Origin of the sequence: Roseovarius aestuariivivens, from assembly GCF_004761875.1 — a bacterium.
GTDB lineage: Bacteria > Pseudomonadota > Alphaproteobacteria > Rhodobacterales > Rhodobacteraceae > Roseovarius > Roseovarius aestuariivivens.
The window spans coordinates 110260-165573 of record NZ_SJEY01000006.1; the positions used below are offsets into that span (position 1 = coordinate 110260).

57 protein-coding genes (2 of these 57 cut by a window edge) are annotated in these 55314 nt (G+C 61.6%); 33 read left to right on the plus strand and 24 right to left on the minus strand.

What is annotated here, in order from left to right; all coding sequences use genetic code 11:
- The 3 genes in view from lpxD to EZV60_RS11195 are tightly spaced (at most 33 nt apart) and all read left to right on the plus strand, a layout consistent with a single transcriptional unit that may run on beyond the window.
- A protein-coding gene (lpxD, locus tag EZV60_RS11185) for a UDP-3-O-(3-hydroxymyristoyl)glucosamine N-acyltransferase (protein WP_135505466.1) crosses the window boundary here: on the plus strand, positions 1 to 955 show its 3' portion. Its footprint begins 137 nt before the window's first position; 955 of the gene's 1092 nt are visible here — the last part of the coding sequence; its start codon lies off the left edge, out of view; the stop codon is at positions 953 to 955.
- Between the two features lie 33 nt (positions 956 to 988).
- A complete protein-coding gene (locus EZV60_RS11190) occupies positions 989 to 1264 on the plus strand; it encodes an acyl carrier protein (RefSeq protein ID WP_135505467.1) in 276 nt (91 codons plus the stop codon).
- Positions 1261 to 2472 (plus strand): beta-ketoacyl-[acyl-carrier-protein] synthase family protein, encoded by a 1212-nt coding sequence (locus EZV60_RS11195; protein ID WP_135505469.1) that lies wholly within the window; start codon positions 1261 to 1263, stop codon positions 2470 to 2472. The genes EZV60_RS11190 and EZV60_RS11195 overlap by 4 nt, the downstream gene beginning before the upstream one ends.
- Positions 2473 to 2605: 133 nt before the next feature.
- Here EZV60_RS11195 and EZV60_RS11200 read toward each other — a convergent pair whose 3' ends face one another.
- Positions 2606 to 3259, minus strand: coding sequence for an invasion associated locus B family protein (locus tag EZV60_RS11200; RefSeq protein WP_135505471.1), 654 nt, complete (start codon positions 3257 to 3259; stop codon positions 2606 to 2608).
- 519 nt (positions 3260 to 3778) lie between these two features.
- Between EZV60_RS11200 and EZV60_RS11205 the strand changes: the two genes are divergently transcribed.
- The 3 genes from EZV60_RS11205 (at position 3779) to EZV60_RS19335 (ending at position 7449) form a co-directional block, all read left to right on the plus strand.
- Positions 3779 to 5320, plus strand: coding sequence for a helicase HerA-like domain-containing protein (locus EZV60_RS11205; protein WP_135505473.1), 1542 nt, complete (start codon positions 3779 to 3781; stop codon positions 5318 to 5320).
- A gap of 77 nt (positions 5321 to 5397) precedes the next feature.
- On the plus strand, positions 5398 to 7134 hold the full coding sequence (vgrG, locus tag EZV60_RS11210) for a type VI secretion system tip protein VgrG (RefSeq protein ID WP_135505475.1): 1737 nt from the start codon (positions 5398 to 5400) through the stop codon (positions 7132 to 7134).
- 102 nt (positions 7135 to 7236) lie between these two features.
- A complete protein-coding gene (locus EZV60_RS19335; protein WP_280952590.1) occupies positions 7237 to 7449 on the plus strand; it encodes a PAAR domain-containing protein in 213 nt (70 codons plus the stop codon).
- A 17-nt stretch (positions 7450 to 7466) separates the two neighbouring features.
- On the opposite strand, the gene EZV60_RS11220 is transcribed toward EZV60_RS19335, so the two are convergent.
- The 3 genes from EZV60_RS11220 to EZV60_RS11230 form a co-directional block, all read right to left on the minus strand.
- Entirely contained in the window at positions 7467 to 8198 is a 732-nt protein-coding gene (locus EZV60_RS11220) for a dienelactone hydrolase family protein (protein WP_135505477.1), read from the minus strand.
- A gap of 145 nt (positions 8199 to 8343) precedes the next feature.
- Positions 8344 to 8739, minus strand: a complete 396-nt coding sequence (locus tag EZV60_RS11225) for a hypothetical protein (RefSeq protein ID WP_135505479.1) — start codon at positions 8737 to 8739, stop codon at positions 8344 to 8346.
- Positions 8740 to 8863: 124 nt separating this feature from the next.
- Complete coding sequence (locus EZV60_RS11230; protein ID WP_167853512.1) at positions 8864 to 9841, minus strand: phosphotransferase; 978 nt, start codon at positions 9839 to 9841, stop codon at positions 8864 to 8866.
- A 102-nt stretch (positions 9842 to 9943) separates the two neighbouring features.
- Between EZV60_RS11230 and EZV60_RS11235 the strand changes: the two genes are divergently transcribed.
- From EZV60_RS11235 to dxs, 3 genes are read left to right on the plus strand one after another with little or no spacing between them, the layout of a single operon-like run.
- Complete coding sequence (locus tag EZV60_RS11235; RefSeq protein WP_135505483.1) at positions 9944 to 10186, plus strand: exodeoxyribonuclease VII small subunit; 243 nt, start codon at positions 9944 to 9946, stop codon at positions 10184 to 10186.
- Complete coding sequence (locus tag EZV60_RS11240) at positions 10187 to 11050, plus strand: polyprenyl synthetase family protein (RefSeq protein WP_135505485.1); 864 nt, start codon at positions 10187 to 10189, stop codon at positions 11048 to 11050. It abuts the gene before it with no gap.
- 25 nt (positions 11051 to 11075) lie between these two features.
- On the plus strand, positions 11076 to 13001 hold the full coding sequence (gene dxs, locus EZV60_RS11245) for a 1-deoxy-D-xylulose-5-phosphate synthase (protein ID WP_135505487.1): 1926 nt from the start codon (positions 11076 to 11078) through the stop codon (positions 12999 to 13001).
- A gap of 8 nt (positions 13002 to 13009) precedes the next feature.
- On the opposite strand, the gene EZV60_RS11250 is transcribed toward dxs, so the two are convergent.
- From EZV60_RS11250 to EZV60_RS11260, 3 genes are all read right to left on the minus strand, one after another.
- A complete protein-coding gene (locus tag EZV60_RS11250; protein WP_135505489.1) occupies positions 13010 to 13198 on the minus strand; it encodes a Flp family type IVb pilin in 189 nt (62 codons plus the stop codon).
- A 723-nt stretch (positions 13199 to 13921) separates the two neighbouring features.
- Complete coding sequence (locus EZV60_RS11255; protein WP_135505491.1) at positions 13922 to 14347, minus strand: hypothetical protein; 426 nt, start codon at positions 14345 to 14347, stop codon at positions 13922 to 13924.
- Between the two features lie 144 nt (positions 14348 to 14491).
- Complete coding sequence (locus EZV60_RS11260; protein WP_135505493.1) at positions 14492 to 15106, minus strand: hypothetical protein; 615 nt, start codon at positions 15104 to 15106, stop codon at positions 14492 to 14494.
- 164 nt (positions 15107 to 15270) lie between these two features.
- Between EZV60_RS11260 and EZV60_RS11265 the strand changes: the two genes are divergently transcribed.
- Positions 15271 to 16371, plus strand: coding sequence for a PQQ-dependent sugar dehydrogenase (locus EZV60_RS11265; protein ID WP_135505494.1), 1101 nt, complete (start codon positions 15271 to 15273; stop codon positions 16369 to 16371).
- Between the two features lie 73 nt (positions 16372 to 16444).
- A complete protein-coding gene (locus tag EZV60_RS11270; RefSeq protein WP_135505496.1) occupies positions 16445 to 16879 on the plus strand; it encodes a hypothetical protein in 435 nt (144 codons plus the stop codon).
- A gap of 60 nt (positions 16880 to 16939) precedes the next feature.
- Here the strand turns inward: EZV60_RS11270 and EZV60_RS11275 are convergent, their stop codons facing one another.
- Entirely contained in the window at positions 16940 to 17947 is a 1008-nt protein-coding gene (locus EZV60_RS11275; protein WP_135505498.1) for a GlxA family transcriptional regulator, read from the minus strand.
- 171 nt (positions 17948 to 18118) lie between these two features.
- Between EZV60_RS11275 and EZV60_RS11280 the strand changes: the two genes are divergently transcribed.
- On the plus strand, positions 18119 to 19489 hold the full coding sequence (locus EZV60_RS11280) for a class II 3-deoxy-7-phosphoheptulonate synthase (RefSeq protein ID WP_135505500.1): 1371 nt from the start codon (positions 18119 to 18121) through the stop codon (positions 19487 to 19489).
- A gap of 93 nt (positions 19490 to 19582) precedes the next feature.
- Here the strand turns inward: EZV60_RS11280 and EZV60_RS11285 are convergent, their stop codons facing one another.
- Positions 19583 to 20275, minus strand: a complete 693-nt coding sequence (locus EZV60_RS11285) for a PAS domain-containing protein (RefSeq protein ID WP_245306278.1) — start codon at positions 20273 to 20275, stop codon at positions 19583 to 19585.
- Between the two features lie 253 nt (positions 20276 to 20528).
- Here EZV60_RS11285 and EZV60_RS11290 point away from each other — a divergent pair, with 253 nt between their 5' ends.
- From EZV60_RS11290 to phoB, 10 genes are all read left to right on the plus strand, one after another.
- The gene (locus EZV60_RS11290) at positions 20529 to 21419 is read left to right on the plus strand and encodes a YicC/YloC family endoribonuclease (protein WP_245306279.1); all 891 of its coding nucleotides are present in this window, start codon (positions 20529 to 20531) and stop codon (positions 21417 to 21419) included.
- A 99-nt stretch (positions 21420 to 21518) separates the two neighbouring features.
- On the plus strand, positions 21519 to 22157 hold the full coding sequence (gene gmk / locus EZV60_RS11295; protein WP_135505502.1) for a guanylate kinase: 639 nt from the start codon (positions 21519 to 21521) through the stop codon (positions 22155 to 22157).
- On the plus strand, positions 22154 to 22684 hold the full coding sequence (locus EZV60_RS11300; RefSeq protein WP_135505504.1) for a gamma carbonic anhydrase family protein: 531 nt from the start codon (positions 22154 to 22156) through the stop codon (positions 22682 to 22684). Before gmk ends, EZV60_RS11300 begins: the two co-directional genes overlap by 4 nt.
- Positions 22681 to 23727 carry an ATP-binding protein gene (locus tag EZV60_RS11305; protein WP_135505506.1) on the plus strand — a complete coding sequence of 349 codons (1047 nt, stop codon included), beginning with the start codon at positions 22681 to 22683 and terminating at the stop codon, positions 23725 to 23727. The genes EZV60_RS11300 and EZV60_RS11305 overlap by 4 nt, the downstream gene beginning before the upstream one ends.
- A 163-nt stretch (positions 23728 to 23890) precedes the next feature.
- Complete coding sequence (locus EZV60_RS11310; RefSeq protein WP_135505508.1) at positions 23891 to 24931, plus strand: substrate-binding domain-containing protein; 1041 nt, start codon at positions 23891 to 23893, stop codon at positions 24929 to 24931.
- 96 nt (positions 24932 to 25027) lie between these two features.
- Complete coding sequence (gene pstC, locus EZV60_RS11315) at positions 25028 to 26500, plus strand: phosphate ABC transporter permease subunit PstC (RefSeq protein WP_135505511.1); 1473 nt, start codon at positions 25028 to 25030, stop codon at positions 26498 to 26500.
- Entirely contained in the window at positions 26497 to 27825 is a 1329-nt protein-coding gene (gene pstA, locus EZV60_RS11320) for a phosphate ABC transporter permease PstA (RefSeq protein ID WP_135505512.1), read from the plus strand. The genes pstC and pstA overlap by 4 nt, the downstream gene beginning before the upstream one ends.
- Positions 27826 to 27852: 27 nt before the next feature.
- Entirely contained in the window at positions 27853 to 28650 is a 798-nt protein-coding gene (gene pstB / locus EZV60_RS11325) for a phosphate ABC transporter ATP-binding protein PstB (protein WP_135505514.1), read from the plus strand.
- An 11-nt stretch (positions 28651 to 28661) separates the two neighbouring features.
- On the plus strand, positions 28662 to 29387 hold the full coding sequence (gene phoU, locus EZV60_RS11330; protein WP_135505516.1) for a phosphate signaling complex protein PhoU: 726 nt from the start codon (positions 28662 to 28664) through the stop codon (positions 29385 to 29387).
- Positions 29388 to 29400: 13 nt separating this feature from the next.
- The gene (gene phoB / locus EZV60_RS11335) at positions 29401 to 30090 is read left to right on the plus strand and encodes a phosphate regulon transcriptional regulator PhoB (protein ID WP_135505519.1); all 690 of its coding nucleotides are present in this window, start codon (positions 29401 to 29403) and stop codon (positions 30088 to 30090) included.
- Between the two features lie 4 nt (positions 30091 to 30094).
- Here phoB and EZV60_RS11340 read toward each other — a convergent pair whose 3' ends face one another.
- The gene (locus EZV60_RS11340) at positions 30095 to 31006 is read right to left on the minus strand and encodes a LysR substrate-binding domain-containing protein (RefSeq protein ID WP_135505522.1); all 912 of its coding nucleotides are present in this window, start codon (positions 31004 to 31006) and stop codon (positions 30095 to 30097) included.
- Positions 31007 to 31111: 105 nt separating this feature from the next.
- Here EZV60_RS11340 and EZV60_RS11345 point away from each other — a divergent pair, with 105 nt between their 5' ends.
- The 3 genes from EZV60_RS11345 (at position 31112) to EZV60_RS11355 (ending at position 33812) form a co-directional block, all read left to right on the plus strand.
- Positions 31112 to 32335 (plus strand): acyl-CoA dehydrogenase, encoded by a 1224-nt coding sequence (locus tag EZV60_RS11345; RefSeq protein ID WP_135505524.1) that lies wholly within the window; start codon positions 31112 to 31114, stop codon positions 32333 to 32335.
- A 281-nt stretch (positions 32336 to 32616) separates the two neighbouring features.
- Entirely contained in the window at positions 32617 to 33060 is a 444-nt protein-coding gene (gene aroQ / locus EZV60_RS11350) for a type II 3-dehydroquinate dehydratase (RefSeq protein ID WP_135505526.1), read from the plus strand.
- Entirely contained in the window at positions 33057 to 33812 is a 756-nt protein-coding gene (locus EZV60_RS11355; protein ID WP_135505528.1) for a helix-turn-helix transcriptional regulator, read from the plus strand. The genes aroQ and EZV60_RS11355 overlap by 4 nt, the downstream gene beginning before the upstream one ends.
- 374 nt (positions 33813 to 34186) lie before the next feature.
- Here the strand turns inward: EZV60_RS11355 and tsf are convergent, their stop codons facing one another.
- The 4 genes from tsf to EZV60_RS11375 all read right to left on the minus strand — a co-directional run bounded on the left by tsf (position 34187) and on the right by EZV60_RS11375 (position 37088).
- Positions 34187 to 35062 (minus strand): translation elongation factor Ts, encoded by an 876-nt coding sequence (gene tsf, locus EZV60_RS11360; RefSeq protein ID WP_135505530.1) that lies wholly within the window; start codon positions 35060 to 35062, stop codon positions 34187 to 34189.
- Positions 35063 to 35147: 85 nt separating this feature from the next.
- Complete coding sequence (gene rpsB / locus EZV60_RS11365) at positions 35148 to 35930, minus strand: 30S ribosomal protein S2 (protein WP_135505532.1); 783 nt, start codon at positions 35928 to 35930, stop codon at positions 35148 to 35150.
- A gap of 206 nt (positions 35931 to 36136) precedes the next feature.
- Entirely contained in the window at positions 36137 to 36481 is a 345-nt protein-coding gene (locus tag EZV60_RS11370; protein WP_135505534.1) for a hypothetical protein, read from the minus strand.
- A 13-nt stretch (positions 36482 to 36494) separates the two neighbouring features.
- Positions 36495 to 37088 carry a hypothetical protein gene (locus tag EZV60_RS11375; protein ID WP_135505536.1) on the minus strand — a complete coding sequence of 198 codons (594 nt, stop codon included), beginning with the start codon at positions 37086 to 37088 and terminating at the stop codon, positions 36495 to 36497.
- 158 nt (positions 37089 to 37246) lie between these two features.
- Here EZV60_RS11375 and EZV60_RS11380 point away from each other — a divergent pair, with 158 nt between their 5' ends.
- The 3 genes from EZV60_RS11380 to EZV60_RS11390 all read left to right on the plus strand — a co-directional run bounded on the left by EZV60_RS11380 (position 37247) and on the right by EZV60_RS11390 (position 39318).
- Positions 37247 to 37585 (plus strand): cupin domain-containing protein, encoded by a 339-nt coding sequence (locus EZV60_RS11380; RefSeq protein WP_135505538.1) that lies wholly within the window; start codon positions 37247 to 37249, stop codon positions 37583 to 37585.
- A gap of 8 nt (positions 37586 to 37593) precedes the next feature.
- On the plus strand, positions 37594 to 38514 hold the full coding sequence (locus tag EZV60_RS11385) for a pseudouridine-5'-phosphate glycosidase (protein ID WP_135505540.1): 921 nt from the start codon (positions 37594 to 37596) through the stop codon (positions 38512 to 38514).
- An 81-nt stretch (positions 38515 to 38595) separates the two neighbouring features.
- The gene (locus EZV60_RS11390) at positions 38596 to 39318 is read left to right on the plus strand and encodes a DUF502 domain-containing protein (RefSeq protein ID WP_135505541.1); all 723 of its coding nucleotides are present in this window, start codon (positions 38596 to 38598) and stop codon (positions 39316 to 39318) included.
- A 12-nt stretch (positions 39319 to 39330) separates the two neighbouring features.
- Here the strand turns inward: EZV60_RS11390 and EZV60_RS11395 are convergent, their stop codons facing one another.
- Together EZV60_RS11395 and EZV60_RS11400 are read right to left on the minus strand one after the other, a co-directional pair.
- Positions 39331 to 40353, minus strand: a complete 1023-nt coding sequence (locus tag EZV60_RS11395; RefSeq protein WP_135505543.1) for a patatin-like phospholipase family protein — start codon at positions 40351 to 40353, stop codon at positions 39331 to 39333.
- Positions 40354 to 40487: 134 nt separating this feature from the next.
- Positions 40488 to 41261, minus strand: coding sequence for a 3-hydroxybutyrate dehydrogenase (locus EZV60_RS11400; protein ID WP_135505545.1), 774 nt, complete (start codon positions 41259 to 41261; stop codon positions 40488 to 40490).
- Between the two features lie 360 nt (positions 41262 to 41621).
- Here EZV60_RS11400 and EZV60_RS11405 point away from each other — a divergent pair, with 360 nt between their 5' ends.
- From EZV60_RS11405 to EZV60_RS11420, 4 genes are all read left to right on the plus strand, one after another.
- Positions 41622 to 43448 carry an extracellular solute-binding protein gene (locus EZV60_RS11405; protein ID WP_135505547.1) on the plus strand — a complete coding sequence of 609 codons (1827 nt, stop codon included), beginning with the start codon at positions 41622 to 41624 and terminating at the stop codon, positions 43446 to 43448.
- Positions 43449 to 43494: 46 nt separating this feature from the next.
- The gene (locus EZV60_RS11410; RefSeq protein WP_135505550.1) at positions 43495 to 43608 is read left to right on the plus strand and encodes an entericidin EcnA/B family protein; all 114 of its coding nucleotides are present in this window, start codon (positions 43495 to 43497) and stop codon (positions 43606 to 43608) included.
- A gap of 68 nt (positions 43609 to 43676) precedes the next feature.
- A complete protein-coding gene (locus EZV60_RS11415) occupies positions 43677 to 44159 on the plus strand; it encodes an arsenate reductase ArsC (protein WP_135505552.1) in 483 nt (160 codons plus the stop codon).
- 4 nt (positions 44160 to 44163) lie between these two features.
- A complete protein-coding gene (locus EZV60_RS11420; RefSeq protein WP_135505554.1) occupies positions 44164 to 44382 on the plus strand; it encodes a tautomerase family protein in 219 nt (72 codons plus the stop codon).
- Here the strand turns inward: EZV60_RS11420 and hflX are convergent.
- From hflX to trkA, 4 genes are all read right to left on the minus strand, one after another.
- Complete coding sequence (hflX, locus tag EZV60_RS11425) at positions 44379 to 45656, minus strand: GTPase HflX (RefSeq protein ID WP_135505556.1); 1278 nt, start codon at positions 45654 to 45656, stop codon at positions 44379 to 44381. The two genes, EZV60_RS11420 and hflX, sit on opposite strands and share 4 nt — an antisense overlap.
- The gene (gene hfq, locus EZV60_RS11430) at positions 45653 to 45892 is read right to left on the minus strand and encodes an RNA chaperone Hfq (protein WP_085805294.1); all 240 of its coding nucleotides are present in this window, start codon (positions 45890 to 45892) and stop codon (positions 45653 to 45655) included. Before hfq ends, hflX begins: the two co-directional genes overlap by 4 nt.
- Positions 45893 to 46026: 134 nt before the next feature.
- Positions 46027 to 47562, minus strand: a complete 1536-nt coding sequence (locus EZV60_RS11435) for a TrkH family potassium uptake protein (RefSeq protein ID WP_135505559.1) — start codon at positions 47560 to 47562, stop codon at positions 46027 to 46029.
- Between the two features lie 16 nt (positions 47563 to 47578).
- Positions 47579 to 48955 (minus strand): Trk system potassium transporter TrkA, encoded by a 1377-nt coding sequence (gene trkA, locus EZV60_RS11440; protein WP_135505561.1) that lies wholly within the window; start codon positions 48953 to 48955, stop codon positions 47579 to 47581.
- Positions 48956 to 49056: 101 nt separating this feature from the next.
- Here trkA and EZV60_RS11445 point away from each other — a divergent pair, with 101 nt between their 5' ends.
- Positions 49057 to 49527, plus strand: a complete 471-nt coding sequence (locus EZV60_RS11445) for a hypothetical protein (RefSeq protein WP_135505563.1) — start codon at positions 49057 to 49059, stop codon at positions 49525 to 49527.
- 57 nt (positions 49528 to 49584) lie between these two features.
- On the opposite strand, the gene ntrX is transcribed toward EZV60_RS11445, so the two are convergent.
- The 4 genes from ntrX to EZV60_RS11465 form a co-directional block, all read right to left on the minus strand.
- Positions 49585 to 50994: a nitrogen assimilation response regulator NtrX gene (gene ntrX, locus EZV60_RS11450; protein ID WP_135505565.1), complete on the minus strand. Its 1410-nt coding sequence runs from the start codon at positions 50992 to 50994 to the stop codon at positions 49585 to 49587.
- A gap of 7 nt (positions 50995 to 51001) precedes the next feature.
- Positions 51002 to 53164, minus strand: a complete 2163-nt coding sequence (locus tag EZV60_RS11455; RefSeq protein WP_245306286.1) for a sensor histidine kinase NtrY-like — start codon at positions 53162 to 53164, stop codon at positions 51002 to 51004.
- 195 nt (positions 53165 to 53359) lie between these two features.
- Positions 53360 to 54727 (minus strand): response regulator, encoded by a 1368-nt coding sequence (locus tag EZV60_RS11460; protein WP_135505568.1) that lies wholly within the window; start codon positions 54725 to 54727, stop codon positions 53360 to 53362.
- A protein-coding gene (locus tag EZV60_RS11465; protein WP_135505570.1) for a two-component system sensor histidine kinase NtrB crosses the window boundary here: on the minus strand, positions 54727 to 55314 show its 3' portion. The gene runs 489 nt beyond the window's last position; 588 of the gene's 1077 nt are visible here — the last part of the coding sequence; the start codon falls outside the window, past its right edge — the gene reads right to left on this strand; the stop codon is at positions 54727 to 54729. Before EZV60_RS11465 ends, EZV60_RS11460 begins: the two co-directional genes overlap by 1 nt.

Here is a 55314-nt window from a genome sequence, read left to right on the forward strand (position 1 = left end):
TGCAGAAGCGTTGCCGCAGGGCCAGGCGCGCGCGGCACTTGTCTGGGACGGAGCCGACTGGCAGAGCTTCGGTCTTTCAGCCGCGATCGTCGCGCCGCGGCCGCGCTATGTGATGTCCGGTCTCACAACCCTTTTCGACCCTGGCCAAGGTTGGGAGACAGGGATCCATCCGTCCGCCGTGATCCATGACACCGCCGAGCTGGGCGAAGGCGTCTCGGTCGGGCCGATGGCGGTGATTTGTGCCGGCGCGCGGATCGGCGCGGGCACTGTGATCGGACCACAAGCTTTTGTTGGTAAAGACGCGACCATCGGCGCAGACGGTTTTTTGCGCGAAGGGGCGCGGATCGGCGCACGGGTCACGATCGGCGACCGATTCATCGCACAGCCCAACGCAGTGGTAGGCTCAGACGGCTTTTCCTACGTGACGCCGGACATCTCGGGGGTCGAGCGCGCACGGCAGACCCTTGGCGACCAGGGCGAGATCGCCGCGCAATCCTATGTGCGCATTCACAGTCTCGGCGCAGTGCGCATCGGCGACGACGTGGAATTGGGGGCGCATGTTTCCCTCGATCGGGGCACGATCCGTGACACGGTGATTGGCGACCGGACGAAAATCGACAACCTCGTGCAGATTGGTCATAACTGCGTCATCGGCGCAGATTGCCTGATCTGCGGGCAGGCGGGATTGGCCGGGTCGGTGACCGTCGGCAATAACGTGGTCCTGGCCGGACAGACGGGCGTGGCCGACAATATCTTCATCGGCGACAACGTCATCACCGGCGGTGGCACCAAGGTGCTGGCCAATGTGCCGGCTGGTCGGGTCATGCTGGGCTATCCCGCGATGAAGATGGATGCCCAGATGGACGTCTATAAAGGACTGCGCCGTCTCAAGAGGCTTTTTGCGGATGTGGCCGACCTGAAGAAAACGGTTTCAAACCAACCGCGGAATGACTAAATCCTCCGCGACGAAGCAATCGGGATACAACGCATGGACAGCAGCGCCGTCAACATCAGAGACCGCGTGATCGACATCATCGCCGAGCAGGCCGTGCTGGAGCCTTCGGATGTGACGATGGACAGCACGTTGGAAGATCTGGGAATCGACAGTCTGGGCCTTGTGGAAAGCATCTTCGCCATTGAAGAGGCGTTCGACATCTCCGTGCCGTTCAACGCGAACGCGCCGGAAGAGAGCGAGTTCGACATCTCCACGGTGTCTTCCATTGTCGCGGGCATCGAGAAATTGGTGGCGGAACAACACACGTGAAGCGGGTTGTCATCACCGGCGCGGGTACGATCAATGCGCTGGGACAGAATGTGTCGGCCACTCTTGAAGCGATGCGGGAAGGGCGCTGCGGTATCGGGCCGCTGGAATTTCCCGATGTTGACCGGCTTTCGATCAAGATCGGGGGGCAGGTCAAGGGCTATGACCCCACCGATCGGTTCAACCGTCAGCAACTATCGCTTTACGACCGCTTCACGCAGTTCACGCTGATCGCCGCGCGCGAAGCCATCGGGCAGGCCGGTCTGGAATTTTCCGGCGACCTGGCGGCTCGGGCCGGTGTCGTTCTGGGAAACTCGGGCGGCGGTATGACCACGCTCGACGAGAATTATCGATCTGTCTACGAAGACGGTAAGAACAGGGTGCATCCCTTCGTGGTGCCCAAGCTGATGAACAACGCCGCCGCCAGCCATGTGTCGATGGAGTTCAACCTTAAGGGACCGTCCTTTACCGTCTCGACCGCTTGCGCATCGTCGAACCACGCCATGGCGCAGGCCTTCCAGATGGTGCATGGCGGGCTGACGCCGGTGATGGTCACGGGTGGGTCTGAATCGATGCTGTGTTTCGGCGGGGTGAAAGCCTGGGAAGGTCTGCGGGTCATGTCGAAAGATGGCTGCCGGCCGTTCTCGGCCAACCGCAACGGCATGGTACAGGGCGAGGGCGCAGGCGTGTTCGTGTTTGAAGAACTTGAACATGCAAAGCGGCGCGGTGCCGAAGTCCTCGCCGAAGTGGCGGGGTTTGCCATGTCCTCGGACGCCGCCGACATCGTCATGCCCTCGAAAAACGGTGCGGCGCGGGCGATCAAGGGCGCGCTTCAGGACGCACGTATCGCACCGGGCGAAGTTGGATACATCAACGCGCATGGCACCGGTACGGCCGCCAATGACAAAACCGAAAGCGCGGCCGTGGCAGACGTGTTCGGCGCGCATGCTGACCGGCTGCTGATCTCCTCGACCAAGTCGATGCATGGCCATCTGATCGGCGGTACCGGCGCTGTAGAGCTTCTGGCCTGCATTATGGCGCTGCGCGACGGGATCGTGGCGCCCACCATTGGCTATGAGGAACCCGATCCGGAATGTGCACTGGACGTAGTGCCCAACGAAGCGCGCGAAGCCAAGGTTGAGGTGGCGCTGTCTAATGCCTTCGCCTTTGGAGGCCTCAACGCCGTCCTGGCTCTCAAGCGATTTAGCTGATTGCAAGCTCTGGATGCGCCACGCGGGCCTTAGCGACTAAGGGCGCGGCCCGCAAAACTTCCAAGCTACCGGCCATAAAAAACGCCGCCCCGGTGAAAGGGCGGCGGCATGTCTTGGTCAAGGGCTGGAAGCCTCAGTTCTCGATAACGGAGGCTTCATTATAGGCTGCGGTGAAGCCGTTGAGCGAGGCCTTGATCGCAACTGTCTGATCAGGTGCCTGCGCCGGAACAATCACGAGCGTCGCTTCTGCGCCTGCCTTGAAGGCCGCTACGTCCGCCGCTGTGAACCCGATGCGCGCAAAGCAGCCCGCCATTGAACAGAACGAGAAGTTGTAGCCCTTTGCCGGGCCGCTATCCACGGCAATCTTCAGCCCCTCGGGCAGCAGCGTGCCGAGCGGTACGGCGATGGTTGCCCCGGCCACGGCCTGGCTATTGCCCGGTAGCTTGAAGAGGCTGAATTCGGCCACTGGATTCCCGCCTTCCTCGCGCAGAAGCTGGTACATCTGACAGGGGTCCTCTCCGGCATCGGTCCGGAAACATTGCAGCTGCCAATCGCCGTATTCGTCGCGGATATAAGAGGGATCCTCGGCGACCTCCTGGCCCATATCGAGTTCTTGGGCAGGATCGGACTCGGGTGTTTCGGTCTCCGCTGTTTCAGACGCTTCCGGCTCGGCGGCAGTTTCCGCCTCGGGTGCGTCGGTCGATGGGGCCTCGGCGTCTTGCGCCCAAAGGGCTGAGCCGAGGCTCAGCAGGACGAGAACGGGCAGGGTACGGATAAAAGCGGGCATGTTGTCCCCTAAAGATTGCGTAAAAAGGAAGTGGCAGGGGCGTCGGGCCGACCCCCCGCCGGCTGCGCAGATAAAACCTCAGCCGCCGCGGGGTTGCAAGGCGGTTTTGCCTGACGGCGCGGTCTCGGGAAGTTGGTCGATAAGGAAGAAAAAAGGAAGAGTAACCCGAAGGTCGCTCTTCCTCTTTTCTCCCTGTCGGACTGGCCGACTTAGTCATTGATGGTGACGCTAGGACAGATCCGAAAGACCGTCAACAGGGAAGATCAAAAAAAGTGATGACATCATCAATGCAGGAACTAAGCGTCTGAAAAAGAGGAGCATTCGGCGCAGATGCGAACTGTTTTGTGCCGCCGCCAATGGCGAAAAAGGGCCGCACCACAAGGGCGCGGCCAGTCTGACAGGGAGGAAGTTGCCCCGAGACCAAGAGGACATGAGGCCCGGAGCGAGATAAATACTGGCAGGAAATCGTTAAGTTAGTATGTTCACACCGTGAAAACTTCATGGCGGGAGAGAAAAGCGTTGGAAAACAAGGTATTCGTGGGCGGAGGCGGCGAGGAATACGCAACGCCCCAGGGGCTGACGCTGAAATACGCCAACCGGCACGGGCTGATCGCGGGCGCAACCGGCACCGGCAAGACCGTCACGCTACAAATCCTTGCCGAAGGGTTTTCCGCAGCCGGCGTGCCCGTTTTTCTTTCCGACGTGAAAGGGGATTTGTCCGGTCTCGCCGCCGCGGGATCGCCCGAGTTCAAGCTACACGATGCCTTTCAGAAGCGCGCGGGGATCATCGGCTTCGACGACTATCGCTACGAGGCATTTCCGGTCACGTTTTGGGATCTCTTCGGCGCGCAAGGCCATCCGGTGCGCGCCACCGTGGCTGAAATGGGTCCTCTACTGCTGTCGCGGCTCATGGAGCTGTCGGACGCGCAGGAGGGCGTGATCAACATTGCCTTCCGCGTGGCGGACGAACAGGGTCTTCCGCTGCTGGACCTCAAGGACCTGCAGGCGCTACTGGTTTGGGTCGGGGAGAATGCCAAGGAACTCAGCCTGCGCTACGGCAATGTCTCGTCGCAATCAGTCGGCACGATCCAGCGGTCGCTTCTGGTTCTCGAAAACCAGGGCGGCGCACAGTTCTTTGCCGAGCCGGCGCTCGACCTGGATGATTTGCTGCGCCGCGCTCCGGACGGGCGCGGGCAGATCAACATCCTGGCCGCGGACAAGCTCATGGGGGCGCCGCGGCTTTACGCAACCTTCCTGCTCTGGCTTCTCAGCGAGCTTTTCGAAACGCTGCCCGAGGTCGGGGACCCTGACAAGCCGAAGCTCGTGTTCTTTTTCGACGAGGCGCACCTTCTCTTTGAGGACGCCCCGAAAGCGCTTGTAGACAAGGTCGAGCAGGTGGCCCGGTTGATCCGGTCCAAAGGCGTTGGTGTCTATTTCATCACCCAGAATCCGGACGATGTACCCGAAGATATCCTCGGCCAGCTTGGCAACCGCTTTCAACACGCGCTGCGCGCGTTCACGGCGCGGGACCGCAAGGCGCTCGAAAGGGCGGCGGAAACCTACAGGCCCAACAGCCGGTTCGATACCGCGGATGCGATCCGCGATGTGGGCGTGGGCGAAGCGGTGACCTCGATGCTGGAAGACAAGGGCGTGCCGGGCATCGTGGAACGCACGCTGATCCGCCCGCCGTCCTCCAAACTTGGGCCGATCAACGACGCTGCGCGCGCCGAGGTACTTTCAACCTCACCGGTTGCGGGCAAGTACGAGACGCCGCTCGACCGTGAATCGGCGTTCGAAATCCTGGCGGAACGGGCCGAGAAGGCGGCGCGCGACGCCGCCCGCGCAGAAGAGCAGGCCGAAGCGGCAAGCGCCGCCGAGCGCGAGTTCAACGCAGGCCGCCGGTATTCCGGCACCAAGGTTGAGCGGTCGACCTCGCGCGGGCGCGGCAAGACCGAGAGCTTCGGCGAGGCCGTGGCGAATGTCGTTTTAAAAGAGCTCAAGGGTACCACTGGTCGCAGAATTGTGCGTGGCATACTCGGCGGCTTGTTCAAGGGCCGCTAGCACCGCGACGCCGAAATGCAGACGTGCATTTCCCACCGCACCTGCTAGCGTTGCGCGAAAATGGGGGATGATAAGCCATGACGGAGTCTGTTCAGACCGATACCGGAGGCGTTGTCACCTTCGGTATCCGGATTGACGGTGCGGAGATTTCCGACACCTACAAAGTGATCCGTGTCACCACCGAAGCAGGGCTGAACGCCGTTCCCAGTGCGGAGGTGACGCTGGCCGACGGGGATGTTTCCGAAGCCGACTTTCCTCTCAGTGCCACGTCGCAATTCGCACCCGGAAGGCGGATCGAGATAGCGGTGGGATACTCGGGAAAGAATACGCGGGCCTTCGCGGGCGTGATCCTAGGTCAAAAAATCTCGCTCACAGAGACTGGCGCATCCACTCTGACACTGAGCTGTCACGATGAGGCGCTGAAAATGACGCTATCCGGCCAGGCGGCGCAGTTCCACGATAGCACAGACGCCGACGTCATGGAGGCCATGATCACGAATGTTGGATTGCAGGCCGACATTTCAACGACCGGGTTGGTGCGGGAACATCATCTTCAGGGCGAAGCGACCGATTGGGACTATGTCCAAGGCCTGGCCCGCGCCAACGGTCACATCGTGCGAGTCGAAAACGCCATGGTGCATGTCGGTCCCCCGAAGTTTGATCAGCCACAGCTTTCCGTGGAGTACGGACGAACCCTTATCGAGCTCGATCTCGACCTGGATGCGACGTTTCAATGGGCGAGTGTTTCCGCCTCTGCTTGGAACCCCGTGTCCCGCGCCACCGAAACCGGCACGGCATCGGAGCCGTCTGTCAATGCACAAGGTAATCTCACCGGACAGGCTTTGGCGCAGGTGCTCGATCTGGAGGATCGGGCGCTCAGATCGTTCAGTCCGATTGGTCAGGAGGCCCTGAAAGCCTGGGCTGACGCGACGCTGCTGCGAAGCCGTCTTGCGCGCATACGCGGAACCCTGACCTGCCCTGGCAATTCGGGGCTTGGCGCCGATACGCTTCTTGAGATCAAGGACCTCGGCGCCCGGTTCAACTGGGCAGGCTACATTTCGAAAGTCGTTCACACCGTTTCGAATGGTTTCTGGACCAGCGCCGTCACACTGGGTCTGCCGCCTGACGCAGATACGTCGCGGCAGGGCGAGCGGCACGCCAGAGCTCCTGGCCTTCAGATCGCCAAGGTACTGCAGACCCACGAAGACCCCACCGGCGAACGGCGCATCAAGGTGGCGCTGCCCCTGATGCCCGACGCGCAATCGGGGATTTGGGTCCGCCTTGCCGCTCCTTACGCCAGCAGGAACGTGGGGTTCGATTTCCTGCCAGAGATTGGTGACGAGGTGGTGCTTGGATTTCTCGACGGAGATCCGAATGCCGGGATTATTCTGGGAGCCCTTCACAGGTCGCAATGGCCCGCACCCCTCACACCGGACGAGGCCAACAGCCGCAAGGCGATCGTGACGCGATCACAGATGACCATTGCGTTTGACGAGAATGACAAGGTGATGACCCTGAGCACCCCGGGCGGACACATGGTCAGGCTGAGCGACAAGGACGACCGCCTGACGTTGACCGACGGCCATGCCAATTCCGTCGAATTGCATCAGAAGGGGATCACGCTATCTTCGTCGCAGGATATCTCCATTCAGGCAAAAGGGGCCTTGCGGCTGTCTGGAACGGAAATCAGCGTCGAGGGTACGAACGTCACTGTCGAGGCCAAGGCGCGTCTGACCGCGACAGGCAGCGCGAGCGCCGAGCTCAGCTCGGCGGGAGACACCACCGTCAAAGGCACCACGGTGATAATCAACTGAAGCGGGAGAACCTGCATGCCACCAGCCGCACGACTGACAGACCAGCATAGCTGCCCGCAGGTAACGCCCGACGCGGTCCCTGTTCCCCATTAGGGCGGCGAAATCCTCGGCCCCGGAGAGCCGACCGTGCTGATCGGCGGATTGCCTGCGGCGACAACTGGTGACACCGCCGCCTGCGTCGGACCGCCCGATACGGTCACCGGCGGATCCACGACCGTTCTGATTGGGGGACGCCCGGCGGCTCGGGTCGGCGACGCGACCGCCCATGGCGGGACGATCGTATCTGGCTTTGCCAACGTGCTTATTGGCGGGTGATCGCGCGCCTGGATCGTTTAATCGCCGAGATGCTCTTGCAGAAACGCAGAGAAGGCGGCCCAGCTTTCGCTTTCGGCCCGTTCCTGGTACCGGTCACTACCGAAAACCGTGAATGCGTGCGGCGCACCGGAATAGACCTCAATCGTGTAAGTATTTCCTGACGCCTCAAGCTCTTTCGAGAACCGCGCGACATCGTCCATGGTTATGGAAGTGTCCGCACCGCCATGCAGGACGAGCACCGGCGGTTCATCTCCGTCCCATCCCTGACCTTCGGGCGTGGCAAGCCCGCCGTGGAAGGTGGCAAAGCCTGCCGCCATTTCGGCCCCGTCGCTGCGCGCCATCTCAAGCGTGACGGCCCCGCCGAAACAATAGCCCATCACCACCATGCCGGATGTATCCGAGCGCGCCTGCGCCTGTGCGATACCTTCATTCAACAAGGTGCGCATACGGTCGCGATCCTGATAAAGCGCTCCGGTAGCGGCGCGCCGGTGTTCGACCGTCTCGGTGGGCGTGTCTTGGCCGAACATGTCGAGCGCGAAGGCGTCATAGCCTATATCGGCCAACATGTCCGCGCGCCGCCGCTCATAGTCGGTCAGGCCGTCCCAATCGTGTACGATTAGCACAAGACCTTTCGGATCTTCCGCAGCAGCGAAATAGCCCCTAAAGGCCTCGCCCTTCATGTCATAAGACACATCCTCGGCCAAAACGGGCGTCGAAATGAGGCTGGCGATCGTGAGAGCGCGATACATCAGGCAAGGCCTCTTTTTTCTTCTAATAAAAAAATAGCTCGCCCGCGCGAAAGAACAACACGCAGCCCTTTACGAGAAAATGTCTGCGATTCCCATCGCCGTTCCCAACAAAGATGAACGGACCTGTCTCGAAAGTTCTGTGCGATTACCTTTTCAGGCAGTAGCGCGCGCCGCCATATATCACCGGAGCATGCTTGGGACAAAAGCCACTCGCACGTTCGACCGGACGCTCGATGACCTCGGAGCTGCGGCCAAGTTTCTGATCGGCGCAGGAGTTGATCCAGGCCGCATCCTGAGCGTTGACATTCGCGCCGGGTTCAATCCGGAGGAGGGTTTGCCCGCCCCACGGCTTCTCCACATAGCTCGCTTTGAACGCAGGCCATCCGCCGCGCCCAAGCTCGAACTTGCAATCCACCAGCGCTTCGCGCTGTTCGGTGACCGACAGGTAGCCATCGTTCCGCGAGCCGTCGACCGCGAGCGCCCCCTGCATCGACAGAAGAAACGTTGCGGCGGCAAGCTTGAAACAGTGTTTTCCTACCATGAAGGCCTCCTTTAAATCCGTTCGTCAAACCTCGTCCGACCATAGAGCGATCATCGCGGCGAATAAAAGCCTTAAAAGTGAATATTCTACGACGCTGCGCAAGCAGATCGCGTGTCGGGCAGTGTCAGCCTCTGATCTGCTGCAAGTCCGTCAGCAGCGCCTCGGACATCGCGCGGGCGCGCCGCACGCGACTGTTACTTAGCTTGCGGGTTTCGGCGCGGATCAATGCCTCGATTCCGAGAAAGAAAGGCAGGATCAGGCGGCGTTCACGATCGGTCAAGGCAAAGCTTTCCGCCATGGCGTCGAGACCGTCGGCATCCACTCCGAACCGCGAGCGTCCCGACGGTATCATGCCGCGCCGGCCCATATGCATCAGGAAGCGCGCCATATCCTTGTAGATGGGCAACGGACGCGATCCGCCGCAGTCGATGCCGGTCAGGCGGGTGCCCGCCGCGATAAGGTTGTTGGGATGGAAATCCCCGTGACTGATCGCAGCGCGCCACTTGCCGCCGTCAATGGTGGGCGCGAGACGTTTCAGTTCTTCCAGGATGGGCCGCTCGACGCGCCGCAAACGATTGAATGCTTGCGCTTTCGCGGCGCGCTCGGCGCGGGTAAGCCAACCGCCCGGCGCCGCGTCCACCTCTGATTCCGAGCTTTCGGTATAGGCGCGCAGCCACCGCGCAGCAGGCTGCAACCATTGCGCACGTTCTGGCGGATCGATGGCGTAGAAATGCTGCAAAAGCGGTGTGCCTGACACCTCGGCGACCGCGAGAACGCCGGCGCGTGGGGCATGGGCCAGCGGGGTACAGACCTGCGCGTCGCCTTCGCACATCATCGGCCAGACCCTGCGCAATTCAGCCCAGTCGCGCGCACAGGCGCCGGTATCGCCAAAATAGATGCGAAAGATCGCCGCCTCTTCCCCCAGCCGTCCGCGCAGCACAGCGCGCTTTCCCTCGACATAACGGATGACCTCGTAGGGTTCCGCCGGCGCAAGCGCCGGCGCCTCTTCCGCGGCGGCCATCAGGCGGGTCTGCACAGCCTCCAGCGCCGCCAGATCGGGCAGGGCCGGGGGGGTATCTCCGGTCTTGTCGGGTTGCGCCATGGCACGCATCCTTCCGCAACCCATTCGGGGCGTCAACCGAATTGAACCACTGCGCACAGATCGCTAAAGTGCCCGGACACGTCAGCAAAAGGACCGCCCCGCATGAGCGAGAAACCGATCACCGAGATGTCTTTCGAAGAAGCGATGAAAGCGCTCGAGGGCGTCGTCACACGGCTGGAACGGGGCGATGTGCCGCTGGAGGAATCGATCGATCTCTACGACCATGGTGCGCGGCTGAAGAAGCATTGCGAGGCCAAGCTCAAGGACGCCGAAGAGAAGGTCGCGGCAATCACGCTTGATGCAGATGGACAGCCCACGGGTACCACGCCTGTCGAGGGCATGTGAATGCTGCAAGACGCGCTGAGGCGCGACGGCGCGGCGATCCGGGCGTGCTTGACGGACATCTTGCCGGGCGATGCGGCCCTTGTGGCCGCGATGCGGCACGCGCTTTTCGGGGGCAAGGCGCTGCGCGGCTTTCTAGTGATGGAAACCGCACGCCTGCATGACATTTCCGAAGCCAGCGCGGTGTTTCCGGCCGCCGGGATAGAGGCGCTGCACGCCTATAGCCTTGTACACGATGACCTGCCCTGCATGGACGATGACGACCTGCGCCGCGGGCAGCCGACGGTTCATATCAAGTGGGACGAAGCGACCGCCGTGCTGGTCGGCGATGCCTTGCAGGCACTGGCATTCGAGCTGACGCTCGACCCGCGCGGACCCGCCGACGCGGCAGCACGGGCCGAACTTGCGTTGCGGCTGGCGCGCGCCTCCGGCAAGGACGGTATGGTCTTGGGCCAGGCGCTTGATATCGCAGCCGAAACCGCTGATCGCCCCTTGGACCTTGCCGAGATCACGGCGCTTCAGGCTGGCAAAACAGGGGCCCTGTTCGTCTATTCCGCAACGGCCGGCGCGGTGATGGCGCGGACCGACCCTGCGCCATTGGGCGGCTATGCGCGCGCGCTTGGACTTGCCTTCCAAATTCAGGACGACGTGATTGACGAGACGGGCGATGTGGACCGTGTTGGAAAGGCCGTGGGCAAAGACGCCGCTGCGGGCAAGGCCACGTTCGTCTCGCTTCTCGGCCTCGACGGGGCGAAGCGCCGCGCCGAAGAGCTTGTGACAGAAGCCTGCGACGCCCTATCTGAGTACGGAAAGCGCGCAGAAACCTTGCGGGCGCTGGCCCGCTTCGTTATCTCGCGCGAGATCTGAGCCATTGACCGCCAAGGAGGGCCCGATGACCCGGCCCCAGACCCCGCTTCTCGACACCGTCAGAATACCTGCCGATCTCAAGCCGCTCTCGGACCGGCAACTGGTGCAGCTGGCGCAGGAATTGCGCTCGGAGACGATCGCGGCGGTTTCTGAGACCGGCGGACATCTTGGTGCGGGACTTGGTGTGGTGGAGCTTACAGTGGCGCTGCATCACGTGTTCGATGCGCCGCGCGACAAGATCATCTGGGATGTCAGCCACCAGTGCTATCCGCACAAGATCCTCACCGGGAGGCGGGACCGGATCCGCACAATCCGCCAGAAGGGCGGGCTGTCGGGCTTCACCAAGCGCGCGGAGTCGCCCTATGACCCGTTCGGGGCGGCGCATAGCTCCACATCAATTTCCGCCGCGCTGGGATTTGCGGTCGCGCGTGATCTTGGAGGGGTATGCGAGACCGGGCATGGCGACGCCATCGCCGTGATCGGAGATGGCGCGATGTCCGCCGGCATGGCCTTCGAGGCGATGAATCACACGGGGCATCTGGGCAAGCGCCTGATCGTGATCCTCAATGACAACGAGATGTCGATCGCGCCGCCCGTTGGCGCGCTGTCATCCTATTTGTCCCGCCTATATGCCGGTGAACCCTTTCAGGAATTCAAAGCGGCTGCCAAGGGCGCGGTGTCTTTGCTTCCCGAACCCTTCCAGGAAGGTGCGCGTCGCGCCAAGGAAATGCTCAAGGGTATGGCCGTCGGCGGCACGCTTTTCGAAGAATTGGGCTTTTCCTATGTGGGTCCGATCTACGGGCATGACATGGATCAGCTTTTGCCGGTACTTCGCACGGTCAGGGCGCGCGCGACCGGGCCCATGCTTATCCATGTGCTGACAAAGAAAGGCAAAGGATACGCTCCGGCCGAAGAGGCGATGGATGGCGGCCATGCCACCGCCAAATTTGACCTTGTCACCGGAGAGCAAAAGAAAGCCCCGTCGAACGCCCCGAGCTATACCAAGGTTTTCGGCGAAGCGCTGGTCGCGCATGCCGCCGAGGATGACAAGATTTGCGCGATAACCGCCGCGATGCCGGGCGGGACGGGCATTGACCTGTTCGACAAGCGATATCCGTCACGGTGTTTCGATGTCGGCATTGCCGAACAACATGCGGTGACCTTTGCCGCCGGACTTGCCGCGGGCGGGATGAAACCGTTCTGCGCGCTTTATTCGACCTTTCTTCAACGGGGCTATGACCAGGTGGTCCACGATGTGGCCATTCAGAATCTGCCTGTGCGTTTTGCCATCGACCGTGCAGGGCTGGTGGGCGCCGATGGTGCGACCCACGCGGGAAGTTTCGATATCGCGTACTTGGCCTGTCTGCCGAATATGGTGATTATGGCCGCCGCAGACGAAGCTGAACTCAAACACATGGTCGCCACCGCTGTCGCGCATGATCAAGGCCCGATTGCCTTCCGCTATCCTCGCGGCGAAGGCGAAGGCGTGACCATGCCCGAGCGTGGCGAAGTGCTTGAGATTGGCAAAGGCCGGATCGTGCAGCGGGGCGGGCGCGTTGCAATCCTGTCCTTCGGGACACGTCTTGGCGAAGTGATCAAGGCGGCCGAGGCATTGTCTGCGCGGGGCATTACGCCCACGATTGCGGATGCGCGGTTCGCCAAGCCGCTCGACACTGAGATGGTGCTGGATCTGGCCGCACAGCACGAGGCCTTGATCACCATCGAGGAAGGGTCGGTCGGCGGGTTCGGCAGCCATGTGGCCCAATGCCTGGCCGAAGCGGCGGTGTTCGATACCGGGCTCAAGTTTCGCTCGATGGTCCTGCCGGACGCGTTTCTGGATCAATCAAGCCCGCCGGACATGTACGCCACCGCCGGTCTGCAGGCAAAAAACATCGAGGCGAAGGTGCTCGAGGTTCTGGGTGTGTCGCGCATCGACAGCCGACGCGCCTGAGCCCGGCGTCAATCGCCGTCGGATACCGTTTTCGTTTGCACTTCACCGGACAGGGCGGTTGCCAGAGTATCGACGCTGCTTTGCGCCGCGCCGATCGCCGCGAGGCTCATCCAAACGACGGCTGCACTCATTACGATCCAATCCACCGTGACCGCGCCATCTTCATCCGCGAGAAATGTCTTCAGCAGCTTGTACATTGCATAACCTTCCAAGGTCTTGCGTTACGTTTCGGACGCTGGCCGACACCGGTGAGCGATGCTCTGTCCCCCCAGACGTTCGGAGCCGGCCAGCATTAAGACATATTTCGTGTCGAAATCTGGCAAAATTGAGGCAATCCGGCCCGAACCGGTCTGGAATGGGGCGAAAACGGGGCACTCGACCTTGCCGGATCTGCCAACGAAGAAATGACGGCTTCGCCCAGAGGTTCGCACTTTAATACACTGAAATAGTTTCGTTTTTATTGAGCAGAATTAAAATTAGTTCGCGCCGCAGAGAATTTTCTTCTTTAGATTCCTCCAAAACGCGACTGCCATTGCGATATTGAAAACGCTAGGGAAAATAGAGCGGAATTGGGTATTGAGGCTTCCGCTAACCCCATAATTTAATGAAATTTTACAAACTCTTAGGCTTCAACGCTTTAAGTATCTTCGGTTGAGACCCATCTCAAATGCGGCAAAAACAAGGCAAATGCGGTCAGAATTCGGACTCCGGCGCGATGCACCGCCATATCTTCGCCACAATTTTTTTGCTTTCGGCACCAATCCACCGTTGTCGGGCTGAACTGATCCTGACTGCGAAACACACAAAATCAATCGCTGACAGGCCCCGCCCGATTTTGGCCGCACGATTCGAATCGTTTGTGGCAAAAACAGGTCACAGACCGGCGACACGCCCCCGAGGTTCGAATGAGCTACGCAAGCTCAGACCGGCTGTGCACCCTTGCGGCATTGGCCAATTGCGTTGCCTTCGATGGGCCGACCTCGCGCATCGATCGCAAAGATTTCGCCGCTGGACGAGACCAGTATCGCGCTGGAATCCGGCAGGCTGTACCGGCGAGCGAAATTATCCGGCTGGACCTCGAGTTGTTGAGGACGGGCCGCGCCGGCCTCCAGCATCATGACAAAAGGCCTCAGGTTCGTCTGCTGGCGTTGCACGAAGAACTGGGGAGGATAATTGCCTGCCTTCTCCGAAAGAGTGCAGTCCCAGATAACATTTTGCCCGAGCGACGCCGCAAGCGATGCGTGACTTGTCACACGCTGAGTAGGTTTTACCGCCGCGCCCGTCCCTGTGCCCTGGCACCCTGCCAAGGCGATGAGAGCGCCAATTGCTAGTGTCCGACCTTTCATGGGATCCCTCCAAGGCTGCGTCTCTGCCGCAGTGCACATCGTGTCAAACTTTCCCGGGACGGTGCGTGCCCGGCAATCTATCTAACTGTTCAATAGCATCAGACACGCAGGACAGGCCACCTCGTCTTTGAGGCACCGGATGACTCAATCCGGTTCCACCGGATTGAGTGCCCCGAGCGCCTTGATCGTCCAATCTGCCCGCGCCGATGCGTCCGCCTCGGCATCGGAGGTGATGAGGATCATCATGAGGCCATCCCGGACTTCGACACCGACGGCCACACCCCAGAACTGCGCGGACCCCGGTCCGGGATGGATCGCGGTGAATTGTTGCGCCACTGCAGGCGTGCCCCGATGACGAAACTCGTAAAGCTCGGCCAACGTCGCGCCCTTGCTTTCCAGTTGGCCGAGATATGCCCGGCGATAGTCGGCCAGTGTGCCGAACTCCTGGTCCGTTCCGTTTGCGATGTATGTTACGCTTACAACACCATGATCCGCCGTATCGAGCCGCATGTCGATCAACCGCGGGGCTGTCGCCGCGGTAGCGGAGGCAGTCGGACGGGCGGGGCGCAATTCCGGGCCGGCACAGATCTCGGCGGCGACCATCGTTTTTTGGCAGGCGGCCGCATGCAAGGCGCCGCTCGTGCTCAACACAAGGCATAGAGCGCCTGCCACACTGCGCGCGACGCGCGCCGCCTTTGGGACGGCCGCCATCACGCTCTGCCAACCGAGGCCGCCGTGCCCGAACCTGATGATCGTCATGCCGCAGATCATTTGTTGGGATCTATTCGTTGTTTCTTGCAGACCGCTTGAAAGTCACAGCCTAAGCCGCCCCGGAACGAACACAAGACCAAAGCCCGAAACCTTGACCGGTCGATCCCGCAACCCAACCTATGCAAGGCCCGGTCATCTTTCGGAGGTTCACCATGCACCGTCGCCGTCTGATTCTGTCCTCTCTAGCCGCGCTGACGCTGTCGGCACTTCCGGCGAGGGCGCTTTCCACCAGCGCGGGTGAGGTGGTGGTAGACACCGTCGTGACCGGTCTGCGCGATCCGTGGGCCTTGGGATTTCTGCCCGAGGGCGGCTTGCTCGTGACCGAGAAATCCGGCCGCCTTCTATATTTCAGAGCCGGGCAGAGCCATGCCGTGGCCGGACTGCCACGGGTTGCAGCGCGCGGGCAGGGTGGACTGCTCGACGTGCTGGTCCCACGCGATTTCGCCCGCACCAGGGATCTCTACTTTACCTATGCCAAGCCGCAAGCGGAAGGCGCGGGCACCGCCATTGGCCGCGCCCGTTTGTCAGAGGATGCCCGTCGACTTTGGGATTGGCGCGATGTCTTCGAATTGACCCCCGGATCTTCAGGCGGGCGGCATTTCGGCTCACGCCTGGTCGAGGGGCCCGATGGCCTGATCTACGCCACCGTCGGCGAACGAGGAGACCGCCCATCCGCGCAGGATCTTGGACGCGAGAACGGCTCAGTCATCCGGATCGCGCGCGACGGCTCGATCCCCGCTGGCAATCCCTTTACCAAAGTCGCGGGCGCACAACCCGCGATCTATTCTTACGGCCACCGTAACCCGCAGGGTGCCGCGTTCGACGCCGCCGGAGAGCTTTGGGTCGTGGAGCACGGCGCGAGAGGCGGTGATGAGCTCAACCAGATCAAGAGGGGCGCGAATTACGGCTGGCCAATAATTTCCTATGGACGACACTATTCGGGGGCACGCATCGGCGAAGGCTCGGCCAAGCCCGGCATGGAACAGCCCGCGCATTACTGGGACCCCTCGATCGCACCTTCTGGTCTGATGATTTATTCCGGGCGGCTCTGGCCGCAGTGGCGCGGTGCGTTCTTCACCGGGTCGCTTAAATTCGACTATCTCGCGCGGCTCGACGCGACGACAAAGCGCGAAGTCGAACGGTTGGAGGCACCCGAGTTCCGACGCCTGCGCGACGTGCGGGAAGGGCCCGACGGGGCGATCTGGATTCTTTCCGAAGGCACGGGCACGCTTTTGCGAATGACGCCCGGCTGAAAGTCGCAGGCGATACTGGCGCAGACGCGATGGGACTGTCATGCTCGCCATAACATCTCAGGAGCGTATCGCCATGACCTTCGCCATCAGAACCGCCGCGCTGATCCTTATGACGACGCTTGCGCTACTGCCCGCTCGGGCGCAGGAGACGCTGCCGGACGCCGTGTTCCGGGACTACGATCACATGCGCGATGTGCTGGAAGAAACGGTGATGGCGCGCCGGATCGCCGATGTCATGCGCGCCTTCGGCGGTTCGGACGAGATGACAAAGGAAGAACTGGCGGATCTCGAAGCGCGGGTACGCGGCATCTACACCAGCGATTTCGAGCGCGTCGATCTTGTCACGCGCCTTAACATGAACGCGGGCTGGGCGCGCGAGCTTTATGCCTTTTCGACCGGGATTTCCTATTTCTACGTCATGGTCCTCTTTCACCAGCGGGACGACGCGCTTGTGGCGGTACGGTTCAAGTTCAATACCGATCCTTTGCCACTTTTGGCCGAATTCTGAGGTGACGACAGCTTGGCAGGGCGGTCACGCGTCCGCATAATCCGACCCGCAAGCAGGCCGTCAGACCGTGAGGCGGGAGCTTTGCGTGCCGCGTTCCCGATACGGCGTGGTGTTGTAATGCGCCCGATAACACTTGGAAAAATGGCTGGGCGAGGCAAAACCGCAGGCCAGCGCCACGTTGATGACGGTCATATCCGTCTGCATCAGAAGATTGCGCGCCTTTTGCAGACGCAGTTCCATGTAATATCGCTTGGGTGAGCGGTTCAGATACCGCCGGAACAGCCGTTCGAGCTGTCGGGTCGACATTCCGACATCCTTGGCAAGGATCGAGGGGCTGATCGGCTCTTCGATATTCTGCTCCATTTTCTGGATGACCTGGCTCAGCTTGGGATGGCGCACTCCGATCCGCGTGGGCACCGAAAGGCGCTGCGTATCCTGGTCGGTGCGGATCGAACTGTAGATCATCTGATCGGCCACAGCATTGGCAAGCTGCTCGCCCTGATCGTCGGCGATCAGCTTGAGCATCATGTCGATCGACGAGGTGCCCCCGGCGGTGGACAGCCGATTGCCGTCGATCACAAAGACCGATTTCGTCAGCACGACATCTTCGAACTCCTCAGCGAAGCTGTCTTGGTTTTCCCAATGGATGGTCGCACGCTTGCCATCCAGAAGCCCCGCGCGAGCAAGAACATAAGAGGCGGTGCACAGCCCGCCCATGATCAGCCCGCGCCGCGCCTCGCGCCGCACCCAATTAAGGATGCGTTTGGACGTGGCGGCCTGGATGTCCGTCCCGCCACACAACAGGATCGTGTCTTCGCGCTTGAGCTCTCCCAGTCCCATATCGACCTGAAACCGCGTTCCCGCCGAACAAGTGACGGTACCGTCCTCATCCGTGTCGCCGGTAATCACCCAATCGTAGATCTGTGATCCGGCCATGCGATTGGCGATACGCAGACAATCAAGCGCGGACGCAAAGCTCAGCAGTGTGAAATTATCTAGCAAAACAAAGACGAAGCGCCGCGGAGCGGCGTTTGCCCGGCTACCAGCACTGGATGCGTCCTGCCGCATCTCGCCGACCTCCAATTTGTCAAACCTATCCGGGTGTTTCACAAAACCCTTGGACTTGACAAGAGCGGGCATTCCCTGTTTCCCGCTTTTTCCGTGGCCGCGATATGGCCACTGGCCCGGCTTTTGCCTATAAGACGGGTCCGACACGCCTTTAGGCAGGAGAGACGAAAGATGAGCGACTGGCAGAAATCCGACTGGCGCAAGAAGCCCCGGGTACAGATGCCCGATTACACCGATCCAGAGGCGCTCGCCTCGGTCGAGGAAAAGCTTTCGGCCTATCCGCCCCTGGTTTTCGCTGGTGAAGCGCGCCGCTTGAAGCGCGAGTTGGGTGCCGCGTCGCGTGGGGAAGCGTTTCTTCTTCAAGGCGGCGATTGCGCCGAAGCCTTTGATCAATTCTCGGCCAACGCGATCCGCGATACGTTCAAGGTGATGCTTCAGATGGCGATGGTTCTGACCTATGGCGCCAAGGTTCCCGTCATCAAAGTTGGCCGGATGGCAGGCCAGTTCGCCAAACCGCGGTCGGCACCGACCGAGACGGTGAATGGCGTAGAGTTACCGTCCTACCGCGGCGATATCATCAACGAGCTCGACTTCTCGCCTGAGGCGCGGATCCCCAATCCAGGCAAGATGCTACAGGCCTATACGCAAGCGGCGGCCACACTGAACCTTTTGCGCGCCTTCTCGACCGGCGGCTACGCTGATGTGCACGAAGTACATAGCTGGACGCTTGGCTTTACCGAGGGCGAAAAGGCCGAACGCTATCGCGAAATGGCCGCACGGATTTCCGACACGCTCGATTTCATGAAGGCGGCGGGCATCGACAGCGACAACGCGCCGACGCTGAAGACGGTGGACTTCTACACCTCGCACGAAGGCTTGCTTCTGGAATACGAGGAAGCACTTTGCCGTCTCGACACGACCTCGGGCAAATGGCTTGCAGGGTCCGGTCACATGCTCTGGATCGGCGACAGGACACGTCAGCCCGACGGCGCGCATGTGGAATTTCTGCGCGGCGTGCTGAACCCCGTGGGTCTTAAATGCGGACCGACGATGGAGGTTGACGACCTGAAAAAACTGATGGCCACGCTCAATCCCGGTAACGAGGCGGGCCGGCTGACGCTGATCGCGCGGTTTGGCGCTGGCAAGGTCGCAGAGCACCTGCCGCGTCTTATCAAGACCGTGCGCGAGGAAGGCGCCAACGTCACTTGGGTCTGCGATCCTATGCACGGCAACACAATCAAATCCGCCTCGGGATACAAGACGCGTCCTTTCGAAAGCGTGCTGCGCGAGGTTCAGGAGTTCTTTGCCGTGCACCGCGCCGAAGGCACGATCCCGGGCGGCGTTCATTTCGAAATGACCGGACAGGACGTGACCGAGTGTACCGGCGGGGTCTATGCCGTGACCGACGAGAACCTGTCGGATCGCTATCACACCGCATGTGACCCGCGCCTCAATGCGGCGCAGTCGCTTGAACTGGCATTCCTCGTGGCCGAGGAATTGTCGGACCTGCGCAGCGCACGCGCCAACGCGAAGGTAGGCTAAGTTCGAAAGGGCGCGCCAAGAACGCGCCCCAGGGAATCTTTTTCGGAGTCTTGAAATGGACTTACGCCGCGACCGCCGGCGGCGGTCTGTCGATCAGGTTCGAACCAGCCGCAGATAGGGACGCTCGGACGCGAACTCCGGGGCGGGCGTGAACGTCGCGGGGGCTTCGGCGAGACCCGGGGCAGGGACAGGATCTGCCGGCGCGGTGATGTCGAGCGGCGTCACCTCGCATTCTGTGATCCGAAAGCGGCGCGGCGTGGTTCCGATCGATCCTGTTGTCACCAAACAGCCCAAGGCCCGCGAAATGTCCCCCAGATCCGAACGCAACGGCAGAATCAGCATCGTGCCGGTCATCGGCGCACGGCGGATACCACCTGCGGACGCCAGATCGAGCCGGACCGCGGCCGGCCGTTCGAAAAGTTCAACCAAGGCATCCGACAAACGAGGCCGGTCGGCAATATCGACGAGCGAGGACAGCGGCATGCCGCGTACCTCCATGCCCATCAGATCCGACAGATGCAGCCCGGCAATGCGCAACCGCGCGAGGCCCGGCGCGATCTTTTCGGCGATGAACGCCTGACTAAGCAGGCCTTCGATACCACGGGGATCGATCTCGGATCGCAACGGGACGTCCGCGCCACGGCGCATGCTATGCCAGTAGGCGCGAAAAGCCATCAGGTCACCTTCGCGACGGCGTCCGCCTTGCGTCCGCAATCCTACGATCTTTTCGGTCTCGCCCTCAATCTGATGGTCGGCCATGATCCACTCCACCTTCTTCGTGCTCATCTCACCCCGGCGCCGGAAAGAGCACGTCCGCACGCCGCTTCACTCTGACACGCGCCCCAGGCCTTCGCCAGTCCTGCGACAGGCCCACGGGCGGCATTGAGAAGAGATTGACACAATTCTGCCCGATTTTCTTCTTAATTCCTTCTGAATGGTTAACTTACGGCTCGAGACATCCCGTAGTGTGCCACCTCGGGCGCTTGCGCCGGCCAGGTCAAATGGCTAGGACAAGGGGCGTAGCGAGGAGAGGCCCCGGGTGCTGAAGTCCATGACCGCCTTTGCGTCCCGCACCGGGGCAAGCGACCGCTTCACCTGGAGCTGGGATTTACGCGCTGTCAATGGCAAGGGACTCGATCTGCGCCTGCGGGTGCCGGACTGGATCGACGGGCTCGAAGCCGGATTGCGCGCTAGGCTGGGCAAGGCGCTTGACCGTGGCAATGTCACGGTTTCGCTCCGGCTTCAGGCCGGGGAAGCGACGCAAACAGCCAAGCTTGACGAAGCCCATCTGGAGGCCGCGCTTGACGCCATGGCCGAGATCGAGGCGCGGGCGATGACGCGTGGGCTGTCTCTTGCGCCGGCCACCGCCGCCGATCTGCTCGCCGTGCGCGGCGTGTTCGAGCCCGGCGGAGAAGCGGAAACCGACACCGCTGCCTTGTGCGAGGCGTTGCTGGCGGATTTCGAACCCGTGCTCGCCGATTTTCTAGACATGCGCGCTGCCGAAGGCCAAGCGCTGTCGGACATTCTTCTGGGGCAAATCGCGCGGATCGCGACGCTGACCGAAAGCGCCGAAGCCGCAGCCGAGGCGCGCCGGCCTCAGATGGAGGCCGCCTTTCGCAGCGCGATGGCCCGCGTGCTGCAGGACGGCGCCGGCGATGAGGCGCGGATCGCGCAGGAACTCGCGATTCTGGCCGTTAAGGCGGACGTGACGGAGGAGATCGACCGACTGCACGCCCATGTCGGCGCGGCTCGCGACCTGTTGGCCCAAGGCAGCCCTGTGGGTCGCAAGCTCGACTTTCTAAGCCAGGAATTCAACCGCGAGGCCAACACGCTATGCTCCAAGGCGCAGAATACCGACCTTGGCGCGGTCGGTCTTGACTTGAAGGCGGCGATCGAACGGATGCGTGAACAGGTGCAGAATGTGGAGTGAGCGCCGTGCGAAAAGCAGGGCAGGGGCGCCGCCCCGTTTAGCCTGCGCCCAATTCACTCCGAGCTTTTTCCGGCCACATAAAGCAGGCTGGGGGGCCCGATGACACGGCGGGGTCTTCTGATCATTCTCTCATCGCCGTCGGGCGCGGGCAAATCGACTTTGTCGCGCCGGCTGCGCACGTGGGATCCGGAGATCGCCTTCTCGGTCTCGGCCACCACGCGCGCACCGCGCGACGGGGAAGTCGACGGTAAGGATTATCACTTCCTGTCCGAGACGCGGTTCAAGCAGGAGGTGGCTGCGGGTGAAATGCTGGAACACGCGCACGTGTTCGGCAATTTCTATGGCTCGCCGCGCGGCCCGGTCCAAACCGCCATCGATGCCGGGCGCGACGTGCTTTTCGACATCGACTGGCAGGGCGCGCAACAGATTCGTAATTCGGTGCTGGGCCCGCACACGCTTTCGATCTTCATCCTGCCGCCCTCGATCGCGGAATTGCATCGTCGACTGGAGTCGCGCGGACAGGACACGCCCGACGTGATCGCGCGGCGCATGCAGAAAAGCTGGGACGAGATCAGCCATTGGGACGGCTACGATTTCGTACTGATCAATGACGACCTCGACGAGACCGAGCGAAAATTGAAGACCATCGTCGAGGCGACGCGCCTGCGGCGCAGCCAGCAGCCCGGCCTGACCGACCACGTGCGCCGCCTGCAACAGGAATTCGAGGACAGATCATGACGATTTACGCGTTGGACGAGCATGAACCGCAACTCTGCAAAAGCGTATGGGTGGCCCCCGATGCCAATGTGATCGGCAAGATTGTCTTGGGCACAGGCGTGTCAATCTGGTTTGGCTCGACACTGCGCGGAGACAACGAAACGATCACCATCGGCGAGGGCACGAACGTACAGGAAGATGTAGTGATGCACACCGATATGGGGTATCCGCTGACAATCGGACCGGGCTGCACCATCGGGCACAAGGCGATGCTGCACGGCTGCACGATCCGGGGAAACACCTTGATCGGCATGGGGGCGACCGTGCTCAACGGGGCGGTGATCGGCAAGGATTGCCTGATCGGCGCGGGCGCACTTGTGACCGAGGGCAAGGAGATCCCCGATGGCAGTCTGGTGATGGGCGCGCCAGGAAAGGTCGTGCGCCGCTTGCAGGAAAGCGAGCTTGATGCCTTCCAGGCGACCGCACGGCACTATCAGGAAAACGCGGCGCGCTTCCGCGACGGACTGCGCAAGATCGACGAGACATGAACCAGGGGCATATTGCCTCTCTCCTGCAGGCGATCCCGCTGCCATCGGTCCTGATCGGACGCGGAGAGCGGATCCTGGGGGCGAACGCGCGCGCGCACACCCTGCTGGGCGACGGAATCGAGGGGCGGCATTTCATAACCGCGATCCGGCAGCCTTCGGTTCTCGACGCTGTGGAAAATTGTCTGCGCGACCGCCAGACGCGCGAGACGCGGTATCTGGGATCGGACGGCGGACAGGATACGACCTATACTGTCACCTGCAGCCACGTGGAGACCGACGCCGGATCCGGTGTGCTTGTCTGCTTTGAAGATATCACGCAAATGGAGCAGGCCGGGCAAATGCGCCGCGACTTCGTCGCCAATGTCAGCCATGAATTGCGCAGCCCTCTGACCGCGCTTCTCGGCTTTATAGAAACGCTGCGCGGACCTGCGCGGCAGGACCCCGACGCGGTCGAACGGTTTCTTGCAACCATGCAACTTGAAGCGAGCCGGATGGAACGGCTGGTCAAGGATCTACTTTCGCTGAGCCGGGTAGAAGCGCAGGAGCGCGTGCGCCCGACAGAGGCGGTGAACCTTACACGTTTGCTGGGTGCTGTGCGCCATGCGATGCGGCCTATCGCCGAGGAAACGAACGTCTCGCTGGCGCTGGACCTGCCAGAGGCGCCCGTGACGGTAACGGGCGATGCCGATCAGCTGCAGCAGGTGCTGACCAATCTCATCGAGAACGCCGTCAAATACGGTGGTGCGGGCAGGACCGTGCGTATCGCCCTGACCACCGCGTCCGATGACGGCGCGGTGCGCGGTCCCTCGGCCTCAATCTCGGTACGCGACGAAGGGCCGGGCATCGAGCCGCTGCACATCCCGCGCCTGACCGAACGATTTTACCGCGTCGACAGCCACCGTTCGCGGGCCATGGGCGGAACCGGGCTTGGCCTCGCGATCGTCAAGCACATCGTGTCCCGTCACCGCGGCAGGCTGCGAATCCTCTCGGAACCGGGCGAAGGCAGTGAGTTTCGCGTGATTCTACCACGCCAGACGGTTTGAGCGCGGCCAAAGCCCCGACCTAGTTAAACATATCAGCCTGATTTCGCGCCGTTTTCCGGCTGTCATGAAACCGTTACAAAAGCGTAACAAAAGCGTCGCCAGCAAAGCTTAGCAGGACGAACAAGGTCAGTCCGATGACCGAACATGCAAGCAGGAGTTCCAAATGCTTTTGATGAAAACGACCGTCTCGACGCTGGCAATCGCAGCGCTTTCGGCCACGGCCGCAGCGGCCCGTGACAATGTGCAAGTGGCCGGATCCTCGACCGTACTGCCTTATGCCTCGATCGTGGCGGAGCTTTTCGGCGAGAACACCGACTACCCGACCCCGGTGATCGAGTCGGGCGGATCCTCGGCCGGCCTGAAGCGGTTCTGCGAGGGCGTCGGCGAGAATACGATCGACGTTGCCAACGCCTCGCGCGCGATCCGCGAAAAGGAAATCAAGGCCTGTGCAGAGAACGGCGTGACCGACATCATCGAAGTGCGTATCGGTTATGATGGCATCGTCTTCGCCAGCCAGCAGTCCGGTCCGGCTTTCACCGCGTTTGAACCCGCCGACATTTTCAACGCGATCGGCGCCACGGTCCTGAAAAACGGGGAACTGGTCGAGAACCCTCACAACACCTGGGACGAATTCAACAGCGACCTGCCGAGCGCCGAGATCGCAATGTTCATCCCCGGCACCAAACACGGCACCCGCGAAGTTTTCGAGGAGAAAGTACTGCTGGAAGGCTGTGAGGCCACCGGCGCAATGAAGGCCATGATGGACAGCGGCATGGACGAAGACGCCGCCGAGGACGCTTGCCTTGACGTCCGTCAGGACGGACGGTCGGTTGATATCGACGGCGACTATACGGAAACACTCGCGCGGATCGACGCTAATCCTGACGGCATCGGCGTCTTTGGTCTGGCCTTCTACGAAAACAACACCGACAAGCTTAAGGTGGCGACGATGGGCGGTATCGCACCTTCGACCGACACCATTGCGTCGGGCGAGTACCCGGTGTCGCGCCCGCTCTTCTTCTACGTCAAGAAGGCACATATCGGCGTGATCCCGGGCCTGAAAGAGTATGCTCAGTTCTTTACCGCTGACGAGATCGCCGGCCCCGGGGGCCCCCTGTCGAACTATGGCCTCGTTCCGGATCCTGAACTGGCGAAGACGCAGGCGATGATCGCAGACGAGACGACGATGGGTGAAGGATCCTAAGGCACTGGATCGGTATTCAAGCTTGAGGGGCGGCGGCGTACGCCGCCCCTGTTGCGCTCCTTAGGGGCGTAAAGACTGACGACGCGGGGGATCGGAATGCCATTGCAATGGCTCTTTTTGATTGTGTTGGCCATTGCCACGCTTGGCTATGTCATGGGCAGGCGCCGGGCCTTGGCGGCTGCGCATCACGATCGTAGAAGGCTGCATTCTCTGCCGTCCTATTATGGCGCGAACGCCGGGCTGAAGGCCTTCGTACCGGCGTTTCTTTTTGCGGTTATCTGGCTGCTTGTGCAGCCGCTCGTGGTCACCAACACAGTATCGAACATGCTTGGCGCAGACGTGATCCCCGACACATCGTCACGCGGTCTTGTCATGTCCGAAGTGCGGCGCGCCGCCGACGGTCTCGACGCGGCTGTAGCACAAGGTTTCATCACCAAAGATAGGGCCCGCAGCGCCGATGCCGATCTGAACGAGGTCACCGAAAGCCTTAAATCCGCAGGACAGATTATCACCTCCGAGCTTACCCGGCCCATCCTGAACGCCGCACAGCGCTATCGCGCGATGACCGGCGCGGGGGCGTCGATCATGTCTGGGCTCGTGATTCTCATAGCGCTTGCGGGGGCACTTTGGGGGATCTGGCAGGCGAAGGCCGAGTTTCGCGCCCGAAACGTCGTCGAACAGGGCATTCGCGCGCTTCTGATCGCGGCGGCCTCCATCGCGATCCTGACAACACTGGGGATCGTGCTCAGCCTGATCTTCAACACAATCGAGTTCTTCCGCCTTTATCCAGCCGCCGATTTCTTTCTTGGCCTGAATTGGGCCCCAAGCTTTTCCGGGCGAGGCGGGTCCTCTGACCTGGGCGTGCTGCCGCTTCTCTGGGGTACATTGTATATCTCTCTTGTCGCGCTGTCAGTCGCGGTGCCCATTGGCCTTTTCGCCGCGGTTTATCTGTCTGAATATGCCAGTCCTCGCGCCCGGGGGATCGCAAAGCCGCTGCTGGAGATCCTCGCCGGTATTCCGACCATCGTTTACGGCCTTTTCGCGCTGCTGACGGTCGGACCGCTGTTGATGCAGGTTTTCGGGGAAGATGGTCTGGGCTGGATGCAGGCCGGAACGGCGGTGATGACCGCGGGCCTCGTGATGGGGATCATGCTGATCCCGTTTGTCAGTTCGCTCTCCGACGACATCATCAACGCGGTTCCCCAGGCGATGCGGGACGGCTCCTACGGGCTTGGTGCCACGCAGTCGGAGACGATCCGACAGGTTGTGCTTCCCGCAGCGCTGCCGGGGATCGTGGGCGCAATCCTGCTCGCAGCCTCACGCGCGATCGGCGAGACGATGATCGTCGTGCTTGGGGCAGGGGCGGCGGCCCGACTGTCGCTGAACCCGTTCGATGCCATGACGACGGTCACGGCCAAGATCGTCAGCCAGCTGACCGGCGACGCCGATTTCGCCTCTCCCGAGGCACTGGTGGCCTTCGCACTCGGCATGACGCTCTTCGTGATCACCCTCGCACTGAACGTGTTCGCGCTTTACGTCGTGCGCAAATACCGGGAGCAATACGAATGACCGAAACGGCACTCAATCCGCGCCCAATGCCCGTCAAGAAAGATCTGATGGTCGAGGACGCGAACACCAGACGGCGCAACGCTGCTGAGAAACGCTTTCGCGCCTACGGTCTCGCGGCGATCCTGATCGGGCTTTTTTTCCTGATCGTCCTGGCCGTATCGATCCTGCGCAACGGCCTGCCGGCCTTCACACAGACCGTGGTCAGCGTGGAATTCACGCTGAAAGCAGCGGATCGCGACGCCGCCGAAAGCCAACTCTTCAAAACCAAGGCCTATCAGGATCTCTTCATTGCGGAATTGGCCGGCAAGCTTGACGAGCGAGGCGTCGAGGTGGTTTTCGATGCAGCCACGATCGAGCGGCTGCTCGGCAAGATCGGCGGCGACTTGCGAGCCTTCTACCAGGCCAACCCTGATCGGGTCGGCGAGCCGGTCTCGTTCGAATTGCCTGCGTCGTCGCGTGTCGACGGGTATTTCAACGGCCGGGTGACACGCGAAACACTTCAGGACAGCCGCTTTCTGATGGCCGCGGATCTCGACCTCGTCGACGCGATGCAAGAAGCGGGAATCGTTCAATCCAGCCTGAACTGGACCTTTCTGACCGGGGCCGATTCTGGCGTCGACAATCCCGGCGGTGCCGGCATCGGCGCATCGGTTATCGGCTCCTTCTTCATGATGCTGGTCGTTCTTGTGCTGTCCCTGCCGATCGGCGTCGCCGCATCGATCTATCTCGAGGAATTCGCACCGAAGAACCGCTTTACAGACCTCATAGAAGTCAACATTTCTAACCTTGCCGCTGTGCCCTCCATCGTGTTCGGCATTCTTGGCCTTGCCGTCTTCATCCAGTTCATGCACTTGCCGCAGTCAGCCCCGCTGGTGGGCGGGCTGGTGCTGACGCTGATGACCCTGCCCACGATCATCATCTCGACGCGCGCCTCGCTCAAATCAGTGCCGCCATCAATTCGTGATGCAGCGCTTGGTGTGGGGGCCTCGAAAATGCAGTCGGTCTTTCACCATGTCTTGCCGTTGGCCATGCCCGGCATCTTGACCGGCACGATCATCGGCCTCGCTCAGGCTCTTGGCGAGACCGCGCCGCTGCTGCTGATCGGTATGGTGGGATTTGTCGCGCGGGGCTATCCGGACGGTTTCGTCGCCGGCTTTACCGAGGCAAATTCGGCCATGCCTGCGCAGATCTACACGTGGGCCGCCCGCGCCGATGCCAGCTTCTATGACAAGGCCTGGGGCGGGATCATCGTGCTGCTCGTCTTTCTTCTCAGCATGAATATCCTCGCCATCCTGCTTCGCCGCAAATTCGAACGCCGCTGGTAAAGCGCACCCCGATCAAGGATACCCAAGATGTATGATTCCCCCATCTCGGAGAGACAATTGACCCAGCAAGAGATCAAATTCTCGGCGCGCGGCGTACAGGTCTATTACGGCGACAACCACGCCATCAAGGGTGTGGACGTCGATCTCGAGGACAAGACCGTGACGGCCTTCATCGGTCCGTCAGGCTGCGGAAAATCGACCTTTTTGCGCTGTTTGAACAGAATGAACGATACGATCGATATCTGCCGGGTCGAGGGCACGATCACGCTGGACGACCAGGACATTTACGACAAGCGCGTGGATCCGGTACAGCTTCGGGCGCGGGTCGGCATGGTCTTTCAGAAACCCAACCCGTTTCCGAAATCCATTTACGACAACGTTGCCTATGGCCCGCGTATTCACGGCATGGCCCGAAACCGGGACGAGCTTGACAGCATCGTTGAAAAATCGCTGCGGCGCGCGGCGATCTGGGATGAGGTGAAAGACCGCCTGAACGCACCCGGCACCGGACTGTCGGGGGGCCAGCAGCAGCGTCTTTGCATCGCACGTGCCGTCGCAACGGAGCCCGAGGTTCTTCTGATGGACGAACCATGCTCGGCGCTTGACCCCATCGCCACGGCGCAGGTCGAGGAACTGATCGACGAATTGCGCCAGGATTATTCCGTCGTGATCGTCACGCATTCCATGCAACAGGCGGCGCGCGTAAGCCAGAAAACCGCGTTCTTCCACTTGGGTCATCTGGTGGAATTCGGCGAAACAAGCCAGATTTTCACCAATCCCGAAGACAAACGGACCGAAAGCTATATCACCGGCCGGATCGGCTAAGCGAGGCAGACATGAAAGAAGAACATATTTCCTCCGCCTTCGACCGCGATCTGGAGTCGGTTCAGGCCCTGATCATGAAGATGGGCGGGCTGGTGGAAGAGGCGATCATGAACGCCGCCATCTCGCTTGAGCAGCGCGACGAGGAGATGGCCGAGCAGGTGCGCCGACGCGATCGCGATATCGACGAGCTGGAATTGCGCATCGACGAGGAAACAGCCCGTATCATCGCCCTACGCGCACCCACGGCTATCGACCTGCGCGTGATCCTGACGGTCATGAAAATGGCCTCGAACCTGGAGCGCATCGGTGACTATGCCAAGAACATGGCCAAGCGCACCACGGTACTCAGCCAGATGACGCAGATCAACGGCTCCGCTGCATCGCTGCGGCGCATGGCGCGCGAAACCGAACGCATGCTGCGGGACGCACTCGATGCGTATATTCAACGCGACGCGGTTCTGGCGCAGGAGGTCATGGAGCGGGACGCGGATGTTGACCAGATGTACAATGCGCTCTTCCGCGAGTTCCTGACCTTCATGATGGAGGATCCGCGCAATATCACGCCTTGCATGCATCTGCACTTTATCGCCAAGAACATTGAGCGGATGGGCGATCATGTCACCAACATCTGCGAACAGGTGATCTATCTTGTCACCGGCGATCTGCCCGAAGACATCCGCCCAAAGGAGGATCGCACCTCGGTCGATCCGGATGTTTCTCCGGAAGTTCTGAGCTGACCGGAGACACACCATGACCGCCGAGATCCCCACGGTGCTGCTGGTCGAGGACGAGCCATCGCAGCGCGAACTTCTGGCCTATAACCTCAAGGCCGACGGATTTGCGGTGACCGAGGCGGAAAACGGCGAAGAAGCGTTGTTGCTCGTCGATGAAACAGCACCGGACGTGATCCTTCTGGACTGGATGCTGCCAAATGTGTCCGGAATAGAGATTTGCCGGCGGCTCAAGTCGCGACCCGAAACGCGGGGCGTGCCCATCATCATGATTTCCGCCCGGTCAGAGGAAGTCGACCGGGTGCGCGGTCTCGAAACCGGCGCGGACGATTACGTCGTCAAACCTTATTCGGTGGTCGAACTGATGGCCCGCGTGCGTGCGCAACTGCGCCGTACGCGGCCCACGACCGTCGGAGAGAGACTGGAATACGAGGATATCGTGCTCGATTCCGAGACCCACCGCGTCACTCGAGATGGCAAGCCGCTAAAGCTCGGGCCGACCGAATTCCGCCTCCTGTCGACATTCATGGAAAAACCCGGGCGGGTTTGGTCGCGCGATCAGCTCCTCGACCGGGTTTGGGGACGCGACATTTACGTGGATACGCGAACCGTCGACGTCCATATCGGCCGGCTGCGAAAGGCGCTTTGCCAGCATGGGGGCGCTGATCCGCTACGCACCGTGCGCGGCGCGGGCTACGCGCTCGGATAAGCGGTCAGCGGGGCAGGGGGTCTTCTTCCGCGACCTGATCGGCAAGCCATGTACGAAACGTCATCAAGGCCGGTTGACGGTCCCTGTCCACCGGCCAGACGAGATAATACGCCCCGGGCATCTGCGTTCGGTCCCCCCAAACCGGCACGAGGCGCCCTGTCGCAAGGTCCTCTTCGATCAGGTAATCTGGCAGCAGCGCCACGCCCAGCCCATGCAGCGCGGCCTGCGTGATTGTTGAAAACTGATCATAGATCATGCCCGCGCTCGGCGGATCCTCGGTCAAACCGTGGGCCGCGAACCACGCCTGCCATGCTTCGGGACGCGTTTCGATATGCAATAGCGGCAGACCACGCAAATCCTGCGGGCCACGCAAACGCCGGTCGGAAATTAACTCGGGGGCGCAGACCGCGATCACGGCCTCCCGCCTCAGCAGAAGAGACCGCGTATCCGGCCAGCCGCCAGAGCCATAAAATATCGCCGCATCAAAAGGTTCAGAGGCAAAGTTGAAGTCTTGTAAGCGGGTCGAAAGGTTGAGCGTAACCTCTGGATGATCCCGCGCGAACGCCGGCAGACGCGGCACAAGCCAGCGCATCCCGAAGGTGGGTAGAATGGCAAGGGTCAGCGCCCCAACCGTCCGGTTCGTGGCCACTTTCATGGAAGCTTGCGCAATCCGGCTTAGCGCGGTTCTAATTTCCCGTGCATAATCAATTGCTTCGGGGGTAAGGTGCAAGCGGCGGCCCTGCCGCACCATAAGCTCGACACCCAGCTGGTCCTCCAGCGTCTGCAATTGCCGGCTGACAGCGCCTTGTGTCTGGTGCAATTCATCCGCGACAGCCGTGGCACTCCCAAGTCGGTCCAGCGCTTCAAGTGCGCGCAGGCTTGCTATCGAAGGCATGAATCTGCGGGGCAGGGACATAGTATGCGCTTTACTCATATACGTTTGCGGATTAGGCGCTGTTTTATGAGGTTTTATTCACGTATGCTATAACCAAATCAGAATTCTACGCATAAGGAGAGCGCTATGAGCCTCGATAGCCCAAGTCTGCGTGACAAAGACAAACCCGACCTTTCCAGCTTCGAATGGTCGGATCCCTTTCTCATTGACGCACAACTTGAGGAAGACGAACGTCTTATCGCCGATAGCGCGCGCAGCTTTGCACAGGAACACCTACAGCCTCGTGTCACAGAGGCTTATGCCGCGGAAAAAACCGACAGTGCGATTTTCCGTGAAATGGGCGAGATGGGCCTTCTTGGCACTACGATTCCCGAAGAATACGGAGGTCTTGGCGCGGGATACGTGACGTATGGCCTCGTCGCTCGGGAAATCGAGCGGGTCGATTCCGGTTACCGTTCGATGATGAGCGTGCAGTCGAGCCTCGTGATGTATCCGATCTACGCCTACGGCAGCGAGGTGCAGCGTCAGAAATACCTGCCGGGCCTGGCCAAAGGCGACCTCATCGGTTGCTTTGGACTGACCGAGGCGGATGCCGGTTCCGATCCAGCAGCGATGAAAACGCGCGCGGTCAAAACGGCAGACGGCTACAAGATCAGCGGGTCCAAGATGTGGATTTCGAACGCACCAATCGCCGATGTGTTCGTCGTTTGGGCGAAATCCGAAGCTCACGATGGGAAAATTCGTGGCTTCATCCTTGAAAAGGGCATGAAGGGTCTTACAGCGCCCAAGATTGAAGGCAAGCAGTCGCTGCGCGCCTCGATCACCGGTGAGATCGTCATCGACGGCGTCGAGGTTGGCGAAGACGCGCTCTTGCCCAACGTTCAAGGCCTCAAAGGGCCGTTTGGGTGCCTGAACCGTGCGCGTTACGGCATTGCGTGGGGCGTGATGGGCGCGGCCGAGTTCTGCTGGCATGGCGCGCGGCAATACGGACTTGACCGCAAACAATTCAACCGACCTTTGGCACAGACGCAGCTTTTTCAGAAGAAGCTGGCGGATATGCAGACCGAGATCGCGCTCGGGCTGCAGGCGGCGCTTCGGGTTGGGCGCCTCATGGACAGCGCGCAAGCCGCACCCGAGATGATTTCACTGATCAAGCGCAACAATTGCGGCAAGGCGCTCGACATTGCGCGTCTGGCCCGCGACATGCATGGCGGCAATGGCATCAGCCAGGAATTTCAGGTGATACGCCACATGATGAACCTGGAAACCGTGAACACCTATGAGGGTACGCATGACGTGCACGCGCTGATCCTCGGGCGGGCACAGACCGGACTTCAGGCGTTTTTCTGAAACAGGGCAAGCTGCACCGGTCCTGGAAGAACCAGTTTCGGTGCAGCTTCGATTACCTCAAGAACGCGCATAATCAGTATTATGTTAATACCGCGCGTTAGCGAGATCGGCGACTCCAATCCGTTTTTCCCCGATTTTAAAATACCATACCGGCAACACTTCATCCGCCGAACTGATCTTTCACACCCGTGTCAGGCTCTCCGAAGTCAATTTGGAATTGAACTCCTTGTCGACAATGCGTCCCTCTCCGGTTTACAACATCGCAAAAGGACGCCGCGTCAATGACTTCCATCCTGATCCTCAGTGGTCCCAACCTGAACCTGCTGGGTACGCGCCAGCCAGAGGTTTACGGACATGCGACACTTGCAGATATCGAAGCGATGTGTGCAGCCAAGGCCAAAGAGCTGTCGCTCGCCCTCGCCTTCGAGCAATCCAATTCCGAAGGTGCACTGGTTGATCACATTCACGCCGCGCGCGGCACGCATGATGGCCTGATCCTGAATGCCGGTGCCTATACTCATACATCTATTGCGCTCATGGATGCGATCAGCAGCACGGAAATCCCCACGATCGAACTGCATCTGAGCAACATTCACGCCCGGGAGCCTTTCCGTCAGCAGTCCTACATCGCCAAGGTAGCCGTCGGTCAGATCTGCGGCTTCGGCCCGGCAGGATATCCCCTCGCGCTGGAAGCGCTCGCCACGCATCTCGGTCACGCCGCATGATCCCGGCCGCGCATCTCAACGCGCTACTGAATGCGCCGAGCATCGAAGAACTGTGGGAGATGCACACATCCCGCATGGCGCAATACGGATTCGATCGGCTGATTTACGGCTATACGCGCTATCGCACGGCGACATCACTGGGCGATCCGGATGACTTTGTTCTGCTGAGCAATCACGCGCGCGAGTATCTCGACGTGTTCATCGGCGAAGGTCTTTATTTCCATGCGCCAATGGTCCGCTGGGCACTGGAAAACGAAGGGGCCTGTTCCTGGTCGGTTCTGGCAAGAATGATCGAGACCGAAACGCTGACCCCCGAAGAACGCAAAGTGATCGAGTTCAACCTCAGCAAAGACGTGCGCGCCGGCTACTCGATCAGCTTCAAGTCGGTTTCGCCGCGCACCAAGGGCGCCATCGCCCTGACTGCCAAGGCGGACATGACCCAGGATGCCGTCGACGCAATCTGGGCCGAACACGGCGAGGATATCGTCCTGCTCAACAACCTCACGCATTTGCGGATTCTGTCCCTGCCCTATACGGCGCCGGGCCGGACTTTGACCAAACGCCAGAAAGAAGTCTTGGGTTGGGTCGGCGATGGCAAGACGATTCAGGACATCGCCATGCTGCTCGAACTGACGCCTGCAACCGTGGAAAAGCATTTGCGACTGGCCCGCGAGGCCCTGAGCGTCGAAACCACCGCCCAGGCGGTTCTCAAGGCCGCGTTCCAAAATCAAATGTTCGTTCTGGATACCTGATTTCACAGGGATTTCCGGGATTTACCATTTGGTAAGGAATCCCATACTTCCATTACGCGACGTAAAGTCGCAATATGCTCGTGTTCCGTGAGTGGTGGCTTTTAGAGCCTTGGAACAATCCAGGTCGGAAATCCCTGCGATTATAGGGTGACCCGGTCTGCCGGTCCTACCGGATGTTGGCCGATGGTCCTATTCTTCGGGCTATCGGTCAACGCTTCCTGATCGCCGTCTCATCCCCATGTCGGGCGATCCCAGGAAATGACGGTGTCGTCCGCCCGGGCGGCACCGTTTTTCCTTTTTGCCAAGAGAAAAACGCCCCAGCCAACGGCCAGGGCGTTTCTTTTGACGGGCCCGGAATCGGGCGTCTGATTGCGTCAGCCTTGTGCGGCCTTGGCGACTTCCTCGGCGAAGTTCTCTTCTTTCTTTTCAATCCCCTCACCCACTTCCATGCGGATGAACCCGGTGATCTCGGCGCCCTTCTCGGCAGCGGCGGCCCCGACGGTCTGATCGGGGTTGATCACGAACGCCTGGTTCACAAGCGTGATCTCCGACATGAACTTTTTCATGCGCCCCTCGATCATCTTCTCGATCACCTGCTCGGGCTTACCACTCTCACGGGCGATGTCGATTTGCACCTGACGCTCTTTTTCGATCACGGAGGGATCCAGCGACGCCTCGTTGAGCGCGGCAGGGTTCGTAGCAGCGATGTGCATGGCCACCTGACGGCCAAACGCCTCGTCGCCGCCGGTCATCGCGACCAGCACACCGATCTTGCCCATGCCGTCGCCGGCTGCATTGTGGATGTAGCTGACCACCGTGTCGCCCTCGATCTTTTCCATGCGGCGCAGGCCCATGTTCTCGCCGATCGTGGCGATCTTGTCGGTGATGGTGTCGGCCACGCTCTTGCCGCCAAGATCGGCGTCTTTCAGCGCGTCGATATTGGCCGCGCCGATTGCGGCAGCGGCGATGCCCGCCACCATCTTCTGGAAATCAGCGTTCTTGGCAACGAAATCGGTTTCGGAATTGACCTCGACCGCAACGCCAGTGCCCCCGGTCACGCTGACGGCAACAAGGCCCTCGGCCGCGGTGCGGCCCGACTTCTTGGCGGCTTTGGCCAGACCCTTGGTGCGCAGCCAGTCAACGGCCGCCTCCATGTCGCCTTCGGTTTCCGTCAGCGCCTTCTTGGCGTCCATCATCCCTGCGCCGGTCTTGTCGCGCAGTTCTTTCACTTGTGCAGCGGTGATCGCCATCTTGGCTCTCCTGATATCTTTGGTCCGGTTCAGGCGCGGCATAGGCCGCGCCCGGCTCAGTTTCATGACACGTCCGCAGCGCGGATCAGCTTTCGGCCGGGGCCTCCGCGGGGGCCTCTGCCGCGGCCTCTTCGACCGGGGCGTCAACCATTTCACCCACATCGACACCTGCGGCGTCCATCTGTGCCGACATACCGTCGAGCGCCGAACGGCTTACCAGATCGCAGTAAAGCGCGATGGCGCGGGCCGCGTCGTCATTACCCGGAATGATGTAGTCGATCCCGTCGGGCGAGCAGTTGGTGTCAACCACCGCGACGACCGGGATGCCCAGCTTGTTGGCCTCGGCAACGGCCAGCGCCTCTTTCTTGACGTCGATCACGAAAAGCATGTCCGGCACTCCGCCCATCTGGCGGATACCGCCCAGTGAAGCCTGCAGCTTGGCCTGATCACGCTCAAGCCCAAGGCGCTCTTTCTTGGTCAGGCCACCGGCGCCGGCCTCCATGATCTCGTCGATCTCGTTGAGACGCTTGATCGACTGGCTCACCGTTTGCCAGTTTGTCAGCGTACCGCCCAGCCAACGATGGTTCATGTAGTACTGCGCACATTTCTCGGCGGCCTCGGCAATGGGCGCGCTGGCCTGACGCTTGGTGCCGACGAAGAGCACGCGGCCACCTTTGGCAACCACCTCGCGCACGGCGTTGAGCGCGGCGTCGAGCATCGGCACGGTCTGGGTCAGGTCGAGAATGTGAATGCCATTGCGCGCGCCATAGATGAACTCGCCCATGCGGGGGTTCCAGCGTTGCGTCTGGTGGCCAAAGTGAACGCCGGCTTCAAGCAGCTGACGCAAAGAGAACTCGGGAAGAGCCATAAGTCGTTTCCTTTCCGGTTTAGCCTCGGCACGGGGTGAGAAGCGTCGCTTCAACCGGTGGACCGCCGGGGATGTCTCCCCCGATCAGCCCGCCCGTACCTGCGGGATTGAATGGCGCGCGTATACCCGCCCCACTCGGTACAGGCAAGAGTCTTTCTCCGGCACGTTTGCCGAACCAGGTCACGGTGCCCAAGCGGATATTCGGGTCAGGAACCTTTACGCAGAAAAACCAGTGTTTGGCGCAAGCTTGCCTTGTCCTTGATCGACAGGAATACCGTGGCATCGTCGATTTGGAAACGGCGCAGTTGGTAGCTGTCGGGATGGTTAACACTGTCATCGAGAGCAAGCTCACGCCCGAGGCAGAGCTCCAACAGCGCCCCAAGACGTTCGAACCGGTCGTGCGCGGCCTGGTCCCGATATCCGAATCGCCACATGCACACATCGTCTTCGCACGCCGCGAGATCAAACTGCGCAGGGTCGCGGACGAAGTGCGCAATATCATCGCAATCCTGCGCGACCGCCGGCACTGGACCGCACAGGCAAAACAGCATCGAAAGGATGACCCTACGCATCGGATTCACATCCTTCTTTCAAAGCAAGCGGCACGTCGGCAAGCTCTGGCAAGGCTGTCGCCAGCAAACCGTTGAACGCAGACGTTCCGACCGGCGCGTAAAACCAGTGCTCCATGTCCCAGACGACAAGCCAGTTTTCGCACGCGGCGTCATCGCCATTCGATGTTTCCGTTCCTGATTTCACATGCGCCCAGAAGAACCCCGCCACCTGACCATGCGGCGCGCCCTTCGGCAACTGAAGCGGCGCGGTCGTGGTCTCGAACGGATCGTCGCGTTGCGGATCAATCAGTCGTCCGCGAAAGGCTTCGGGTGTCATACCTTCGGCGTCTGCATGTACGGAGAGCAGCGCCGGAGGGATATGTTCCAGTCGTTCTTGACGCAAAAGCCTGAGCCGCTCATTGCGCACCAGCCAGTCGGCCTTGATCGGACTTTCCGGAGGGTCCGACCCGAGATTGATAAAGTCTGACAGGACCTCAGACGTCCTTTCTTCTATGGATTGGCCAAAGATCCACGCGCGCGGCATGTTGGCCGCGATTGCGGCAAGACCCACCACAAGCAGCACGACAAGGGCACGACGGGTCAACATGGCATCACAAAGGCTCGGCTATCTTTTGTATTCTGGTCCGGCTTACGCAAGGCCGTTCCAGCCGTAAAGCCCGTGCGGAGATCGCGCACCCGTTGCCACGCTCCCGGACCGCGCCTAGGCTGCAGGTGAACTCCCCACCATCCAGACGGAGCGCACAGATGCCTTTCCCCCCGTTCTTCAGCGAATTGCCAGAGATTGACGTGCCCTTCGCCCCGGATGTCGTCACCACCCGCGCGATCGCCTCGCCCGAGGGTCTGGCCGTTTTCTTCGATATCCACCAGAACACAACGCTTTCCCCGCACCAGCATGGCGATCAGTGGGGCACCGTCATTCGTGGCAAGCTGCACCTGACCATGGACGGGACAACGAAGACCTACGGCCCTGGCGAGGATTATTTCATTCCCGCAGGCACGGTGCACGGCGCGGAAATCCCGGCAGGCACGCAAATCCTCGACGTATTCGCCGAGCCGGACCGCTATGCGGTCAAACGCGATTGAGGCGGCCCATGACCCCTGCCCTGCCCCTGAGGCTTTCGCCCGAAGTTGATGCCGCACGGGACGCCGGCGCGCCGCTGGTCGCACTGGAAAGTACGATCCTCACCCACGGCATGCCGTTTCCACAGAATCTTGACACCACCCGAACGGTAGAGGCGACAGTACGCGAGGGCGGCGCGGTTCCGGCAACCATCGCCGTGCTGGACGGCGTTTTGCATGTGGGGCTTGTTCCGGATTTGCTCGAAACCCTTGCGCGCAGAAAAGACGTCGCCAAGCTCAGCCGCGCCGATCTCGCCGTTTGCCTGGCGCAGCGTGGCACCGGGTCGACGACAGTGGCCGCGACGATGATCGGGGCCCGCCTTGCCGGGATCGAGGTCTTCGCCACCGGCGGCATCGGCGGCGTGCATCACGGGGCCGAGCACAGCTTTGACATTTCCGCCGATTTACATGAGCTGGCACAAACGCCCGTAACAGTCGTATGCGCCGGGCCCAAAGCTATACTCGATCTACCAAAGACGCTCGAAGTGCTGGAAACGCTCGGCGTGCCCGTCATCGCCTTCGGGCAGGACAGTCTACCCGCCTTCTGGTCTGCCACGTCCGACCTCAAAGCGCCGCTGCGCCTTGACGATCCGGCCGACATTGCGCGCGCGCACCGCCTGCGGACCGCGCTTGGCCTGCCGGGCGGTCAGCTTGTCGCCAACCCGATCCCTAATGGTGACGAGATCCCGCACCATACGCTCGCGCCGCTCATTGCCCAAGCAACCGCCGAGGCCGAGACAGCCGGCATTTACGGCAAGGCGCTGACGCCCTTTCTTCTGTCACGCCTCTTCGATTTGACCGAAGGGCGCTCGCTTTCGGCCAATATCGCTCTGGTGGTGCACAACGCCCGGCTTGCCGCGAAAATAGCCACTTCTCTTGCGGGCTTGCGCTAAGCGCTTGCGCAGGGGCGGTTCGGGATTGTGGACGCTCGTCAATGCGCTTAGATACCCTGCAGACCGCAAAAGCAGACCCTAATGAACACGCCTTTCGACGAAGAGCCGCCTCACCCCAAGCGCCCCGGCCGTTTCGCGGGTCTGCGCACGAGCTTCCTGACAGGTATCATCGTGATCGCGCCCGTCGGCCTGACCGTCTGGCTGATCTGGTCACTGATCGGATGGGTGGATGGGTTCGTGCTGCCCTTCGTGCCAGACACCTATCAGCCCGAACAGGTCATCAACCGCTGGATTCTCGGCTATGACAGCCCTGCCGACGAGGGCTGGATCAACATCAACATCCGCGGTGTCGGCGTCATTGTCTTTTTGTTGTTCACGCTCTTCGTGGGCTGGATCGCCAAGGGCCTTATCGGCAAATCCCTGATCCGTTTCGCCGAATCCCTGGTCGATCGTATGCCGGTCGTCCGGTCGATCTATTCCGGCGTGAAACAGATCGCCGAAACGGTCTTCGCGCAATCCGAGCGTAGCTTCGAAAAGGCCTGCCTGATCGAGTATCCGCGCAAAGGCATCTGGGCGATCGGGTTCATCTCCACCAACGCCCGTGGTGAAGTGCTTGAAAAAGCGCAGGTCAGTGACGAGCTTCTTTCGATCTTCGTGCCGACCACGCCGAACCCGACCTCTGGCTTCCTGCTCTTCTTTCCTAAGGAGGACGTGATCGAACTCGACATGTCGATCGAAGAGGCCGCCAAGCTCGTGATTTCCGCCGGTCTGGTCTATCCGGGCATGCCCCCAAGAGAGGTGTGATAGCCGCGCCGATCACCCATAGGTGCGTTCGAGATCGACTGTCCCACAGCTGTTCAGGTCGTCCCAATGCGCCTCCAGAAACCGATCCGCCGCCTGCCGACCGGCCGCCTTCAACTGGCTCAGCACATAGGGCGTCGGCACCAGTTTCGTGGCCACAGACAATTCGCGCATAAGCGCGTCATCGGCGATCATGTGCACGAAAACCCGCTTGAGACGATCTTCCGCAACGGCGCCGCTCTCCAGCAGTTCCTGAGCAAACCGGATCGCGCGCAACTCTCGCAAGAGCGACGCGTTGAAACTGATTTCGTTGATCCGGTTCTGGATATCCTGCGCACTTGTGGGAACGTCGGGACGGTGCAGCGGATTGATGTTGACGACCACGATGTCCGGCGGCAGATCGCGATCGAAAAGCGGGAAAAGCGCCGGGTTACCGGCATATCCGCCATCCCAATAATGCGCCTCTCCGATCTCGACGGCTTGAAAGAGGGTCGGCAGGCAGGCCGAGGCCAGAAGGCTGTCGGTACTGATCTCGTCGCCGGCGAAAATCCGGATCTTTCCGTCATGCACATTCGTGGCGCCCACGAAGAACTTCGGACCGGCCGTATTGCAGACCCGGTCATAGGCGAATTGCTCGACGATCCGGCTCAGCGGATTGCTGTAGAAAGGGCCGTAGGCATAGGGCGAAACCACCCGGCTCATGGCGTCCGCCATCATGTAAGGCGGCGAGAGTTCAATCGCGTCGCTGACCGCGCCCACGCCGGGCAGCGCACCGGTCATCCAGACAGGCATGCGCATATCTCCCAACGCGCCCATCTGCGCCCAAAGCCAGTCGAGGTTCTCCCTTGCGCCCTCGCGGCCACCCGCCAGCCAGCCTGATTTGAACGCTGCGCCGTTCAACGCGCCGGCCGACGTGCCCGAAATGCCAGCGATCTCCAGCGACTCCTCGTCGAGCATTCGGTCCAGAACCCCCCAGGTGAAAGCGCCATGCGCCCCGCCGCCCTGAAGGCCCAGATTTATCCGTTTTGTGCCAGCCATTCCGACCTCTTTCTCTTGGCGCAGATACTCCGGGGTACGCAATGGGCAGCGCCCTTCCCTCCCGGTCGGATCGTCATCGGCGATCCGGTCTTGTCCTCACCGCCGGCGGATCACCAAATCCGATCCGCTTCCCGTCACAGCGCCGTCCATCCGCCGTCGACGCTGATCGTCGTGCCCGTGATCTGATCCGCCGCCGGGGAACACAGGAACACGACCGTACCGCCCAGCTGCTCCACCGTTGCCATTTCCTTCGAGGGCTGGCGGTCTAGGATGACCTCGCTGATCACCTCATCGCGGTCCATGCCATATTTTTCCATCGTATCGGGGATCTGCGATTCGACCAGCGGGGTCATGACATAGCCCGGACAGACCGCATTGCAGGTGATCGGCTCTTCCGCCGTCTCGAGCGCGGTGACCTTGCTCAGCCCGACCAGACCATGTTTTGCGGCGACATAGGCCGATTTGAACGGGCTTGCGGTCAGACCGTGCGCGCTGGCGATATTGACGACCCGGCCCCAGCCCGCCGCCCGCATCAACGGCAGCGCGGCGGCCGTGGTATGAAAGGCGGAACTCAGGTTGACGGCGAGGATCTGGTCCCATTTCTCGCGCGGGAAATCCGGAATGGCGGCAACGTGCTGAATGCCGGCGTTGTTGACGAGGATATCGCAGGCGCCAGCCTCTTTGATCAGCGCGTGACAGGCGTCCGGATCCGACAGATCGGCCGCCACCAGCTTGACCTCAACCCCGAAGGTTTCCGCGATCTCGGCACGATGGGCGCGCGCCTCGTCCGTGGCTTTGCGCCCGTTCAGCACGATATTGGCCCCAGCCTCAGCAAGAGACCGGGCGATTCCCAGCCCGATTCCCGAGGTCGATCCGGTCACGACGGCGGTTTTTCCCTTCACGGACATCTCACACTCCTAAAGTTGCATGAGACCGATGCTGCCATGCGGCGCGAACAAGATAAATGCTCTTCGCACGCCACGGTCAGATTCGCAGCCGTGCGAGACGCGGATCGAAGGGCCGGGCGCGCGCGTTTCACCGCGCCGTGAATGCCCTTGCACAGAAGGCCGATCCGGATAAAAAAAACGCCGGCACAAGGCCGGCGTTAAGTTATTGAGGCAGGTTTCATACAGGCAAGAAACCTATCGAGCAGTAACCTCTTTATAAGCAATTCCCGGCTCCCTTCCAAGTTAAAAGTTTGAAAAGACGAGAATCCGTCTTTACCTTCACCCCCAGACAAACAAGGGCCGAGCAGGATTGTTGCCCATATGACACCAGTTTTTTTCTCCTCCGTGCTTCGCGCGGCGGCGGTATCCGCGACGCTCTGGCTGGGGTCTGGCGCAAGCGCCGAACCAAGCCACGCCATAGCTATGTATGGCGACCCCGCCCTGCCACCTGATTTTGTGTCACTGCCCTATGCCAACCCCAATGCACCCAAGGGCGGGCGCGTGGTCACGGGCAATGTTGGCGGCTTCGACAGCCTCAACGCCTTCATCCAGAAAGGCGAGGTACCCTGGCAATTGCGCCACCTCACTCACGAGGCGTTGATGGGCCGCTCTTATGACGAACCCTTCACGCTTTACGGCCTTCTGGCCGAATCGGTCGAGACCGGGCCCGAGCGCGAATGGGTCGAATTCACCCTTCGCCCCGAAGCCCGATTCTCCGATGGCAGCCCGGTCACCCTCGAAGACGTGATCTGGTCCTACGAGACCATCGGCACACAAGGCCACGGGCGATATCGCGGCTTCTGGCAAAAGGTCGACCGGATTGAGGCCACGGGCCCGCGCTCGGTGCGCCTGACCTTCAACACCGTCGACCGCGAACTGGCCCTGATCGCCGGGATGCGACCAATCCTGAAAAAGGCCCAGTGGGAGGGCAAGAATTTCGCGGACGCGCCGATCGAGGACATTCCCATCGGATCCGGTCCCTACGTGGTGTCGGATTACGAGGTTGGGCGTCACGTCACGCTCAAACGCAATCCTGAATACTGGGGCGCGGCCCTGCCCTTTCGGCGCGGCACGCATAATTTCGACGAGATCCGTATTGAGTTCTATGGGGACGACACGGTCCTGAAAGAGGCGTTCAAGGCCAAGGCCCTGTCTTACGTGCGCGAACTCAACGCCGAGAGATGGGCCACCCAGTACGATTTCCCAGCCGTACAGGCCGGCGAGATCACGCTGTCGGAGATCCCGCATTCCAAACCGTCGGGCATGACCGGTTTCGTGTTCAATACCCGCCGCGCGCCGCTCGATGACTGGCGCGTGCGCGACGCACTCCTCCACGCGTTCAATTTCGAGTTCATCAACGACACGCTCACCGGCGGTCGTCAGCCGCGCATCACCTCGTATTTTTCCGGCTCCGAACTCGGCATGCGCGATGGTCCGGCCACGGGCCGCGTGCGTGCCCTTCTGGAACCTTTCGCTGATGAACTCTTACCCGGCGCCCTGGACGGCTATGCCCTCCCCCGAAGCGACGGCACCAAGCGGAACCGGGGCAATATCCGGCTGGCTATGTCCCTTCTCAACGAAGCCGGCTGGCAAGTTGTAGACGGAGTGCTCCAAAATGCCGACGGTCAGCCTTTCGAGTTGACCGTCCTGCTGCGCCAGGATGGTCTGGTCCAGCAGGCGCAGGCTTACATGCAGATTTATGCTCAGGCCCTCGAAAGGCTGGGCATCGCCCTCTCGGTGGAAACCGCCGACAGCGCGCAATACGCCGAACGCGAGCGGAATTTCGATTTCGACATGACCTTCTTCCGCCGGGCATTCTCTCTCAGCCCCGGCAATGAACAGTCCTACTACTGGGGCGCGGCCTTCGCCGACCAACCCGGAAGCCGCAACCTGATGGGCATGCGGTCTGAGGCGGCAGAGGCGATGATTGCGGAAATGCTCTCCGCGGAAAGCCGCGAGGATTTCACCGCCGCGGTGCGCGCACTGGACCGGGTGTTGATTTCAGGTCGCTATGTCATCCCGATTCATCAATACGCCATCGGCCGCATTGCCCATCTGTCCGAGCTGGCCTATCCTTCTGACCGGCTTCCGATCTACGGGGACGGAATTTGGTTTCTCCCCGAGGTCTGGTGGTCAGAGGCAGAGTAAAACACCGCCAAAAGTGCGGAAACCAAAAGATCGAAGGCAGGTTCAAATGAAGAAGATTGCCCTTGTCGCGCTGATCGCGGCCCTTGCGGGCTGCGCCACCGTGGATGGCATCGGTCAGGATATCTCCGGCGCATCGCGCGGCATCCAAAGCTGGTTCTGATCCGGCACACCGGGCTACGGCCCGCAACGGTCTTGAAAGATTTGCACGCCTCGGCTACGCCTTGAGGCATGAATATTCTTTGTCTCGGTACCGGTAATTCGGCCCGCTCGATCCTTCTTGAAACGATCCTCAACGAAGAGGGCATGATGCAGGGCATCCGCGCCTTTTCCGCGGGTCAGTCCCCCGTCGAAAAGGTCAATCCTCACGCGCTCAAGATCCTTGAGGAAAAGGAATACGACATTCTGCCGCTTGAGCCGCAGAGCTGGGACATCTTCGCCGGGGACGAAGCCCCGATGATGGATATCGTCATCACCGTCTGCGACGCCGCAGCCGAAGCCGCGCAGCCAGAATGGCCGGGTAATCCGGTGGTGGCTCACTGGCCGGTACCTGACCCATCCAAGGCCTCCGAAGCCGAACAAGAAAAAGCCGTGCGCGCCGCCTACGACCTGCTCAACCGCCGGGTCGAGGCGCTTCTGGACCTGCCCTTCGACAACATGGAACAGGGCGAATTGAAGGCGACGCTGGACAGGGTCGCCGGACAGGTCACCTGAGCCTATGCCACTGATCGACATCCAGGTCATGGAAGGCGTGTTTTCCGACGAGGAAAAGGCGCAGCTCATTCAGGAGACCGCGAAAGCCTTCGGCAAAGTCGCCGGTCAGCGCATGCAAGAGCTGACTTCTGTCCGCGTGCACGAGATCAAAAGCGGCCATTGGGGCGGCGCCGACAGCGTCTGGACCACCGAGCGCGCGCTTCAGGAGAAAGCCAAGGGCTAAAGCCCGTCGAACTGCGCCTTTTGCGTCGCGTTCCACCGAACGGTCAGATGATGACCGTCCTCGTCCTGCGCCTCATTCTCGACAAGCCCCTTCTCGAAAAGCCACGCGCGCTTGCGGCCCTCGTCAAAGCCAAGCGTGATCCGCTCGACATGCGTCGTGCCAGCCAGTCGGGCAACGATGGCGTCGCTCAGCGCCTGCATGCCCTCGCCGGTCATCGCCGAAAGAAGTTGCACATCGTCCCTGCGCGCAGCGCGATTCTCCGCCTCCAACCGCGAGTCCGGCGGCAGGCGATCAATCTTGTTCCAGACCTCGATCTGCGGCACCGTCTCTGTGACGCCGAGACTCTCGAGGATGGCGCGCACATCCTGCGCCTGCTCTTCTGTCTCGGGATGAGAGATATCTCGCACGTGGCAAATCAGATCAGCCGCCAGAACCTCTTCCAGCGTCGCCCGGAATGCCGCGACCAACTCGGTCGGCAGGTCACTGATGAATCCCACCGTGTCAGACAGGATCACCTCCGGCCCACCGCCCGGCAGCGGGATCTTGCGCATCGTGGGATCAAGCGTGGCGAACAACATGTCCTTGGCCATGACCTCGGCCCCGGTCAACCGATTGAACAGCGTGGATTTGCCCGCATTTGTGTAACCGACAAGCGCCACGATCGGAAATGGCACCTTGGCGCGCGCCTCGCGATGCAGGCCGCGCGTCTTGGCAACCTTTTCAAGCTGCCGGCGCAGCCGCACAAGCTGTTCGTCGATGGCACGCCGGTCCGCTTCGATTTGCGTCTCGCCCGGGCCACCAACGAACCCCAGACCGCCACGCTGGCGTTCAAGGTGGGTCCAGGCCCGCACCAGCCGTGTCCGTTGATAGCTGAGCGCCGCCATTTCCACCTGCAATACACCTTCCCGCGTGGCCGCACGATCCGAGAAAATCTCGAGGATCAGCCCGGTACGGTCCAGCAGCTTGACCTTCAGCGCCTTTTCAAGATTGCGCTGCTGCACCGGCGTGACAGGCCCGTCGATCAACAAAAGCTCCAGCTCCTGTGCCTCGACCAGCGCGCGCAGCTCTTCGACCTTACCTTTCCCGAACAGCATCCCCGGATGCGGCTTTGCCAGCCGAACCACCGTGCCGCCGACCACATCGAGCCCGGGCAGCGCATGGGCCAGCGCCACGGCCTCTTCCAGCGCATGCTCCGGTGCGCGCAGCTGATCCTTGCTGGGGATGTCGGGATGCAGAACCCAGGCGCGGGTGTCGTCAGCCTTGGTCTGCGTCAAGACGCGTCGTCACCGTCATACAGATTGACAGGCTGTGACGGCATGATGGTCGACACCGCGTGCTTGTAGACAAGCTGCGACTGCCCGTCCCGGCGCAACAGAATGCAGAAATTGTCGAACCAGGTGATCACGCCCTGAAGTTTCACACCATTGATCAAAAAGACGGTAACGGGAATTTTGGTCTTACGAACCTGGTTAAGAAATGCGTCCTGCAGATTCTGTCTGTCTGTCGCCATAGTCAATCAAAGCCTTTGTTCTTACGCGCGCCGCGAACCGGCGCCACCTCTCCCTCGGGCGGAGTATGAAGCGCGCGCATCGGAGTTTCCAGCCCAAAAATCAAATCCTTGAGGGCGCCCGATATGCGGCTTTGTCAGCTGCGCCAGAGCCCGGGGTTCAAGAGGGCGATGATTGCCAGCGTCTCCAACCTGCCGACCACCATGGCGCCCGCGAACACAAGCTTTGCGCCGGCACTCAGCTCCAGAAGCGCGATGGGCGCGTCGGCGGCGATCTGCGTCAGCGGCCCGGCGGTAGACAGCGCCGCGATAGTCAGCACAAGCGCGTCCTGGAATTCCGCGCCAAAGGCGGCCATGACCACCGTGATCAGGGCCAGCGACAGCGCGAACAGCATGAAAAAGATCCAGGCGATGAATGCGCCTTGCCGCCGGATCCGTCGGCTTGTCGCGCCGGCGCGGCCCACCGACGAAGGGTGCACCAGGCGCTCCATTTCGCGCTGGCCGTTGAGATAAAGCGCGTAAACCCGCAAAAGCTTTACCCCGCCCGCCGTCGTGGCCACTCCGCCGCCCAGCATCGCAAGGCCCAACAGCAACAGGCCGGGTGTCTCAAGCCCTGACCAGACCCGCGCATCCTCCCACGCTGCACTTTCGAATCCGCTCGTGGACAGGAAAGACAAAACCGTGAAAACAGAGCCCCAAAGCGCCCCCAGCGCGAGCTGCAGGTTTTCCACCTCTCCTGCCCCGCCATCCTCGAACGTGGCCAGCCAGTGACGGGAGAAGAGCAATAGGGGTACGCCGATTACGAGGGCGATACCGATACGGAATTCCGGATCCTGCAAAAGCCCTGTCTGACGGCTCGACACCGTGTCGGTGGAAAATGTCAGGCGCGACAGCGCGAACAGCATGAAAAGAAAGATCACCGCCTCGCCGCCAAAGCCCGATCCGGCGTTCTCGACGCCACCCACCGGCGAAATGCCGCTCGTGGCCATCGTCGACATCGCATGGATCGCGGCCACCAATGGCCGATCTCCTCCGATCAGAAGCATCACCCAGAGCATGCCGCTCAACCCGGCATAGATCGGGGCCAGCTCCCACGTGGCCTGTGCCAACCGACGTCCCGAACTGGCTCTCTCGAACCGGTCGAACCGCGCATCCGGCGCGCCCTGCCCCGGTTCGGCCGACACCGTCACCTCGAAGCCCCCCAGATTGAGCGGCGCAAGCACCGCCGAGGCCATCACCCAGATCAAAAGACCGCCCAGCCACCCGACAAGCCCGCGCCAAAGATGCAGGCTGTCGACGAGCCGGCGCGCGTCCTCGAAAAGCGTGGCACCGGTCGTCGTCAGGCTCGAGACCATCTCGACATAGGCATTGAGATACCGCGTCGTCTCCAAACCCTCGTAGAAGGGCAGCGCGAGGTACAGCGGCAGCGCCGTGTAGGCGAGAAAGAGCGAGGCGAGGTTTTCCAGATCGGTCCGGTCTCTGGGCGGGCGTCCGGTCATGGCAAGCCCGACGATGGCCACCCCCGCAAGGCCGAGAAGAGCTGCGTAAAAAAAGGCTTGCGCAACGCTGTGATCCTGCTGGTAAAGCGCATGCAGTGCGGGCACGAGCATCGCCAGCGCAGCAAGACCCGTCAACAGCAGGATCAAAGGCAGCTCTTGAAGCCGCGCGGTCATGCTCCGCCCTCGCGCATCAGAAGAAATCGATCGAGACCTGCAGCAACTGCTCGACCGCCGATACGTCATCGGCTAGCGAGAACAGAACCACCACGTCGCCGGCCTCGATCCGCAGACTGCCGCTGGGCTTCTTGATCACACCGTCCTTGAGCACGCCGCCCACAAGCACGCCTTCGGGAAAGTCGATGTCGCGGATGGCTGTGCCCGCGATGGACGAGGTCGACATCACCTCGGCCTCGATCACCTCCGCTTCCGCATCGCCCAGCGAATAGACCGACCGCACGCGTCCGCTGCGGATATGGCGCAGAATCGAACTGACGGTGGTGGCCCGCGGGTTGATATACGCGTCGATTCCAAGCGGATCCATCAGCGGCAAAAGCGTGGGATCGTTGATCAGAGCAATGGCATAGGGACAGCCCGCTGCCTTGGCCCGAACCGCCGCCAGCATGTTGGTCTTGTCGTCATCGGTCACCGCCAGCACCGCATCGGCGCGGCTGATCCCCGCCTCGTCCAGAAGCCGGCTGTCCAGCCCGTCGCCGTTAAGCACGATCGTGCGTTCCAGCACGTCGGCGGCGCGCTCCGCGCAACGCCGCTCACGCTCGATGACCTTGGTGCGGGTGCGCTTGCCGCGCTCTTCCAGCGCGCGCGCCACCGCGAGGCCAATATTTCCCCCGCCGATGATCACAAGCCGCTCCTGCTTGCGCTGCTCCTTGCCGAAAACCTCGACCGTGCGCGGGATGTCCTCGGTCGGCGCGAAGACATAAGCCTCGTCGCCCGCGAAAAGCTGGTCACCCGACTCCGGCGCGAAAAGCCGCCCATCGCGCCGCACGCCGACGACCACAGCGCGCAGGGTGGAAAAGAGATCGGTCAATTGCCGCAAGGGCGTGTTGACGATCGGGCAATCCTCCTCGACCCGCAGACCAAGAAGCTGCGCTTTGCCGTCCATGAAGGTTTCCGTATCGAATGCCGCCGGTGCCGCCAGCCGTTGCAGCGCGGCCTCGGCGACCTCGCGTTCGGGGCTGATCACCACGTCGATCGGCATATGGTCACGCCGGTAAAGATCCGAATAGATCGCATCGAGATAGCTTTGCGAGCGCAGCCGCGCGATCTTGCGGCTTATGGCGAAAACCGAATGCGCCACCTGGCAGGTCACCATGTTGACCTCATCCGAGTATGTGGCGGCAATGATCATGTCGGCGTCGCGCGCGCCGGCATTGTCCAGAACGTCGGGATAGCTGGCAAATCCGGTGATCCCCTGCACGTCGAGCGTCTCGGTCGCGCGCCGCACAAGATCCGGATTATTGTCCACCACGGTGACGTCGTTGCGCTCTCCGGAAAGATGCCGCGCGATCTGCCAGCCCACCTGACCGGCCCCGCAGATGATCACCTTCATGGGTTCAGCCTCTTTATGCGTCCCGAAAGCGTGGCATGACAGAAGCCCGCGCGCCGGTCAATTCCTTTGTCCCGCCCGCGGCGACGCGCTAGACTGCCTACATGCCCGTCTCGCGCGTCCTCCTTATCCTTGCGGCCTGTGCCCTGCTGTCGGGCTGCCTTCCGGTTCCCTTGTATTACCGCGAGGGTGCGGCGGTAGCGCAGATAGACGCGGCCGAAACACGCTGCCGGGTCGCAGCGCTGCGCGAGGTCCCCGAGGCCCGGCGTACGCGCTACATCCCGCCGACCTACAGCTATCCAACCACCTGCAATGCCGCCGGTGTCTGCCGCACGACGCCGATCCTGATTTCTCCCGGGCGCTGGGAAACATACGACGCGAATGAGGGCCTGCGCGCCGAGACCGCCAAGCTCTGCATGGCCGAAAAGGGATATGCCCGCATCCGTCTGAAGCCCTGCGCACCCGCTGTAATCGAGGCAACGCGGCTCACCGCCACGCAGGTGCAGCCGGCGCTGACCGCGCGCTCCTGTATCATCCGTCTCAATACCGGTCGCTACAAGATCGTCACGCCCTGAGGCATCGCGCGGACGACGTCCGCCCAAGAAACCTGTGGGCGAAGCGACGCCTTTGGATCACCCCGTCACGGAGGCGCTCTGGTCCGTTGTTTCGCCCGATGCGCCCTTTGCGCCGGTCACCACGCCGAGGCTTTTGAGCTTTCGGTGCAACGCGCTGCGCTCCATGCCCACGAATTCCGCCGTACGGCTGATATTGCCGCCAAAGCGGTTGATCTGCGTCATCAGGTACTCACGTTCGAAGGCCTCGCGAGCCTCGCGCAGGGGCATCGTGGCCACCGTGCCCGACAGCACCACGCGCCCTTCCTCGGCGGGCGCGGCGGTCTCACCCGGCATTTCGCGGGCAGTGATCTCGCCCGTGCCCTCGCCCAGGATCAGGACCCGCTCGATCACGTTGCGCAGCTGGCGCACGTTGCCGGGCCAGCGCATCGTCTGCAGCAGGGCTCCGGCCTCCTCACCGAGGTGGCGCAATGGCAAGCCCTGATCGCGATTGAGCGCGGCGATGAAATGCTCGGCCAGCGCCGGGATATCCTCGCGCCGGTCCTCAAGGCTCGGCACCTTGATCGGCACGACATTCAGTCGATGATAAAGCTCGCGGCGAAACCTTTCGGCGGCGATTTCGGTTTCCAGATCGCGGCTTGTCGACGAGATCACCCGCAGATCGACTTGCACCTTGTCGCTGCCGCCCACCCGAAGGAAGGTCTGATCGACCAGCACCCGCAGGATCTTGGACTGGGTGCCAAGCGGCATATCCGCCACTTCGTCGAAATAGATTACGCCACCATTGGCCTCTTCCAGCAAACCGGGCACCACGCCCGCCTCTTCGCCCTCGCGCCCGAACAGAACCTCCTCCATCCGGTCGGGCTCGATCGAGGCGCAGCCGACACAGACGAACGGACCGCTCGCGCGCGCCGAATTGGCGTGGATATAACGCGCCGCCAGTTCCTTGCCCGCGCCCGGAGGACCGGACAGCATCACCCGACCGTTCGACTTCGTGACCTTGTCGAGTTGGCCCAGCAACGTGCGGAAAGCGGGGCTTTCTCCCAGCATTTCCGACGGCGCGGTACCCTGCTGCTTCAGGGCGATATTCTCGCGCCGAAGCCGGCTTGTCTCCATGCCGCGCCGGATCACGACCAGCAGTTGGTCGATGTTGAACGGCTTTTCGATAAAGTCATAGGCGCCCTGCTTGATCGCGGCGACGGCGATCTCGATATTGCCGTGTCCCGAGATGATCACCACCGGCACTTCGGGGTAGTCGCGCTTGACTGCCTTCAGAATGTCGATCCCGTCCATCTTGCTGTCCTTCAGCCAGATATCGAGAATAAGCAGGCCCGGGCGCTCCGCCTCGATCTGCGCCATCGCCTCATCGGAATTGCCGGCCAGACGGGTGGTAAATCCCTCGTCCTCCAGAATGTCGGAAATCAGTTCGCGGATATCGCGTTCGTCATCAACAATCAGAATGTCGCTCATATGATCCTCATACCGCTTGTCGTTCGTCTGCCGGCACTGCCGCCGCGGCCGCAAGCGGAAGCCGAAGCACCGCCATTGCGCCGCGATGCGCGCCGTTTTCAAAGGGCGGCGCATCTTCCAATGTCAGCGTGCCACCATGTTCCTCGATGATCTTCTTCACGATGGGCAGGCCAAGGCCGGTGCCCTTTTCGCGCGTCGTCACGTAAGGCTCGAACAGCCGCGATCGATCCTCGGGCAGGCCGATGCCGTTGTCGGCGATGCGAATGGTCGCAAAACCGTCCTCTTCCACGCTGGAAACGCGGATCTCCGGCTCATGCGCGTCTGGAGCCTCTTTTTCATAAAGACTTTCAATGGCTTCTCCGGCGTTCTTCATCAAGTTTGTCAGCGCCTGACTCAGCATCGTGGCATCCACATCCGCCAAAAGCGGATCGTCGGCCAGATCGACCACGAACCGCACGCCCGGCTGCCCAGCTTCCTGCAGAAGCACCGCCTCGCGCAGCAGCCGCGTCAGGCTTTCGGTCTCAGTCTGCGGCTCGGGCATGCGCGCGAACTTGGAAAACTCGTCGACGATCCGGCGCAGATCATTGGTCTGGCGCACGACGACGTCGGTCAGCTGTTCCAGGCTTTCGGCCTGCTCCTCATCCAGAAGCCGCGAGAACTTGCGCTTGATCCGCTCGGCCGACAGCTGAATGGGCGTAAGCGGGTTTTTGATCTCATGCGCGATACGCCGCGCCACGTCGCCCCAGGCGGCCATACGCTGCGCGGTAACAAGGTCGGTCACATCGTCAAAGGCCACCACATATCCTTCGCGCCGGCCATCCTCGTTGCGCCGCGTCGACATGCGCACCAGCAAGCTTTCCATGCTTCCTCCGCGACTGACCTTGATTTCCTCCTGCACAAAGCCCGAGCTCGACGCCCGCAGCTTTTCGAACAAGGTGCCGAACTCGGGGACGGCCACGCTCAACGCGACGGATTGCTGATCCTCCTGCCAGTCAAGCAGCCGCTCGGCGGCGCGATTGACGAAGGTCACCCGCCCCTTGGTATCAAGCCCGACCACCCCGGAACTCACTGATCCCAGTACGGAATCGAACAACCGCCGCCGCCGCTCGATCTGTTGCGTGTTGGCCAGAAGCCGTTCGCGCTGCTGCTTGAGCTGGCGTGTCATCTGGTTGAAATAGCTCGACAGCATGCCGATTTCGTCGCCGCCGTCCTCTTCATGGACCTGCACGTCAAGATCGCCCTCGCCAACACGCTGTGCCGCACTCGTCAGACGCCCCACTGGCCTCGACAGACGTTCCGCGAACCACATCCCCAGCCAGATCGCCGCGAGGATCAGAATGACGGCGAACCCCAGATAAAGCACACCGAACTCGAACAGAACCCGGTCGCGCTCATCCTCGCGCTGTTGATAGAACCGCGCGGTTTCCTGTGTTTCGTCCAGCAGGTTGAGGATATCGCCGTCGACATTGCGACTGACATAAAGATACCGGTCGGGAATCTCCTCCAGCGGCATCAGAGCGCGGAATTCGTTGTTATCCCAATCCTGGATGACCACGACCCCGGTATCGGCAGCTTCTTCGATCTGGGCGCGGCTTGGCCTCTCGTAATCGAACAGATAGGACCGCTCGCCCCGGGCGCGCAGATCGCCCGTACCGTCTATGACAAAGGCCTCACGCAGCCCGCGCTGGATCTCGCGCTGACCGCGCGACAGGATCTGGCGAATGTCCCCATCGTCCAGAAACACCGCCGCGCGCTTTGTGGCATTGATGAGCGACGCCAGCGCCCGCGCATCCGTCACAAGGTCTCGGCGGTGCTCGTCCTCGTAGGCTTGCGCGGCGGCAACCGAACTGTCCACCACCCGTCCGACCCGGTCGGAAAACCACGCCTCGAGCCCCATGTTGACCGACAGCGTGGCAAAGACCGCCACGGTGATCGTCGGCAACAGCGCCATCACCGCGAAAACACCCGTCAGACGAAGGTGCAGGCGCGACCCGGCGGATTTGCGGCGACGTGCGGCAATCATCTGCGCCACACGTTGCAGCACCATCGCGGCGATCACGATGATATAGACCATATCCGCCAGCAGCACGATGCGCAGGATATTCGAGCTCGTGCCCTGATCGAGCGGACCCATGACGGCGTAGGTCAGAACCGCCAGAACCGGCCCCATGAGAACCAACCCGAAGGTCGCTACATTGCGTACCTTCTGAAGCCGCCGCAGGCGGTTGACACGCTCCCAAGACCAGCTGCGTGCTTTCGCGGTCACGCATATCCCCCATCAGGTTGTGGCGCCAATCAGCGCCAACCCCAGATGTGGCTCAATCTGCCGGGGCTGCCCCCTATCGGCCACAGTGATGTTGCAGTTTTACATCAACTTGCGGCGGCGTGTCACGCGAATATCCAGATCGGTGATCTTCTTGCGCAGCGTATTTCGGTTGATTCCCAGCAAATCGGCGCATTTGGCCTGGTTACCGCCCGTCGCATCCAGCGCGATCTCGATCAGCGGCAATTCCATCTCTTTGAGGATTCGCCCGTAAAGGCCCGGCGGCGGCAATACGTTGCCATGCAGATCGAAATACCGGCGCAGGTGCCGCGCGATGCTGTCGGAGAGATTCTCTCCGGTGCCGCGTCCCATCACCGGCGCCGCCTCGGGCTGGTTGCCCAGTACGGCCTCGACCTCGGCGCGGCTGATCTGATCGGCCCGTGCGGTCAGGCCAAGCCGCTGCACCGCATTCTCCAGCTGGCGCACGTTGCCGGGCCAGCTATAGGCGCGCATCAGTTCCATCGCGTCGTCAGACAACCGGCGTGCGGGCTGGCCGTCGCGCTCGGCCCGCGCAAGGAAATGCTCGGCCAGAAGGGGAATGTCATCGACCCGGGCGCGCAAGCTCGGCACCTCGACCACGGCCCCCGACAGCCGGTAATACAGATCCTCGCGCAGCCGACCCTCCTCGAGCCGGTCGGCAAGCCGCCCCAGGCTTGTCGCCATGAAGCGTGGTACGTGATCACCGGGCGCGTCCATCATCCGCACCACGCGCGCCTGGGCGTCCATATCCAGATCGCCAACCCCATCGAGCACGATCGTGCCGCCCTTGGCGCGCGCCATCACCCGGCTCGGCCCTTCCAGATCTGCAAGATCGCCGGGCGTCACCGTCACGAAGGGCAGCGTGCGGCGGTCGGAAAAGTCATGGATCGCCCGCGCGATCAGGGTCTTGCCGGTACCCGACTCGCCGGTGATCAGCACCGGCAGATCGGTGTTCATCAGCCGCGCCACAACCCGGTAAAGCGCCTGCATCGCCGTGGTGCGCCCCACCAGCGGCAACTCGTCCGGCCGCTCCTGCGCGCCGCTGGACGTGCTTGTGCTGCGCGTACCGCGCGACTCGAGCGCCCGTGCCGTCCGCTTCATCAAGTCCGGCAGATCGAATGGCTTGGGCAGGTAATCGAAGGCCGCCGCCTCCTCGGCCTGAATCGCAGTCATGATCGTGTTCTGCGCCGAAATGACGATCACCGGCAGCCCGGGCCGGTCCGCCCCGATCTTGGGTAGCATCTCAAGCCCGTTGCCATCTGGCATCATCACATCGGTGATCACCGCATCGCCCTTGCCCTCGCCGACCCAGCGCATCAGCGTCGTCAGCGAGCTTGTCGCATGAACCCGGCACCCTGCCCGGGTCAGCGCCTGTGTCAGGACCGTGCGTATCGTCCGGTCGTCATCGGCCACGAGAACCGTGCCATCCATCAGTCGTCCTCCATTTCCTTTTCGGCCCTTGGCAATGAGATGCGAAAGACCGTCCTCCCCGGCACCGAACTCACCGAGATCCACCCGTCATGGTCTGAGATGATCTTGGCCGCGAGCGCGAGACCAAGACCGGTACCGTTTTCCCGGCCCGACACGAACGGGTCGAACACATCGCCCGCAATTTCGGGCGGAAGGCCGGGACCATTGTCAATTACTTCAATCTGCAGCGGCAAAGACCGCCCTCCGCCATCGCCCCGTCGAACCCGCAGCGACTGCTGATAATAACTGTGCAGCGTAATTATGCCGCCCTCTTTACCCGCGGCTTCCGTCGCATTCTTCAACAGGTTCTGGATCACCTGCAAAAGCTGGTCAGGATCCCCCACCGCCAGCGGCAGCGACGGGTCGTAATCCTCCAGAATGGTCATGTTTGCCGCGAACCCCACCAGGGCCGAACGGCGCGCCCGGTCGAGCACATCGTGCAGATTGACCGCCCGCAGCTTCGGCTTGGTCACGTTGCCGAACTGTTCCACCTGTTCCAGAAGCCCCACGATCCGGCGGCTTTCGCTGACGATGAGATCGGTCAGTTC

Excerpts from the sequence above, each read along its gene's own strand:
- EZV60_RS11190 (WP_135505467.1), top strand. The coding sequence starts at position 989 with ATGGACAGCAGCGCCGTCAACATCAGAGACCGCGTGATCGACATCATC.
- EZV60_RS11200 (WP_135505471.1), bottom strand. The coding sequence starts at position 3,259 with ATGCCCGCTTTTATCCGTACCCTGCCCGTTCTCGTCCTGCTGAGCCTC.
- vgrG (WP_135505475.1), top strand. The coding sequence starts at position 5,398 with ATGACGGAGTCTGTTCAGACCGATACCGGAGGCGTTGTCACCTTCGGT.
- EZV60_RS11220 (WP_135505477.1), bottom strand. The coding sequence starts at position 8,198 with ATGTATCGCGCTCTCACGATCGCCAGCCTCATTTCGACGCCCGTTTTG.
- EZV60_RS11225 (WP_135505479.1), bottom strand. The coding sequence starts at position 8,739 with ATGGTAGGAAAACACTGTTTCAAGCTTGCCGCCGCAACGTTTCTTCTG.
- EZV60_RS11230 (WP_167853512.1), bottom strand. The coding sequence starts at position 9,841 with ATGGCGCAACCCGACAAGACCGGAGATACCCCCCCGGCCCTGCCCGAT.
- EZV60_RS11235 (WP_135505483.1), top strand. The coding sequence starts at position 9,944 with ATGAGCGAGAAACCGATCACCGAGATGTCTTTCGAAGAAGCGATGAAA.
- EZV60_RS11240 (WP_135505485.1), top strand. The coding sequence starts at position 10,187 with ATGCTGCAAGACGCGCTGAGGCGCGACGGCGCGGCGATCCGGGCGTGC.
- dxs (WP_135505487.1), top strand. The coding sequence starts at position 11,076 with ATGACCCGGCCCCAGACCCCGCTTCTCGACACCGTCAGAATACCTGCC.
- EZV60_RS11250 (WP_135505489.1), bottom strand. The coding sequence starts at position 13,198 with ATGTACAAGCTGCTGAAGACATTTCTCGCGGATGAAGATGGCGCGGTC.
- EZV60_RS11255 (WP_135505491.1), bottom strand. The coding sequence starts at position 14,347 with ATGAAAGGTCGGACACTAGCAATTGGCGCTCTCATCGCCTTGGCAGGG.
- EZV60_RS11260 (WP_135505493.1), bottom strand. The coding sequence starts at position 15,106 with ATGACGATCATCAGGTTCGGGCACGGCGGCCTCGGTTGGCAGAGCGTG.
- EZV60_RS11265 (WP_135505494.1), top strand. The coding sequence starts at position 15,271 with ATGCACCGTCGCCGTCTGATTCTGTCCTCTCTAGCCGCGCTGACGCTG.
- EZV60_RS11270 (WP_135505496.1), top strand. The coding sequence starts at position 16,445 with ATGACCTTCGCCATCAGAACCGCCGCGCTGATCCTTATGACGACGCTT.
- EZV60_RS11275 (WP_135505498.1), bottom strand. The coding sequence starts at position 17,947 with ATGCGGCAGGACGCATCCAGTGCTGGTAGCCGGGCAAACGCCGCTCCG.
- EZV60_RS11280 (WP_135505500.1), top strand. The coding sequence starts at position 18,119 with ATGAGCGACTGGCAGAAATCCGACTGGCGCAAGAAGCCCCGGGTACAG.
- EZV60_RS11285 (WP_245306278.1), bottom strand. The coding sequence starts at position 20,275 with ATGAGCACGAAGAAGGTGGAGTGGATCATGGCCGACCATCAGATTGAG.
- gmk (WP_135505502.1), top strand. The coding sequence starts at position 21,519 with ATGACACGGCGGGGTCTTCTGATCATTCTCTCATCGCCGTCGGGCGCG.
- EZV60_RS11300 (WP_135505504.1), top strand. The coding sequence starts at position 22,154 with ATGACGATTTACGCGTTGGACGAGCATGAACCGCAACTCTGCAAAAGC.
- EZV60_RS11305 (WP_135505506.1), top strand. The coding sequence starts at position 22,681 with ATGAACCAGGGGCATATTGCCTCTCTCCTGCAGGCGATCCCGCTGCCA.
- EZV60_RS11310 (WP_135505508.1), top strand. The coding sequence starts at position 23,891 with ATGCTTTTGATGAAAACGACCGTCTCGACGCTGGCAATCGCAGCGCTT.
- pstC (WP_135505511.1), top strand. The coding sequence starts at position 25,028 with ATGCCATTGCAATGGCTCTTTTTGATTGTGTTGGCCATTGCCACGCTT.
- pstA (WP_135505512.1), top strand. The coding sequence starts at position 26,497 with ATGACCGAAACGGCACTCAATCCGCGCCCAATGCCCGTCAAGAAAGAT.
- pstB (WP_135505514.1), top strand. The coding sequence starts at position 27,853 with ATGTATGATTCCCCCATCTCGGAGAGACAATTGACCCAGCAAGAGATC.
- phoU (WP_135505516.1), top strand. The coding sequence starts at position 28,662 with ATGAAAGAAGAACATATTTCCTCCGCCTTCGACCGCGATCTGGAGTCG.
- phoB (WP_135505519.1), top strand. The coding sequence starts at position 29,401 with ATGACCGCCGAGATCCCCACGGTGCTGCTGGTCGAGGACGAGCCATCG.
- EZV60_RS11340 (WP_135505522.1), bottom strand. The coding sequence starts at position 31,006 with ATGTCCCTGCCCCGCAGATTCATGCCTTCGATAGCAAGCCTGCGCGCA.
- EZV60_RS11345 (WP_135505524.1), top strand. The coding sequence starts at position 31,112 with ATGAGCCTCGATAGCCCAAGTCTGCGTGACAAAGACAAACCCGACCTT.
- aroQ (WP_135505526.1), top strand. The coding sequence starts at position 32,617 with ATGACTTCCATCCTGATCCTCAGTGGTCCCAACCTGAACCTGCTGGGT.
- EZV60_RS11355 (WP_135505528.1), top strand. The coding sequence starts at position 33,057 with ATGATCCCGGCCGCGCATCTCAACGCGCTACTGAATGCGCCGAGCATC.
- tsf (WP_135505530.1), bottom strand. The coding sequence starts at position 35,062 with ATGGCGATCACCGCTGCACAAGTGAAAGAACTGCGCGACAAGACCGGC.
- rpsB (WP_135505532.1), bottom strand. The coding sequence starts at position 35,930 with ATGGCTCTTCCCGAGTTCTCTTTGCGTCAGCTGCTTGAAGCCGGCGTT.
- EZV60_RS11370 (WP_135505534.1), bottom strand. The coding sequence starts at position 36,481 with ATGCTGTTTTGCCTGTGCGGTCCAGTGCCGGCGGTCGCGCAGGATTGC.
- EZV60_RS11375 (WP_135505536.1), bottom strand. The coding sequence starts at position 37,088 with ATGTTGACCCGTCGTGCCCTTGTCGTGCTGCTTGTGGTGGGTCTTGCC.
- EZV60_RS11380 (WP_135505538.1), top strand. The coding sequence starts at position 37,247 with ATGCCTTTCCCCCCGTTCTTCAGCGAATTGCCAGAGATTGACGTGCCC.
- EZV60_RS11385 (WP_135505540.1), top strand. The coding sequence starts at position 37,594 with ATGACCCCTGCCCTGCCCCTGAGGCTTTCGCCCGAAGTTGATGCCGCA.
- EZV60_RS11390 (WP_135505541.1), top strand. The coding sequence starts at position 38,596 with ATGAACACGCCTTTCGACGAAGAGCCGCCTCACCCCAAGCGCCCCGGC.
- EZV60_RS11395 (WP_135505543.1), bottom strand. The coding sequence starts at position 40,353 with ATGGCTGGCACAAAACGGATAAATCTGGGCCTTCAGGGCGGCGGGGCG.
- EZV60_RS11400 (WP_135505545.1), bottom strand. The coding sequence starts at position 41,261 with ATGTCCGTGAAGGGAAAAACCGCCGTCGTGACCGGATCGACCTCGGGA.
- EZV60_RS11405 (WP_135505547.1), top strand. The coding sequence starts at position 41,622 with ATGACACCAGTTTTTTTCTCCTCCGTGCTTCGCGCGGCGGCGGTATCC.
- EZV60_RS11410 (WP_135505550.1), top strand. The coding sequence starts at position 43,495 with ATGAAGAAGATTGCCCTTGTCGCGCTGATCGCGGCCCTTGCGGGCTGC.
- EZV60_RS11415 (WP_135505552.1), top strand. The coding sequence starts at position 43,677 with ATGAATATTCTTTGTCTCGGTACCGGTAATTCGGCCCGCTCGATCCTT.
- EZV60_RS11420 (WP_135505554.1), top strand. The coding sequence starts at position 44,164 with ATGCCACTGATCGACATCCAGGTCATGGAAGGCGTGTTTTCCGACGAG.
- hfq (WP_085805294.1), bottom strand. The coding sequence starts at position 45,892 with ATGGCGACAGACAGACAGAATCTGCAGGACGCATTTCTTAACCAGGTT.
- EZV60_RS11435 (WP_135505559.1), bottom strand. The coding sequence starts at position 47,562 with ATGACCGCGCGGCTTCAAGAGCTGCCTTTGATCCTGCTGTTGACGGGT.
- trkA (WP_135505561.1), bottom strand. The coding sequence starts at position 48,955 with ATGAAGGTGATCATCTGCGGGGCCGGTCAGGTGGGCTGGCAGATCGCG.
- EZV60_RS11445 (WP_135505563.1), top strand. The coding sequence starts at position 49,057 with ATGCCCGTCTCGCGCGTCCTCCTTATCCTTGCGGCCTGTGCCCTGCTG.
- ntrX (WP_135505565.1), bottom strand. The coding sequence starts at position 50,994 with ATGAGCGACATTCTGATTGTTGATGACGAACGCGATATCCGCGAACTG.
- EZV60_RS11455 (WP_245306286.1), bottom strand. The coding sequence starts at position 53,164 with ATGGGGCCGGTTCTGGCGGTTCTGACCTACGCCGTCATGGGTCCGCTC.
- EZV60_RS11460 (WP_135505568.1), bottom strand. The coding sequence starts at position 54,727 with ATGGATGGCACGGTTCTCGTGGCCGATGACGACCGGACGATACGCACG.